Origin of the sequence: Sphingomonas sp. NIC1, assembly GCF_001638925.1 — a bacterium.
Lineage (GTDB): Bacteria > Pseudomonadota > Alphaproteobacteria > Sphingomonadales > Sphingomonadaceae > Sphingomonas > Sphingomonas aquatilis.
This window is the reverse complement of the sequence record NZ_CP015521.1, coordinates 1,523,711-1,578,009: the sequence shown is the minus strand read 5'-3', so window position 1 is coordinate 1,578,009 and position 54,299 is coordinate 1,523,711. Positions and strand designations below refer to the sequence as shown.

General features: G+C 67.8%; 59 protein-coding genes and 1 tRNA gene (2 of these 60 running past the window's edge). 29 read left to right on the top strand and 31 right to left on the bottom strand.

Annotated features, from left to right (window positions below; translation table 11 throughout):
- Together A7E77_RS07625 and A7E77_RS07620 are read right to left on the bottom strand one after the other, a co-directional pair.
- Window positions 1-378 carry the 5' portion of a Maf family protein gene (locus tag A7E77_RS07625; protein ID WP_078462247.1) on the bottom strand. Its footprint begins 216 nt before the window's first position, so 378 of the gene's 594 nt are visible here — the first part of the coding sequence; its start codon is at window positions 376-378; its stop codon lies beyond the left edge, outside the window.
- Window positions 379-510: 132 nt separating this feature from the next.
- Window positions 511-1,320, bottom strand: coding sequence for a pyruvate, water dikinase regulatory protein (locus A7E77_RS07620; RefSeq protein WP_017980517.1), 810 nt, complete (start codon window positions 1,318-1,320; stop codon window positions 511-513).
- Window positions 1,321-1,686: 366 nt separating this feature from the next.
- Here A7E77_RS07620 and hemE point away from each other — a divergent pair, with 366 nt between their 5' ends.
- The 4 genes from hemE to A7E77_RS07600 all read left to right on the top strand — a co-directional run bounded on the left by hemE (window position 1,687) and on the right by A7E77_RS07600 (window position 5,589).
- Window positions 1,687-2,652, top strand: coding sequence for a uroporphyrinogen decarboxylase (gene hemE / locus A7E77_RS07615; protein WP_264177021.1), 966 nt, complete (start codon window positions 1,687-1,689; stop codon window positions 2,650-2,652).
- The gene (locus A7E77_RS07610; RefSeq protein WP_063687042.1) at window positions 2,652-3,098 is read left to right on the top strand and encodes a CopD family protein; all 447 of its coding nucleotides are present in this window, start codon (window positions 2,652-2,654) and stop codon (window positions 3,096-3,098) included. The genes hemE and A7E77_RS07610 overlap by 1 nt, the downstream gene beginning before the upstream one ends.
- Before the next feature lie 166 nt (window positions 3,099-3,264).
- Window positions 3,265-4,521, top strand: coding sequence for a transcription termination factor Rho (gene rho / locus A7E77_RS07605; RefSeq protein ID WP_024310316.1), 1,257 nt, complete (start codon window positions 3,265-3,267; stop codon window positions 4,519-4,521).
- A gap of 363 nt (window positions 4,522-4,884) precedes the next feature.
- Window positions 4,885-5,589, top strand: a complete 705-nt coding sequence (locus A7E77_RS07600; RefSeq protein ID WP_029720500.1) for a TerC family protein — start codon at window positions 4,885-4,887, stop codon at window positions 5,587-5,589.
- Window positions 5,590-5,622: 33 nt separating this feature from the next.
- On the opposite strand, the gene A7E77_RS07595 is transcribed toward A7E77_RS07600, so the two are convergent.
- Complete coding sequence (locus tag A7E77_RS07595; protein WP_063687040.1) at window positions 5,623-6,333, bottom strand: dienelactone hydrolase family protein; 711 nt, start codon at window positions 6,331-6,333, stop codon at window positions 5,623-5,625.
- 72 nt (window positions 6,334-6,405) lie between these two features.
- Between A7E77_RS07595 and A7E77_RS07590 the strand changes: the two genes are divergently transcribed.
- The 7 genes from A7E77_RS07590 to A7E77_RS07560 are packed head-to-tail and all read left to right on the top strand — an operon-like array spanning window position 6,406 to window position 12,850.
- On the top strand, window positions 6,406-6,651 hold the full coding sequence (locus tag A7E77_RS07590; RefSeq protein ID WP_024310317.1) for a DUF6489 family protein: 246 nt from the start codon (window positions 6,406-6,408) through the stop codon (window positions 6,649-6,651).
- A complete protein-coding gene (gene mnmE, locus A7E77_RS07585; RefSeq protein WP_063687038.1) occupies window positions 6,651-7,925 on the top strand; it encodes a tRNA uridine-5-carboxymethylaminomethyl(34) synthesis GTPase MnmE in 1,275 nt (424 codons plus the stop codon). Before A7E77_RS07590 ends, mnmE begins: the two co-directional genes overlap by 1 nt.
- Before the next feature lie 54 nt (window positions 7,926-7,979).
- Complete coding sequence (mnmG, locus tag A7E77_RS07580) at window positions 7,980-9,815, top strand: tRNA uridine-5-carboxymethylaminomethyl(34) synthesis enzyme MnmG (protein WP_063687036.1); 1,836 nt, start codon at window positions 7,980-7,982, stop codon at window positions 9,813-9,815.
- On the top strand, window positions 9,812-10,429 hold the full coding sequence (gene rsmG, locus A7E77_RS07575) for a 16S rRNA (guanine(527)-N(7))-methyltransferase RsmG (protein WP_063687034.1): 618 nt from the start codon (window positions 9,812-9,814) through the stop codon (window positions 10,427-10,429). The genes mnmG and rsmG overlap by 4 nt, the downstream gene beginning before the upstream one ends.
- Window positions 10,426-11,208 carry a ParA family protein gene (locus A7E77_RS07570; RefSeq protein ID WP_017980507.1) on the top strand — a complete coding sequence of 261 codons (783 nt, stop codon included), beginning with the start codon at window positions 10,426-10,428 and terminating at the stop codon, window positions 11,206-11,208. Before rsmG ends, A7E77_RS07570 begins: the two co-directional genes overlap by 4 nt.
- The gene (locus A7E77_RS07565) at window positions 11,205-12,110 is read left to right on the top strand and encodes a ParB/RepB/Spo0J family partition protein (RefSeq protein WP_017980506.1); all 906 of its coding nucleotides are present in this window, start codon (window positions 11,205-11,207) and stop codon (window positions 12,108-12,110) included. The genes A7E77_RS07570 and A7E77_RS07565 overlap by 4 nt, the downstream gene beginning before the upstream one ends.
- Complete coding sequence (locus A7E77_RS07560) at window positions 12,107-12,850, top strand: dienelactone hydrolase family protein (RefSeq protein ID WP_063687032.1); 744 nt, start codon at window positions 12,107-12,109, stop codon at window positions 12,848-12,850. Before A7E77_RS07565 ends, A7E77_RS07560 begins: the two co-directional genes overlap by 4 nt.
- A 111-nt stretch (window positions 12,851-12,961) precedes the next feature.
- On the opposite strand, the gene holA is transcribed toward A7E77_RS07560, so the two are convergent.
- The 4 genes from holA to A7E77_RS07540 form a co-directional block, all read right to left on the bottom strand.
- Window positions 12,962-13,981: a DNA polymerase III subunit delta gene (holA, locus tag A7E77_RS07555; protein WP_063687030.1), complete on the bottom strand. Its 1,020-nt coding sequence runs from the start codon at window positions 13,979-13,981 to the stop codon at window positions 12,962-12,964.
- Window positions 13,978-14,493 carry an LPS assembly lipoprotein LptE gene (lptE, locus tag A7E77_RS07550; RefSeq protein ID WP_063687028.1) on the bottom strand — a complete coding sequence of 172 codons (516 nt, stop codon included), beginning with the start codon at window positions 14,491-14,493 and terminating at the stop codon, window positions 13,978-13,980. Before lptE ends, holA begins: the two co-directional genes overlap by 4 nt.
- Window positions 14,490-16,988, bottom strand: coding sequence for a leucine--tRNA ligase (gene leuS / locus A7E77_RS07545; protein ID WP_063687026.1), 2,499 nt, complete (start codon window positions 16,986-16,988; stop codon window positions 14,490-14,492). Before leuS ends, lptE begins: the two co-directional genes overlap by 4 nt.
- A 62-nt stretch (window positions 16,989-17,050) precedes the next feature.
- On the bottom strand, window positions 17,051-17,494 hold the full coding sequence (locus A7E77_RS07540) for a DUF3576 domain-containing protein (RefSeq protein WP_017980501.1): 444 nt from the start codon (window positions 17,492-17,494) through the stop codon (window positions 17,051-17,053).
- A gap of 253 nt (window positions 17,495-17,747) precedes the next feature.
- Between A7E77_RS07540 and A7E77_RS07535 the strand changes: the two genes are divergently transcribed.
- The gene (locus tag A7E77_RS07535; RefSeq protein ID WP_318842608.1) at window positions 17,748-18,443 is read left to right on the top strand and encodes a hypothetical protein; all 696 of its coding nucleotides are present in this window, start codon (window positions 17,748-17,750) and stop codon (window positions 18,441-18,443) included.
- Between the two features lie 203 nt (window positions 18,444-18,646).
- On the opposite strand, the gene A7E77_RS07530 is transcribed toward A7E77_RS07535, so the two are convergent.
- A complete protein-coding gene (locus A7E77_RS07530; protein ID WP_226341875.1) occupies window positions 18,647-19,171 on the bottom strand; it encodes a thiamine phosphate synthase in 525 nt (174 codons plus the stop codon).
- Between the two features lie 21 nt (window positions 19,172-19,192).
- Between A7E77_RS07530 and A7E77_RS07525 the strand changes: the two genes are divergently transcribed.
- Both A7E77_RS07525 and A7E77_RS07520 read left to right on the top strand, forming a co-directional pair.
- Window positions 19,193-19,885, top strand: a complete 693-nt coding sequence (locus tag A7E77_RS07525; RefSeq protein ID WP_063687020.1) for a YggS family pyridoxal phosphate-dependent enzyme — start codon at window positions 19,193-19,195, stop codon at window positions 19,883-19,885.
- On the top strand, window positions 19,882-20,547 hold the full coding sequence (locus A7E77_RS07520) for an HAD family hydrolase (protein WP_063687018.1): 666 nt from the start codon (window positions 19,882-19,884) through the stop codon (window positions 20,545-20,547). Before A7E77_RS07525 ends, A7E77_RS07520 begins: the two co-directional genes overlap by 4 nt.
- A 209-nt stretch (window positions 20,548-20,756) precedes the next feature.
- Here A7E77_RS07520 and A7E77_RS07515 read toward each other — a convergent pair whose 3' ends face one another.
- Window positions 20,757-21,356, bottom strand: coding sequence for an ankyrin repeat domain-containing protein (locus A7E77_RS07515; RefSeq protein ID WP_017980496.1), 600 nt, complete (start codon window positions 21,354-21,356; stop codon window positions 20,757-20,759).
- Between the two features lie 60 nt (window positions 21,357-21,416).
- Between A7E77_RS07515 and A7E77_RS07510 the strand changes: the two genes are divergently transcribed.
- From A7E77_RS07510 to A7E77_RS07500, 3 genes are read left to right on the top strand one after another with little or no spacing between them, the layout of a single operon-like run.
- The gene (locus A7E77_RS07510) at window positions 21,417-22,010 is read left to right on the top strand and encodes an SCO family protein (protein ID WP_063687016.1); all 594 of its coding nucleotides are present in this window, start codon (window positions 21,417-21,419) and stop codon (window positions 22,008-22,010) included.
- On the top strand, window positions 22,007-22,435 hold the full coding sequence (locus A7E77_RS07505; RefSeq protein ID WP_063687014.1) for a YcgN family cysteine cluster protein: 429 nt from the start codon (window positions 22,007-22,009) through the stop codon (window positions 22,433-22,435). Before A7E77_RS07510 ends, A7E77_RS07505 begins: the two co-directional genes overlap by 4 nt.
- Complete coding sequence (locus tag A7E77_RS07500) at window positions 22,432-23,106, top strand: M48 family metallopeptidase (RefSeq protein WP_063687012.1); 675 nt, start codon at window positions 22,432-22,434, stop codon at window positions 23,104-23,106. The genes A7E77_RS07505 and A7E77_RS07500 overlap by 4 nt, the downstream gene beginning before the upstream one ends.
- Here A7E77_RS07500 and A7E77_RS07495 read toward each other — a convergent pair.
- The 4 genes from A7E77_RS07495 to A7E77_RS07480 all read right to left on the bottom strand — a co-directional run bounded on the left by A7E77_RS07495 (window position 23,082) and on the right by A7E77_RS07480 (window position 28,153).
- Window positions 23,082-25,280 carry a transglycosylase domain-containing protein gene (locus tag A7E77_RS07495; protein ID WP_063687010.1) on the bottom strand — a complete coding sequence of 733 codons (2,199 nt, stop codon included), beginning with the start codon at window positions 25,278-25,280 and terminating at the stop codon, window positions 23,082-23,084. The genes A7E77_RS07500 and A7E77_RS07495 overlap by 25 nt on opposite strands.
- A gap of 94 nt (window positions 25,281-25,374) precedes the next feature.
- Window positions 25,375-26,457 carry an NAD(P)/FAD-dependent oxidoreductase gene (locus A7E77_RS07490; RefSeq protein WP_063687008.1) on the bottom strand — a complete coding sequence of 361 codons (1,083 nt, stop codon included), beginning with the start codon at window positions 26,455-26,457 and terminating at the stop codon, window positions 25,375-25,377.
- On the bottom strand, window positions 26,436-27,125 hold the full coding sequence (locus A7E77_RS07485; protein WP_063687006.1) for a methyltransferase domain-containing protein: 690 nt from the start codon (window positions 27,123-27,125) through the stop codon (window positions 26,436-26,438). Before A7E77_RS07485 ends, A7E77_RS07490 begins: the two co-directional genes overlap by 22 nt.
- Window positions 27,122-28,153 (bottom strand): type III polyketide synthase, encoded by a 1,032-nt coding sequence (locus A7E77_RS07480; RefSeq protein WP_413243591.1) that lies wholly within the window; start codon window positions 28,151-28,153, stop codon window positions 27,122-27,124. The genes A7E77_RS07485 and A7E77_RS07480 overlap by 4 nt, the downstream gene beginning before the upstream one ends.
- Window positions 28,154-28,402: 249 nt before the next feature.
- Between A7E77_RS07480 and A7E77_RS07475 the strand changes: the two genes are divergently transcribed.
- On the top strand, window positions 28,403-28,891 hold the full coding sequence (locus A7E77_RS07475) for a winged helix-turn-helix transcriptional regulator (RefSeq protein ID WP_017980488.1): 489 nt from the start codon (window positions 28,403-28,405) through the stop codon (window positions 28,889-28,891).
- 31 nt (window positions 28,892-28,922) lie between these two features.
- Here A7E77_RS07475 and A7E77_RS07470 read toward each other — a convergent pair.
- Window positions 28,923-29,009 (bottom strand) — tRNA-Leu (locus A7E77_RS07470).
- A gap of 123 nt (window positions 29,010-29,132) precedes the next feature.
- On the opposite strand from A7E77_RS07470, the gene A7E77_RS07465 reads away from it, so the two are divergent.
- The gene (locus A7E77_RS07465; protein ID WP_063687002.1) at window positions 29,133-30,497 is read left to right on the top strand and encodes an MATE family efflux transporter; all 1,365 of its coding nucleotides are present in this window, start codon (window positions 29,133-29,135) and stop codon (window positions 30,495-30,497) included.
- On the opposite strand, the gene A7E77_RS07460 is transcribed toward A7E77_RS07465, so the two are convergent.
- Complete coding sequence (locus tag A7E77_RS07460) at window positions 30,466-31,251, bottom strand: MJ0042-type zinc finger domain-containing protein (protein WP_063687000.1); 786 nt, start codon at window positions 31,249-31,251, stop codon at window positions 30,466-30,468. The genes A7E77_RS07465 and A7E77_RS07460 overlap by 32 nt on opposite strands.
- Before the next feature lie 181 nt (window positions 31,252-31,432).
- Here A7E77_RS07460 and ftsE point away from each other — a divergent pair, with 181 nt between their 5' ends.
- From ftsE to A7E77_RS07440, 4 genes are read left to right on the top strand one after another with little or no spacing between them, the layout of a single operon-like run.
- Window positions 31,433-32,143 carry a cell division ATP-binding protein FtsE gene (ftsE, locus tag A7E77_RS07455; protein WP_017980485.1) on the top strand — a complete coding sequence of 237 codons (711 nt, stop codon included), beginning with the start codon at window positions 31,433-31,435 and terminating at the stop codon, window positions 32,141-32,143.
- Entirely contained in the window at window positions 32,140-33,024 is an 885-nt protein-coding gene (locus A7E77_RS07450) for a cell division protein FtsX (RefSeq protein ID WP_063686998.1), read from the top strand. Before ftsE ends, A7E77_RS07450 begins: the two co-directional genes overlap by 4 nt.
- A gap of 13 nt (window positions 33,025-33,037) precedes the next feature.
- Window positions 33,038-33,574 (top strand): YdcF family protein, encoded by a 537-nt coding sequence (locus A7E77_RS07445; RefSeq protein WP_017980483.1) that lies wholly within the window; start codon window positions 33,038-33,040, stop codon window positions 33,572-33,574.
- Window positions 33,571-34,254: a lysophospholipid acyltransferase family protein gene (locus A7E77_RS07440; protein WP_063686996.1), complete on the top strand. Its 684-nt coding sequence runs from the start codon at window positions 33,571-33,573 to the stop codon at window positions 34,252-34,254. The genes A7E77_RS07445 and A7E77_RS07440 overlap by 4 nt, the downstream gene beginning before the upstream one ends.
- Window positions 34,255-34,412: 158 nt before the next feature.
- Here the strand turns inward: A7E77_RS07440 and A7E77_RS07435 are convergent, their stop codons facing one another.
- Together A7E77_RS07435 and hisC are read right to left on the bottom strand one after the other, a co-directional pair.
- Window positions 34,413-35,318, bottom strand: a complete 906-nt coding sequence (locus A7E77_RS07435) for a prephenate/arogenate dehydrogenase family protein (RefSeq protein WP_063686994.1) — start codon at window positions 35,316-35,318, stop codon at window positions 34,413-34,415.
- Window positions 35,318-36,424: a histidinol-phosphate transaminase gene (hisC, locus tag A7E77_RS07430; RefSeq protein WP_063686992.1), complete on the bottom strand. Its 1,107-nt coding sequence runs from the start codon at window positions 36,422-36,424 to the stop codon at window positions 35,318-35,320. The genes A7E77_RS07435 and hisC overlap by 1 nt, the downstream gene beginning before the upstream one ends.
- A gap of 75 nt (window positions 36,425-36,499) precedes the next feature.
- On the opposite strand from hisC, the gene metX reads away from it, so the two are divergent.
- From metX to A7E77_RS07410, 4 genes are all read left to right on the top strand, one after another.
- Window positions 36,500-37,630 (top strand): homoserine O-acetyltransferase MetX, encoded by a 1,131-nt coding sequence (metX, locus tag A7E77_RS07425; RefSeq protein WP_063686990.1) that lies wholly within the window; start codon window positions 36,500-36,502, stop codon window positions 37,628-37,630.
- Window positions 37,630-38,070: a GNAT family N-acetyltransferase gene (locus A7E77_RS07420; RefSeq protein WP_063686988.1), complete on the top strand. Its 441-nt coding sequence runs from the start codon at window positions 37,630-37,632 to the stop codon at window positions 38,068-38,070. Before metX ends, A7E77_RS07420 begins: the two co-directional genes overlap by 1 nt.
- On the top strand, window positions 38,067-38,654 hold the full coding sequence (gene metW, locus A7E77_RS07415) for a methionine biosynthesis protein MetW (RefSeq protein WP_063686986.1): 588 nt from the start codon (window positions 38,067-38,069) through the stop codon (window positions 38,652-38,654). Before A7E77_RS07420 ends, metW begins: the two co-directional genes overlap by 4 nt.
- Before the next feature lie 85 nt (window positions 38,655-38,739).
- Window positions 38,740-39,147 carry a response regulator gene (locus tag A7E77_RS07410; protein WP_017980476.1) on the top strand — a complete coding sequence of 136 codons (408 nt, stop codon included), beginning with the start codon at window positions 38,740-38,742 and terminating at the stop codon, window positions 39,145-39,147.
- Here the strand turns inward: A7E77_RS07410 and A7E77_RS07405 are convergent.
- From A7E77_RS07405 to A7E77_RS07380, 6 genes are all read right to left on the bottom strand, one after another.
- The gene (locus tag A7E77_RS07405) at window positions 39,144-40,667 is read right to left on the bottom strand and encodes a sensor histidine kinase (protein WP_063686984.1); all 1,524 of its coding nucleotides are present in this window, start codon (window positions 40,665-40,667) and stop codon (window positions 39,144-39,146) included. The genes A7E77_RS07410 and A7E77_RS07405 overlap by 4 nt on opposite strands.
- A gap of 14 nt (window positions 40,668-40,681) precedes the next feature.
- A complete protein-coding gene (ssb, locus tag A7E77_RS07400; RefSeq protein WP_063686982.1) occupies window positions 40,682-41,260 on the bottom strand; it encodes a single-stranded DNA-binding protein in 579 nt (192 codons plus the stop codon).
- Between the two features lie 18 nt (window positions 41,261-41,278).
- Window positions 41,279-43,141: a ferrous iron transporter B gene (feoB, locus tag A7E77_RS07395; RefSeq protein WP_192930028.1), complete on the bottom strand. Its 1,863-nt coding sequence runs from the start codon at window positions 43,139-43,141 to the stop codon at window positions 41,279-41,281.
- Between the two features lie 13 nt (window positions 43,142-43,154).
- Complete coding sequence (locus tag A7E77_RS07390; protein WP_063686980.1) at window positions 43,155-43,427, bottom strand: FeoA family protein; 273 nt, start codon at window positions 43,425-43,427, stop codon at window positions 43,155-43,157.
- Between the two features lie 122 nt (window positions 43,428-43,549).
- Window positions 43,550-44,221, bottom strand: coding sequence for a COQ9 family protein (locus A7E77_RS07385; RefSeq protein WP_063686978.1), 672 nt, complete (start codon window positions 44,219-44,221; stop codon window positions 43,550-43,552).
- Window positions 44,218-45,171: a DMT family transporter gene (locus tag A7E77_RS07380; RefSeq protein WP_078462246.1), complete on the bottom strand. Its 954-nt coding sequence runs from the start codon at window positions 45,169-45,171 to the stop codon at window positions 44,218-44,220. Before A7E77_RS07380 ends, A7E77_RS07385 begins: the two co-directional genes overlap by 4 nt.
- A gap of 52 nt (window positions 45,172-45,223) precedes the next feature.
- Between A7E77_RS07380 and A7E77_RS07375 the strand changes: the two genes are divergently transcribed.
- On the top strand, window positions 45,224-46,297 hold the full coding sequence (locus tag A7E77_RS07375; protein ID WP_063686976.1) for an alkene reductase: 1,074 nt from the start codon (window positions 45,224-45,226) through the stop codon (window positions 46,295-46,297).
- 45 nt (window positions 46,298-46,342) lie between these two features.
- Here the strand turns inward: A7E77_RS07375 and A7E77_RS07370 are convergent, their stop codons facing one another.
- The 6 genes from A7E77_RS07370 to A7E77_RS07345 form a co-directional block, all read right to left on the bottom strand.
- Window positions 46,343-46,762, bottom strand: a complete 420-nt coding sequence (locus tag A7E77_RS07370) for a hypothetical protein (RefSeq protein ID WP_063686974.1) — start codon at window positions 46,760-46,762, stop codon at window positions 46,343-46,345.
- 7 nt (window positions 46,763-46,769) lie between these two features.
- Window positions 46,770-47,204, bottom strand: a complete 435-nt coding sequence (locus A7E77_RS07365; RefSeq protein WP_063686972.1) for a TIGR01244 family sulfur transferase — start codon at window positions 47,202-47,204, stop codon at window positions 46,770-46,772.
- 197 nt (window positions 47,205-47,401) lie between these two features.
- Window positions 47,402-49,171 (bottom strand): DNA helicase RecQ, encoded by a 1,770-nt coding sequence (recQ, locus tag A7E77_RS07360; RefSeq protein ID WP_063686970.1) that lies wholly within the window; start codon window positions 49,169-49,171, stop codon window positions 47,402-47,404.
- Window positions 49,172-49,263: 92 nt separating this feature from the next.
- Window positions 49,264-49,830 (bottom strand): hypothetical protein, encoded by a 567-nt coding sequence (locus tag A7E77_RS07355; RefSeq protein WP_063686968.1) that lies wholly within the window; start codon window positions 49,828-49,830, stop codon window positions 49,264-49,266.
- Between the two features lie 2 nt (window positions 49,831-49,832).
- A complete protein-coding gene (locus A7E77_RS07350) occupies window positions 49,833-50,399 on the bottom strand; it encodes a ComF family protein (protein WP_063686966.1) in 567 nt (188 codons plus the stop codon).
- Window positions 50,400-50,488: 89 nt separating this feature from the next.
- Window positions 50,489-52,336: an ABCB family ABC transporter ATP-binding protein/permease gene (locus A7E77_RS07345; RefSeq protein ID WP_063686964.1), complete on the bottom strand. Its 1,848-nt coding sequence runs from the start codon at window positions 52,334-52,336 to the stop codon at window positions 50,489-50,491.
- Window positions 52,337-52,432: 96 nt separating this feature from the next.
- Here A7E77_RS07345 and A7E77_RS07340 point away from each other — a divergent pair, with 96 nt between their 5' ends.
- Window positions 52,433-52,663: a hypothetical protein gene (locus tag A7E77_RS07340; RefSeq protein WP_063686962.1), complete on the top strand. Its 231-nt coding sequence runs from the start codon at window positions 52,433-52,435 to the stop codon at window positions 52,661-52,663.
- A 138-nt stretch (window positions 52,664-52,801) separates the two neighbouring features.
- Here the strand turns inward: A7E77_RS07340 and A7E77_RS07335 are convergent, their stop codons facing one another.
- Both A7E77_RS07335 and A7E77_RS07330 read right to left on the bottom strand, forming a co-directional pair.
- The gene (locus A7E77_RS07335; RefSeq protein WP_063686961.1) at window positions 52,802-53,476 is read right to left on the bottom strand and encodes an energy transducer TonB; all 675 of its coding nucleotides are present in this window, start codon (window positions 53,474-53,476) and stop codon (window positions 52,802-52,804) included.
- 222 nt (window positions 53,477-53,698) lie between these two features.
- On the bottom strand, window positions 53,699-54,299 hold the end of the coding sequence (locus A7E77_RS07330) for a glutamate--tRNA ligase (protein WP_063686959.1). Its footprint extends 746 nt past the window's final position; 601 of the gene's 1,347 nt are visible here — the last part of the coding sequence; its start codon lies beyond the right edge, outside the window; the stop codon is at window positions 53,699-53,701.

Genomic DNA, 54,299 nt, shown 5'->3' with positions numbered 1-54,299 from the left:
CGCCTCGACATGGCGCCAGACCGGGCGTCCGGCTTCGGCGATCACCGCGGCGCTCCACAATTCATGGCGCGTGCCCGACATGGCGGCGAGATGCTCGGCGGCCTGGTCGCGCGTCTCGGGTTTGTCGAGCATGCGACCATCAGCGAGCGCGACGACGCTGTCGCTGCCCAGCACCAGCCGGTCGGGGTGGCGCAGGCTGACCTTCACCGCCTTCAATTCGGCAAGCGCATCGGCCAGGTCGCGCGGGGATCGACCGGCGAGCGACGCCTTGGCGGCATCCTCGTCGACGCCCGCCGCAGTCGCGTCGAACGGAACGCCAGCCGCGGTGAGCATCGCTCGGCGCGAGGCGCTTTGCGAGGCGAGGAGGAGGGGGGTCATCTCAAATCTCCGTCATTCCCGCGAAGGCGGGAATCCAGAACCACTGACGCTGGTGATCGAGCCGCAACGGTAGCGCGTCTGGATCCCCGCCTACGCGGGGATGACGACTTTGAGGGAGAGGCAACAGACACATCATCCCTTCCGCTCATTCGCCAGCGCGATGATCGCCGCCGCCGTCTCCTCGATCGAGCGGCGCGTCACGTCGATCACCGGCCAGCCATTGTCGGCGAACATCCGCCGCGCAAAGGCGATCTCGCGCGTCACCGCTTCCTCTTCGACATAGGCCGTATCGGGCATCTGGTTGAGCGACAGCAGGCGGTTGCGCCGGATCTGGATCAGCCGGTCGGCGCTGGTCGTCAGTCCGACGACGAGCGGGCGCTTCAGATCGAACAGCATCCGCGGCGGCGGGCTTTCGACGACGATCGGGATGTTCGCGGTCTTCCATCCGCGGTTGGCGAGATAGATGGAGGTCGGAGTCTTCGACGACCGCGACACGCCCGCCAGGACGATATCCGCTTCCTCCCAATCCTCGTGTGCGATGCCGTCGTCATGCGCGATCGTCCATTGGATCGCATCGACGCGGGCGAAATAGGCGGCGTCGAGCGCGTGCTGGCGCCCCGGCCGTGCCTTTGCCTGCTGGCCGAGCAAGCCCGACAGCGCATCGTTGACCGGATCGAGCGGCGCCACCGCCGGCAATCCCAGCGCCAGACAGCGCTGCTCCAGGATGCGGCGGGTCGCGGCGTTCACCAGCGTGAAGATCACCAGACCCGGGTTCTGCGCGATCTCCTGCAGGATGCGCTCCAGATGCGCCTCGGTGCGCACCATCGGCCAAAAATGGCGCACGGTCTCGACGTCGTCATATTGCGCGAGCGCGGCCTTCGCGATGTTCTCCAGCGTCTCACCGGTCGAGTCCGATAGAAGGTGGAGGTGGAGGCGCATCATCGCGACCTCCGGGGCAGACCTGTGGACAACATGGGGATGATCGATAGGACAAGTCGGCAGGTCCGCCAAGCGACCCTCACGCCGTGGACAACCCGCATTTCATCCACATGTTCGCCAACATGGCACGTTTTTATCCACAGATCGTGGAAAACGGGGACACGGCGAACCGAATCGACACGATTCCGCGCGTCCTTGCCCGTCAACCTGTGGGTGATTAGGGCATGAAACCGCTTATCCCGTATTCCACGTGCCAATCACTTCATCATCCTTTCTAAGAATCTTATTATAGGAAGAAGGACGCTGACCGATCCTGTGAACAAGCCGCTGCTCGCCACGCTGAAGGGTGCGAAGCCGGCCGTGCCGCCGATGTGGCTCATGCGTCAGGCTGGGCGCTATTTGCCCGAGTATCGCGCACTGCGGGCGGAGAAGGGCGGCTTCCTGGCGCTGGCCACCGATCCGGTCACGGCGGCGGAGGTGACGCTGCAACCGATCCGACGCTTCGGTTTCGACGGCGCGATCCTGTTCTCCGATATCCTGATGGTGCCCTGGGCGCTGGGGCAGGAGCTGACGTTCGGACCGGGCGAGGGGCCGCGGCTGACCCCGCCGTTGGTCGATCATGCGCTGGGGGCGCTGGAACGGGTGCCTCAGCGCCTCGAACCGGTCTATGCCACCTGCGCACGGGTGGCCGCTGCCTTGCCGCCGGAGACCAGTTTTCTGGGCTTTGCCGGCAGTCCCTGGACGGTCGCGACCTATATGGTGGCGGGGCAGGGGTCGAAGGATCAGGGCGAAACGCGCGGTTTCGCTTATGCCGACCCGGCTGCGTTCGGCGCGATCATCGATGCGATCGTCGCCATGACCATCGACTATCTTGCTCGCCAGATCGAAAGCGGCGTCGAAGCGGTGCAGCTGTTCGACAGCTGGGCGGGTTCGCTGTCACCCGACCAATTCGAACGCTGGGTGATCGCGCCCAATGCGGCGATCGTCGCCGGGCTGCGAGCGCGATGTCCGAACGCGGTCATCATCGGCTTCCCCAAGGGGGCAGGGGGTAAGCTGCCCGCCTATGCCCGTGAGACCGGCGTCGACGCGATCGGGCTCGACGAGACGGTGGACCCGGCCTGGGCGGACGCGGTGCTGCCGCAGGGGGTGCCCGTGCAGGGCAATCTCGACCCGTTGGCGTTGCTCGCCGGCGGTGCGGCCTTGGACGCGGGCATCGATCGGGTGCTCTCCGCCTTCCGTGACCGGCCGCACGTCTTCAACCTCGGCCATGGCATCGGCCAGTTCACCCCGATCGCGCATGTCGAGCATCTGATCCATCGGGTAAGGAGCGCGTAATGGAAGCCTTGGCAGGCGCCTATCTGTGGATCGTCGCGGCGCACGTGATCTTCGTCATCTTCTGGATGGCGGGCCTGTTCATGCTGCCGCGCTACCTCGTCTATCATCAGGAGGCGTTGGCGGCGGGGCGCAGCGACGAGGCGGCGCTGTGGGTGGAACGCGAGGGCAAGATCCGCAGCATCATCCTGACGCCGGCGATGATCGTGGTGTGGATACTCGGCCTGACGCTCGCGACCGTGGGCCAGCATTGGGGCGAGGGGTGGCTGCACGCCAAATTCGCCCTCGTGCTGCTGCTGTCGGGCTATCACGGCTGGGCGGTCGGCTATGCCAAAAGGCTGGCGCGCGGCGAGATGCGGCTCGCTGGTCGCACGTTGCGCATGATCAACGAGGTGCCGGCGCTGCTGGCGACGGTGATCGTCGTGCTGGTGTTCGTAAAGCCGTTCTGAGCCTGACGTTGTTCTGCGCTTGACGGGGGCCTTGGGCCCTCTTACCTCCTGCCGACGCGTAGAGCCGCCGCCCGGTGGCTCCGCGTTCCTCCTCTGGCTGTTCGTCGCTGCGGTTCCTTCGCCGATCTGAAGCCTCTCCCCACTGCCTACGCATTCGGATTATTCCATGCATCTTAAAGACTTGAAGAAGAAGACCCCCGCCGACCTGGTCAGCATGGCCGAGGAATTGGGGGTCGAGGGCGCCTCGACGCTGCGCAAGCAGGATCTGCTGTTCGCGATCCTGAAGGTGCAGGCGGAGAATGGCGACCAGATCATGGGCCTCGGCACGATCGAGGTCCTGCAGGACGGCTTTGGCTTCCTGCGCTCGCCGGAAGCCAATTATCTCGCCGGCCCGGACGATATCTATGTGTCGCCCAATCAGGTGCGCAAGCACGGCCTGCGTACGGGCGATACCGTCGAAGGCGAGATCCGCGCGCCCAAGGATGGCGAACGCTATTTCGCGCTGACCAAGCTCACCTCGGTGAACTTCGACGATCCCGAAGCCGTCCGCCACCGCGTCAATTTCGACAACCTCACGCCGCTGTATCCGGAATCGAAGCTGACGCTCGATCCCGCCGATCCGACGCAGAAGGACAAGTCGGCGCGCGTCATCGACATCGTCTCGCCGCAGGGCAAGGGCCAGCGCACGCTGATCGTCGCTCCGCCGCGCGTCGGCAAGACGGTGATGTTGCAGAACATCGCCAAGGCGATCACCGACAACCATCCCGAGGTGTTCCTGCTCGTTCTGCTGATCGACGAGCGGCCCGAGGAAGTCACCGACATGCAGCGCAGCGTGAAGGGCGAGGTGGTGTCCTCGACCTTCGACGAACCCGCGCAGCGTCACGTCCAGGTTGCCGAAATGGTGATCGAAAAGGCCAAGCGCCTGGTCGAGCACAAGAAGGACGTCGTAATTCTGCTCGACTCGATCACGCGCCTCGGCCGCGCCTACAACACCGTGGTGCCGTCGTCGGGCAAGGTGCTGACCGGCGGGGTCGACGCCAATGCGTTGCAGCGCCCCAAGCGCTTCTTCGGCGCGGCGCGTAACATCGAAGAGGGCGGTTCGCTCTCGATCATCGCCACCGCGCTGATCGACACGGGCAGCCGCATGGACGAGGTGATCTTCGAAGAGTTCAAGGGCACGGGTAACTCCGAAATCGTCCTCGACCGCAAGGTCGCCGACAAGCGCGTCTTCCCGGCGCTGGACGTCGGCAAGTCGGGCACGCGCAAGGAAGAGCTGCTGGTCGACAAGGACAAGCTCAGCAAGCAGTGGGTGCTGCGCCGTATCCTGATGCAGATGGGCACGATCGATGCGATGGAATTCCTGCTCGACAAGATGAAGAATTCGAAGACTAACGAAGACTTCTTCGACAGTATGAACCAATAGCAGAGCATGGCCGGCCGCATATTGCGGCCGGACTCATGCCGGCTCGGCCGGCGGGCGTGCCACAGCACGTCCCGTCCGACGACGCGGGCTTCGCCCGCGTCCGGCACGAGGCCCCCAAATCCTCCCCCGCCAGGGGGAGGTGGCATGCCGAAGGCATGACGGAGGGGGAGGACGCGACAACCTCGCTGTCTTTTACCTCCCCCTCCGTCACGGCTTCGCCGCGCCACCTCCCCCTGGCGGGGGAGGATTTGTTGTTTGGTGGCTTTTCTGTTCGAGCCCACCACCAACTCCCTCATCGCTTTCGCGCGCTGCCGCGTTATGCACAGGCATCAACCGGGAGTTTGAATAGTGTCCATCATCGCCATGCTGAGCGCGGCTGCCGCCAGCGGGCCGGGGTCTCCGGCCGAGATCTGGCAGCATATTATCAACGATTTTTCGAACATCACGACTCCTGCGGCGCTGTCGGCGTTCGTGCAGGTGCTGATGATCGACGTCGTGCTGGCGGGCGACAATGCGATCGTCGTCGGGGCGTTGGCCGCGGGCCTGCCGGTCGATCAGCGCAAGAAGGTCATCCTGATCGGCATTCTCGCCGCGCTCGTCCTGCGCATCATCTTCGCACTGGCGGTCAGCTGGCTACTCGGTGTGATCGGGCTGATCTTCGCGGGCGGCATCCTGCTGCTGTGGGTCGCATGGAAGATGTGGCGCGAGCTGCGGGGCGAGCACAACGCCGGCTCACCCGAGGTCGACGGCGACGAGACCGCTGGGCTGAAACCTGCCAAGAGCTTCGCCGCCGCCGCCTGGGCGGTCGCGGTCGCCGACGTGTCGATGAGCCTCGACAACGTGCTCGCCGTTGCCGGCGCGGCGCGCGACCATCCCGGCATCCTGATCATCGGGCTGCTGCTGTCCGTCGCGCTGATGGGCATCGCGGCGAACCTGATCGCCAAATATATCGAGCGCTATCGCTGGATCGCCTACGTCGGGCTGGCGGTGATCGTCTATGTCGCGGGCAAGATGATCTACGAAGGGGTGGTCGACCCCAATGTCGGGCTGATGAAGCTGTTCGGATAAGGGAAGGGGGGCCGCGAAGCCCCCCTTTTCATGTCAGCCGAGGTGCGCCGCGAAGAAGCTGGCGGTGCGCTGATCGGCAAGGTTCGCAGACTCGTCCGAACGGCGCTGACCGAATTCGGTGGCGAAGCCGTGGTCCTCGCCGGGATAGTCGAACAGCGTCACCTTCGCATGATCGTCGAGTCCGGCGTGCATGCGGGCCTGGGCGTCCTTGTCGACGAAATGGTCCTCCTGCGGAATGTGGAGCAGCACCGGGTGCGCGATCGCATGCGCTTCGCCCAACAGTCCGTCGATGCCGACACCATAATAGCCGACGCTAGCGTCTACATCGGTACGGGCCGCCGTCATGAAGGCCAGCCGCCCGCCGAGGCAATAGCCGACGACGCCGACCTTGCCGCCTTCGGCCAGCATCCCCCGCGCGGTGCGGATCGTCGCTTCGATATCGCGGATGCCGGCATCCTGATCGAACTGTCCCATGAGGTCGAGCGCGCGTTGCATCTGGTCGGGAACGTCGGGATCGAGCTCGACGCCCGGTGCGATCTGCCAGAACAGGTCGGGTGCGAGCGCCAGATAGCCATCGGCGGCAAGCCGATCGCATTTGCTGCGGATGCCGGCGTTCACGCCGAAGATTTCCTGAATGACGACGATCGCCGCACGCGGCGTGCTTGCAGGTTCGGCGACATAGGTGTCGAAACGGCCTTTGCCGTCTAGCGTGTCGATGGTGATCGTCCGGGACGTGGCAGTCATGGGTGCTCCTCTCGCGCAGCCGATCCGGCTGGGCTATGGCAAACGCCACAGGGCCGCAACGGGATGCATGCGATGAAGGTAACGGTGGACGTCGATCTGACCCCGGAAGAGGCGCGTCGCGCGATGGGCCTGCCCGACCTGACGCCGCTGCACGAACGCTATGTCGCCGCGATGCTGGAAACGATGAACGGGCAGGTCCGCCCCGAACTGCTCGAAAATATGATGAAGAGCTGGGCGCCGATGGGCGAAGCGGGCTTTGCGATGTGGCGCCAGATGTTCGAGACGGCGACCAAGACGGGCGGCGGCTCGGGCAGCTGATGACGACGATCTTCGCGCTGTCGAGCGGCGCGGCGCCGGCCGGTATCGGGGTCATCCGGGTGAGTGGTCCAGACGCAATGACGGCGGTGGTCAAGCTGGCGGGGTCCTTGCCGCCACCCCGCGAGGCACGGGTGCGCGCGTTGCGCGATGCCGGGGGCGCACTGCTCGACCGCGCGCTCGTGCTGGTCTTTCCTGGACCGGCGACAGCGACGGGCGAAGATCTGGTCGAATTGCACTGCCATGGCGGCCGTGCGGTGATCGCAGCGGTCCTGCGGAGTTTGGGCGAGCAGCCTGGCCTCCGCCCGGCGATCGGGGGCGAATTCACACGCCGTGCGCTGGCGAATGGGCGCATCGATCTGGCCGAAGCTGCGGGTCTCGCCGACCTGTTGTCCGCCGACACCGAGCGGCAGCGTGTTGCCGCGCTCGCAGCGGCGGAAGGCGTGGTGAGCCAGCGCGTGCGCAATTGGCTCGATCGGCTAGCGATGCTGTCGGCGATGGTTGAGGCGCAACTCGACTTTGCCGATGAGGATGATGTCGACGACGACGCGGCGGCGATGGTGGCGGTGGTCGACGGCCAGCGCGCGCTGGCAGCGGAGCTGGCGGCGGTGCTCGCCAACCCGCCCGTCGAACGGCTGCGCGACGGGATCAGCGTGGTGCTCGCAGGCCCACCCAATGCGGGGAAGTCGACGCTCATCAATCTGCTCAGCCAGCGCGAGCTCGCGATTGTCTCGCCGATCGCCGGCACGACCCGGGATCGGATCGAGGCGACCGTCGTGCGGGACGGTCTGGTCTATGTGCTCACCGATACCGCGGGGCTGACCGAAAGCGATGATCCCGTGGAGCAGATCGGCGTCACGCGCGCAGAGAATGCGATGGTTGCTGCGGACGTGCTGCTGTGGCTGGGCGATACCCCGCCACCGCGCGACGATGCGCTATGGCTGCATGCGCGGGCTGACGTGCCCGGACGGGTTGCAGCGGAGGGAACGCAGGCGGCGGTGTCGCAGGATGATGCCGCCAGCGTCGAGGCGGTATGGCGTCTGATTGCTGCTCGGGGGGAGGCCATGGTGCCCCGAGGTGACGCGCTGGCGTTTCGCGAAAGCGAACGCGCGGCCTGTCGAGAAGCTCTGGACGCGATACGACAGCCGGACGGTGACCCGCTCGTCATCGCCGAGCAACTACGATTAGCGCGACGGGCACTGGCCACGATCCTCGGTATCGACGCCACGGAGACGATGCTCGACGCCCTGTTCGGACGCTTCTGCATCGGCAAGTGATGTTCCACGTGGAACAGTTTTGACGTTCCGCACGCGCTGGCATAGGCGCATCGCATGTATGACGTGATCGTCGTCGGTGGTGGCCATGCCGGCACCGAAGCCGCCGCTGCCGCCGCGCGCCGCGGCGCACACACCTTGCTGCTCAGCCACGACCGACGCTTGATCGGGGCGATGTCGTGCAACCCGGCGATCGGCGGCCTGGGCAAGGGGCATATCGTTCGTGAGGTGGATGCGTTCGATGGCCTGATCGGTCGCGCCGCAGACGCAGCCGCGATCCACTACCGGATGCTCAACCGTAGCAAAGGCGCGGCGGTACAGGGACCACGCATCCAGGCGGACCGACGGCGCTATGCGGCGGCGATCCAGGCGATGCTCGCCACCCTCCCGACGCTGACGATCGACGAAGGCGACGTCGACGCATTGGTCATCGACGGGGGTCGCGCGACCGGTGTCGTATTGGGCGATGGCGCACGGATTGCGGGGCGGACCGTGGTGCTAGCGACCGGCACCTTCCTTGGCGGCCGGATGTTCAGAGGTGACGAACGCCATGAGGGCGGCCGTATCGGCGAACGCGCGGCGCGCAAGCTGGCGGAGCAATTGCGGGCGCTGGCCCTGCCGCTGTCGCGCTTGAAGACCGGCACCCCGCCACGGATCGATGGCCGCACGATCGACTGGGCGCGGCTCGACGAGCAGTCGTCCGATACCGATCCCTGGACCATGTCACCGATGACCACGGCGCGCCTGCTGCCGCAGGTCGCCTGTGCGATCACCCGTACGAACGGCGCGACGCACGATGCGATCCGCGGTGGGCTCGATCGCTCGCCGCTATTCGGAGGGGCGATCGCGGGGCAGGGCCCACGTTACTGCCCGTCGATCGAGGACAAGGTGCATCGCTTTGGTGACCGGGACGGGCATCAGGTCTTCCTCGAACCCGAGGGACTGGACGATGCCACGGTCTATCCGAACGGCCTGTCGACCTCCTTGCCGGTCGATGTGCAGACCGCGATGATCCGTAGCATCGCGGGGCTCGAGCGCGCGACGATCACGCTACCCGGCTATGCCGTGGAATATGATTATCTCGACCCGCGCAGTCTGGACGCGACGCTCGCGCTGGCAGCCATTCCCGGCGTCTATTGCGCAGGGCAGATCAACGGCACGACGGGCTATGAGGAAGCGGCGGGGCAGGGCCTTGTCGCCGGTCTCAACGCGGCGGCGACCGCGTGCGATCTGGAGCCCTGCGTTCTCGATCGCGCTTCTAGCTACACGGGTGTGATGATCGACGACCTGGTGTTGCAGGGGGTCACCGAACCCTATCGCATGCTGACTGCGCGCGCAGAATATCGCCTGTCGCTGCGCGCCGACAATGCGGAGACGCGGCTCGGCCCTATCGCCGAACGGCTTGGATGTCTGAGCGACGCCCGGCGAGCGCACCAGCGCGATTTGCACGAGAAGCGGGCGGCGATCCGTTCGGGATTGTCGGGGATGGTCACCGCATCGCAACTTGCTCAGCGTGGCGCAAAGGTGGCGCAGGATGGCAGTCGGCGGACGGCCTATGAATGGCTGCGCATGTCGGGCGTCACGCTCGACATGGTCGCGCCCGACGTGGTTGGCATCGCCCCGGCTGAGGTCGTCGACGAAATCATCGAGGATGCCCGCTACGCCCCCTATCTCGAGCGTCAGGCGGAAGAGGTCGAGCGGATGCGTCGTGACGAGCATGCGGTGCTGCCGTCCGACCTGGATTATGGCGCGGTGCCTGGACTCTCGAATGAGATGATCGACCGCCTCTGCAAAGCGCGTCCGGGATCGCTGGGCGCGGCCTCGCGGGTGCAGGGCGTTACTCCGGCGGCGCTGTCCGCCATCTATCTCTACGCGCAAAGGCGGGCAGCATGACCGAAGATGACGCTCGCGGATTGATGACGGAGAGGTTCGGACCGGATCGCGTCGAGCGGATTGCCGCGTTTCTCGATATGGTGGTCGCCGAGAACGACCAGCAAAATCTGATTGCTCCATCAACGATCGATACGATCTGGGTGCGCCATGCGCTCGACTCAGCGCAATTGATGTTTCACGTGGAACAATCGGCGGGGTCGTGGCTGGATATCGGCACAGGCGGAGGCTTTCCCGGCATGGTCGTCGCGCTGCTCTTCGACGGCAAGATGACGATGGTCGAGCCGCGAAAGAAGCGGGCTGCCTTCCTACAGATGTGCGTCGACCACCTCGGCATCGCCGGCGCCGATGTGGTGGCAAGCAAGGTTGAGGCTGTCTCGGGACGGTACGACATTATCTCCGCCCGCGCGGTGGCATCGGTCGAAAAGCTTTTGCAAGCGGCGGCGCCATGCGCCAAACCAGACACACGTTGGATCCTGCCTCGCGGTCGGATAGAGCCGGAGCAACTTACAGCGCTCCGTCGACAGCGCGATCGAGTGTTTCACGTGGAACATAGTCTTACCGATCCGGACTCGGCGATCCTCATCGTCGATCGTCACAAGGGGCGCGCTTCATGACCTGTATCGCCGTCGCCAATCAAAAGGGTGGGGTGGGCAAGACCACCAGCGCGATCAACCTTGCCACGGCACTGTCGGCGACCGGCAAGAGCGTCCTGCTGATCGATCTCGACCCGCAGGGTAACGCGTCGACCGGTCTCGGCATCGGTCAGGCCAAGCGTGGTCGGTCGAGCTATCACGTCCTCGTTGGCGAGGCGGAGATTGCTGATGCCGTCATCAGCACGCCGGTGCCGCGCCTCGATCTGGTGCCGGCGACGCAGGATCTGTCGGGCGCCGAGATCGAATTGGTCGAGTTCGACCACCGGACCCACCGTCTCGATCGCGCGCTGGCGCAGGTAAAGGGGCGCTGGGACATCGTGTTGATCGATTGCCCGCCGTCGTTGGGTCTGCTGACCATCAACGCCATGGTCGCGGCGGATAAGCTGCTCGTGCCGCTGCAATGCGAGTTCTTCGCGCTGGAAGGCCTGTCGCAACTGCTCACGACGGTCGAACGGATCCGCGAACGGTTCAATCCCGGCCTCGCCATCCTCGGCGTCGCGCTCACCATGTACGATCGTCGCAACCGTCTGACCGATCAGGTCGCGGCCGACGTCCGCGCGGTATTGGGGCAGGTGGTGTTCGATACGGTGATCCCGCGCAACGTCCGCCTGTCCGAAGCGCCGAGCCATGGTCTGCCCGCGCTGATCTACGATCATCGCTGTTCGGGTTCCCAGGCCTATATCGACCTTGCGCGCGAGCTGATCGCACGCCTGCCGCAGACAGCCGCGGTGGCGGCATGAGCGATGGTGGCAAGCGCAGCCGTCCCGCCGGGCTGGGGCGGGGCCTCAGCGCGTTGCTGGGTGAGATGGCGACCGAGGCACCCGTCACACCCGGTGCCAAGAGCAATACGCCGAGCGGCGTACGCATGCTGCCGGTCAGCGCCTTGGCGCCGCACCCCGATCAGCCGCGTCGCCATTTCGACGACGCGTTGCTCGACGAACTCGCCGCCTCGATCGCCGCGCGTGGGCTGATCCAGCCGATCGTCGTCCGGCCGCACGGTCACGATTATCAGATCGTCGCGGGTGAACGCCGCTGGCGTGCGGCACAGCGGGCCCGGCTGCATGAGGTGCCCGTCGTCGTCCGCGACTTCGACGATGCGCAGACGCTCGAGATCGCGCTGATCGAGAATATTCAGCGCCAGGACCTCAACGCGATCGAAGAGGCGCAGGCGTATCAGCGGCTTGCCGGCGAATATGGCCACACGCAGGAAGCGCTGGCGAAGATCGTTCACAAATCACGCAGCCACGTTGCTAACCTATTGCGATTGCTGGAACTTCCGGCCGATGTGCAGGCGCGCGTCACCGATGGCTCGCTGTCGATGGGGCACGCGCGCGCGCTGCTCGGTGCGCGCGATGTCGAGATACTGGCGGAGCAGGTCGTTGCCCGCGGCCTGTCGGTACGCGAGACCGAAAAGCTCGCCCGCGGTGCCAAGCCGGAGCGGGCAGGGGGCAGCCGCGGCGGTGGCGCGGCCCCACAGGCGCCCGACGCCGATATCGCGGCGCTGGAGCGTCAGCTGTCCGACCTTCTCGGCCTGAACGTCCGCATCGCGCATAGCGACAAGGGCGGCACGCTCACGCTGACCTATGGCACGCTCGACCAGCTCGACATGGTGTGCCAGCGCCTGACCGGCGACACGATATGATCCTCCGATCGGACGAGCATGACGATCTGCCGACGCCCGATGGCGGCGTGATGCGGACGCACTGGTTCCGCCCGGTGGCGGAGGGGCGTTATCCGGGGCTGTTGCTGTTTTCGGAAATCTATCAGGTCACCGACCCGATCCGCCGGCTCGCGGCGTTCTTCGCGGGGCACGGCTATGTCGTGGCGGTGCCCGAAGTCTATCACGAGTATGAGGCGCCGGGCACGGTGCTCCGCTACGATCCGCTGGGCACCGATCGCGGCAATGCGCTGAAGATCGCGAAGCCCGTCGCGGCCTATGACAGCGACGCCCGGATCGCGCTGGACGCGCTCGTCGCACATCCGGCCTGCACCGGCGCGCTGGGAACGATCGGCGTGTGCCTGGGCGGCCACCTGGCCTATCGCGCCGCGCTCGATCCGCGGGTCCGCGCCGCCGCGTGTTTTTATCCCACCGATATCCACAGCGGCACGCTGGGCGCGGGGCGCTGCGACGACAGCCTGGCGCGCATGGCCGATCTTAAGGCGGAGACGCTGTTCGTCTGGGGCCGGCAGGACCCGCATGTCCCTTATGCGGGGCGTGAGGCGATCCGGACACGCCTCGAAGAGGTGGGCGCGACCTATGAATGGCATGAGGTGAACGCGCAGCATGCCTTCCTGCGCGACGAAGGGCCGCGCTATGATCCGGCGTTGTTCGTCGCGGCAACCGGCTGGGCGCTGGCGCTGTTCGGGCGCGTGCTTCGATAAAACCGACCTGATCGTCATCCCAGCGCAGGCTGGGATCTCCTGTTGGCACGCACACGGAGAGCAACGACAGACCCCAGCCTACGCTGGGAAGCCGTGATAGGCGAACGTCGCCTACCCCCGCCGCTCGACCCCACGGGTCAGCTCGGTGAGCGCATGGTCCGCGAGAACGCCGCCCGCATTCCCGCTCGCCATCACCGCCCGCTCGGCATGGCGCACCCGGTCGAGCGCGGCCGCCAGCATCGCGGCATTCCAGCGCCGCAGCGCCTGTGCGGTTGCGGCTTCCTCTCGAAAGAAGACGCGATGGCGCTTGAAAACGTTGTCCTGCCCCGCGCCGGCGTCGATCTCCGCCTTCATTTCGGCCAGCGTCATCAGCTTGCGCGCGAGTTGGCGCAGCCACGGAATGGGCGAGGTGCCGGCCTCGCTCAGCCGGGCCAGCTCCGCGCCCAGCACCGCGGTCTGCCCGCCGACGACGGCGTCCACCACCCGGCTCGTCTCCGCTTCGCCCAAATCCGCGCCGATCGCGTCGAGCGCCGTATCGTCCAGGTCGTGCGGGCGGTCAGGCGCAGCATCGAGGAACAGCGCCAGTTTCTCGATCTCACGCGCCAGCACCGCACGATCGCCGCCGCAGGCTGCCGCCAGCCGCGCCGACACGGTGCCGCCGGGGCGCAGGCCCGCATCGCGCGCCATGCCCGCCGCCAAGCGCTCCAGATCGGCCGCGGTGGGCTCATAGGCGCCGAACGCCATCGCGCGCCGTGAGTCGATCGCGAGCTTGACGATCTTGGCGGTCGACTTCACCGTTGGGGCCAGCGCCACCACCGGGTTGCCGGCATGATCCGCCTCCAGCAGCGCGGTGAACGCCTCCAGGCACTCCTCGCCCGCCGGCGACACGCGAATATGCCGCGCGCCGCCGAACAAGGACATGGAAGCGGCCTCGTCAGACAAGCGCGCCGGATCGGAGCGCAGCGTTGCGCCGTCCAGATCGATACGCTCCGCCTCCGGCCCCATCGCCTTGGCGAGCAAACCGGCAAGCTCCGCCGCCGCCGAGGCATCGGGACCGTGGAGCAGATACAGGCGAATATCCGGCGACGGGCGTTCCAGCGCCGATCGGATATCGCGCGCGTTAGCCTTCATCGCCCCGCAGGACGGCCGTTGGCGTAGACGGCAAGGCGCGAGACGATCTGGTCCGCGACGATCCCCGACAGGCGCTCCAGCGCCGTATTTTCCGCCGCGATCGTCGCATATTCGGATTGGACGACGTCGATGCCCGCGTCCGATCCTGCCGTCGCGTCGACCAGCACGCTGCCGTCGTTGAGGTCGACCAGCTGATAGCGCGCGCGCAGCGTCCGCCGCTCGCGCGTCACGCTGTCGTCGCGACGCACGCCGAATCCGGCGATCTTGTCGTCGAGCTTCACGTCGAGGCGATAGCGCGGCGCATTGCTGCCATCCGCCGCCAGCCGGTCGCGCAGCGCATTGCTCATCAGCCAGCCCGCCTTGCCCTCGATCGGCGCGACCTCGACATGCGACAGCGTGCCCGCGACCGCGCCACCCGCGCCGCCACCATACAACGGCTTGAGACCGCAGGCGCTGGCCATCAGCGCGAGCGGCACGAGGAGCGTCAGGCGAAGCGCGGGAAAACGGATCATGCGACGATATTCACCAATCGGCCGGGAACGACGATCACTTTTTTGGGGGCCTTGCCGTCGAGGCTGCGGACGATCTTGTCGCTGGCCAGCGCCACGGCCTGCAACGCGTCGCGGTCCATGTCCTTCGGGACCGTCAGCGTATCGCGCAGCTTGCCGTTGACCTGCACCGCGATCGTCACCTCATCCTCGACCAGCAGGCGCGCATCGACCTCGGGCCAGGGCGCATCGGCGATCAGGCCGTCCATACCCTTGGCCGCCCAGGCTTCCTCGGCAATGTGCGGCACCATCGGCGCGACGAGCAGCATCAGCGTGTAGACCGCGTTGCGGCGCGAGGCGCCGGGCGCGGCGCGCTCGATCGCGGTGACCAACTCGTACAGCCGCGCAACCGCCTTGTTGAACGCCAGCGCCTCGATGTCCTGTTCGATGCCCAGGATCGTCTGATGCAGCTTGCGATCAAGCGCCGCATCGTCGCCGTCGCCGGGTTCGGGCGTCTCGCCATCGAACAGGCGCCACAGCCGCTGGACGAAGCGCCATGCGCCCTCGATCCCCGATTCGCTCCACGGCAGGTCGCGTTCGGGGGGCGAGTCGGACAGCATGAACCAGCGCGTCGCGTCGGCGCCGTAGCGATCGACGATCGGCTCGGGATCGACCGTGTTCTTCTTCGACTTCGACATCTTTTCGACACGGCCGACCGTGATGGGCTGGCCGGTCGCGGTTTCGATCCCGTCGCGAATGTCGCCGGGCGACAGCCAGCGGCCGTCCGAGGATTTGTACGTCTCGTGCGTCACCATGCCCTGCGTGAACAGGCCGGTGAACGGCTCGGCGATGTTGAGCAGCCCCATGTGCTTGAGCGCCCGCGTCCAGAAGCGCGCGTAGAGCAGGTGGAGGATCGCATGCTCCACACCGCCGATATATTGCCCGACCGGCAGCCAGCTTTCGGCGACCGCGCGGTCGAACGGCTTGTCCTTGGGCTGGCTGGCGAAGCGGATGAAGTACCAGGACGAATCGGCAAACGTATCGAGCGTGTCGGTCTCGCGAAGTGCCGGCTTGCCACACGACGGACAATTGACATGCTTCCACGTCGGATGGCGGTCGAGCGGGTTGCCCGGCACGTCGAACGACACGTCGTCGGGCAGCACGACGGGCAACTGGTCCTTCGGCACCGGCACGACGCCACAGCTGTCGCAATGGATCACCGGGATGGGCGTGCCCCAATAGCGCTGGCGGCTGACACCCCAGTCGCGCAGGCGATAGACGGTCGACCCCTTGCCCCAACCGCCCTCTTCGGCCTTCGCGATGACCGCGCGCTTGGCGGCCTCCACGTCCATTCCGTCGAGGAACGCCGAGTTCACCAGCGCGCCCGGACCCGTATAGGCCTCGTCGCCCTCGAAGACCGGATCGGTCGTGTCGCCATCCGCGACGACGCGCTGCACCGGCAGGTCGTATTTCCGCGCGAAATCGAGGTCGCGCTGGTCGTGCGCCGGCACGCCCATCACCGCGCCGGTGCCGTACTCCATCAGTACGAAGTTGGCGATATAGACGGGCAATTGCCGTGTGGAATCAAACGGATGCGCGGCGGTGAGGCCGGTGTCGTAGCCCAGCTTTTCCTGCGTCTCCAGCTCGGCCGCGGTCGTGCCGCCCTGCTTGCAGCGCGCGATGAAAGCGGCAACCTCCGGGTTGCCAGCCAGCGCCTGTGCGATCGGATGATCCGCCGCCACCGCGACAAAGCTCGCGCCGAAGATCGTGTCGGGCCGCGTCGAAAACACCTCGATCGTCTCGCCATTCGACACCTGGAACCCGAAGGTCAGGCCCTGGCTCTTGCCGATCCAGTTCTCCTGCATCAGCTTGACCTTGTCGGGCCAGTGCTTGAGCTCGCCCAGTCCCTCAATCAGCTCGTCGGCGAATTGCGTGATCTTCAGGAACCACTGGTTCAGCTTGCGCTTCTCGACCAACGCGCCCGACCGCCAGCCGCGCCCGTCGATCACCTGCTCGTTGGCGAGCACGGTCATGTCGACCGGATCCCAGTTGACCGCCGATTCCTTGCGATAGACCAGGCCATTCTCGAGCATGTCGAGGAACAGCGCCTGTTCGTGGCCGTAATAATCCGGCTTGCAGGTGGCGAGCTCGCGGCTCCAGTCGAGTGCGAAGCCCAGGCGCTTCAGCTGCGCCTTCATCGTCTCGATATTGGCGAGCGTCCACGTGCCCGGATGCACGCCCTTTTCCATGGCGGCATTCTCGGCGGGCATGCCGAATGCGTCCCAGCCCATCGGGTGGAGCACTTCATAGCCGCGCATCCGGCGGAACCGCGCCAGCACGTCGCCCATCGTATAGTTGCGGACGTGGCCCATGTGGATGCGCCCCGATGGATAGGGGAACATCTCGAGGACGTAGCTTTGCGGCTTGCCGCTGCTATCCTTGGCGGCAAAGGTCTGGCGATCGTCCCAGACCTTTTGCCAGGCCGAGTCCGCGGTCAGCGCGTTGAAACGCGTGGTCATTCAGCAATTTCCGTTATCAGCGCGGTGCCGGCCGCAAGGGGGCCCGGCACCGCAGGCAGGCATCAGCCCGCGATAGACGCCCGGCGCAGGTCGCGGGCGCGGGTGAGGATGATGTCTTCGAGCTTCTGCGTCGTCGCGGCCTGCACCGGCGCCGACACCCACTGGCCGCCGCGGTTCACTTCGCGCAGCGCCGCGACGCGGAGCGCATCAGCACGCAGGTCCTGATCCAGGATCGACACGGTCACCTTCATCCGCTCGGTCGGCACCTGCGGGTTGACGTACCAGTCGGTGACGATGACGCCGCCGTTGGAATCGGTCTGGAGCAGCGGCATGAACGACAGCGTGTCGAGGCTCGCGCGCCACAGGTAGGAGTTGACGCCGATCGTCGTGATCTTCGACGCGGCGAGATCGGCGCTCGCGACGGTCTTGTTGCCGCGACCGCCGCAAGCGGCGAGCGGCAGAGCGATGGCGGCGACCATGAGGGCGGTGCGCAACGAGCGGATCATGGGCGTGACTGTCCTGCAGAAAAAGAAGCGCTCTCGCTCTATAGATGCGCACGATCACCCGCAAGCGAGCCGTGATTCGACCGGATTGGGACGATCGGCCGCCGAAACCTGTGTGCCGATTGCAACAGTCGGACAAAATGATGCCTGAGCCAGCAATACTTCCATATTGGCCCGCGCCGGAATCGTGTTAGGCGCGTTGCAGCGGGAGTCGAGGGGACTGCTTGTGTTTGTGAAGCGTGCCGGTGGGCGTGCGATGACTGTGTTGATGGCGGGAGCGCTGGTCGCTGCCGGCGTCGCCGTCGCGCCTGCATTCGGCGCCGCCGAACGCGTCCAGCCCGCCCGTCGCATCACGTCTGCCACGCCGCGCTTCACCGGATCCTTCACCCCGGCCGCGGCCGACCCGCGACTCGCCGCGGCGATCGCGCGCGGGGGTCTCGACGGCATGGACTTCCGCTTCACCCCGGCAGAGGCCCGGCAGGACAAGCGCGCGGTGACCGTCGCGGTCCGCGTCCGGTCCAACCGCGTCGCGCTCGCCGATGCCGCCCGCACCACCGCCCCGGCACCGACCGTCGGCATCCAGCCGATCGCCTACAACCTCGGCGCTTCGGTGGGCTGGAAGCGCTTTGCGGTTTCGGGTGGCATCAACCACATCGATCTCGGCCCCGTGCCGGGCAGCCGCGAATCGACCGATGTCGCGCTCACCTATCGCGCCGGCCGCGCCAGCAGCCGCGTGATGGCCGTCTCCGACCGTCCGCTCGACACCACGCCGAAGCTGACGCAGGAACCGTCGAGCTATTCGGTCGACGTCAGCAGCTCCTATTCGCTGACCCGCAATCTCGATCTGACCGCGGGCATGCGCTACCGCTCGGATCGCGACCGCCTGACCCGCCTCGACGATACGCGGCGCGACAGCCAGTCGGTCTACGTGGGCACCGCCTTCCGCTTCTGATCGCGAGGGTCGAGGCGGGCGTGATCTGACCACAGGTCACGCAGCGAAGGCTGGGATCTCCTGACGAGAGCGCGAAGCAGCAGCACAGTGCGGCTAATCGACACTTTGTCCTCCGTCATTGCGAGCGCAGCGACGCAATCCAGGGCCGGACCAAGACGCCCTGGATTGCGTCGCTATGCTCGCAATGACGGCTGCCGATGAACCTAGCGCCTGCCGGGCATCAGCCCATCGATCGCCGCCCAGCCGTCGAAGCCATAGCGGCGGATCGCCAACCAGCGGGTGCCCGTCATCCCGCCAAGCGCAACACGGCCGGCGCCAAGCCCTCGTCCGACACCCACCGCCCGCCGCACGCCCAGCGCCCGCGCACCCGGATGCGACCGGGTGGCAAAGACCGGCGACACGAACAGCCACGCGGCCCCCGCGCGGATACCGCGAATCGCCTCGCGTCGATCATGCGCTGCATGGGTGAAGGCCCGTCGGCCGCCATGCGACCCGACGCCCGGCAGCCCACCGGCCGCGCTGATCCGCAACTTGCGTGCCGTCGCCAGCCGCCGCACCGTCAGGAACAGCCGGTGCCGCTCGCCTCGCGACAGACCGTAATGGCGGAACACCACGCCCGCACCCGGCGGCAGCGCGCGGATCGCCGGCAGCAGCGCCGCGCCGATGCGTTCGTCGGTCATCAGCCACGCATGACGGCGGGGAGAGAGATTGCGGTTCAGATCGGCCACCACCCCGCTATAGCGAGCGTCATGACCGCCGACACCCTGTCCCCGCCTGCGCCCTCCGCTCTCCACAATGTCACCACCGCCATCGCCCAGGCCGCGCACATCGCCGGCCGGAAGGCGGAGGCGGTGACGCTGATCGCCGTGTCCAAGACGCACGACGCCGATGCGATCCGCCCGCTGCTCGACGAAGGCCATCGCGTCTTCGGCGAAAATCGCGTTGCCGAGGCGGCGGAGAAATGGCCCGCGCTGCGCGCGGCCTATCCGGGCGTGTCGCTCCACCTGATCGGCCAGCTTCAGTCGAACAAGGCCGACGACGCGGTCGCGCTGTTCGACGCGATCCATTCGGTCGATCGCCCGTCGCTGGTCGAGGCGTTGGGCAAGGCGATGGCGAAGACCGGCCGCCGCCCCGACTGTTTCGTGCAGGTCAATATCGGCGCGGAAGACCAGAAGGGCGGCTGCGCCATCGCCGATCTGCCCGCCCTGCTCGATCAGGCGCGCGCTGCCGGTCTGCCGATCGTCGGGCTGATGTGCATTCCACCCGCCGACGTCGAGCCCGCGCCCTATTTCGCGCTGCTCGCCAAGCTGGCGCGCGAGGTCGGCCTGACCGGGCTCAGCATGGGCATGTCGTCCGATTATCCGACCGCGGTGACGATCGGCGCGACGCACGTCCGCGTCGGCAGCGCCTTGTTCGGCGCGCGTGGCGGAGCCGCGGCATGACGCCGCGTGGCCTGTTGTTCGATTTCGACGGCGTGCTGATCGAGAGCGAATTCGCCGGCAACCGCCAGCTTGCCGAATGGCTCACCGACGCGGGCTATCCGACGACCCCCGCAGATTCGATGGCGAACTTCATGGGTCTAGCGGGCCCCGATTTCCGTAAGGCGATCGAGGCGTGGATCGGCGGCCCGATCCCCGCAAGCTTCGACGCGGCGCGGGACGCGGAGGATGCGCGCGCGATGGCGGAGGGGATCGATGCGGTGGCCGGTGCAGTCGCCTTCGTGCGCTCGCTGCCCGCCGATCTGCCGCGCGCGGTCGTCTCGTCCAGCCCGACGCGCTGGATCCGCCGTCACCTCGACCATATCGGGCTGGCCGACGCGTTCGGTGACCATATCTACAGCGGCCGCGAGCACGTGACCCGCGGCAAGCCCGCGCCCGACCTGTATTGGCACGGCGCTGCGGCGATCGGCGTTCCGATCGAGGCGTGCGCGATACTCGAGGATTCCCCGGTCGGCGCCACCGGCGCGGTCGCGTCCGGCGGCCACGTCATCGGCCTGTGCGCCGGCACGCATTGCGCCATCGGCCACGACGCACGGCTGAAGGCGCTGGGCGTCCAGGCGATCGCGCACGACTTCACCGAGGTCGCACGACTGTTGGGCCTCTAACCCACCCCGTCATCCCGGCCCTGCGCCGTGGCACTGGTCATTCCTCCCCCGCCAGGGGGAGGTGGCGCCGCCAAAGGCGGTGACGGAGGGGGATGTCAGGGCGCGCGTCGTGGGCAGGGACGTTCCTTTCCGCCCCCTCCGTCATGCCTGCGGTATGCCACCTCCCCCTGGCGGGGGAGGATCATCCAACCCCGCAGAAGTCGTCCGTCCTACAACCGCGGGCCGGACACCTGGGCGCGCACCTTCTTCGGCGCATCCTTGAACAGCGCCACCATCGCCGGATTGCGCGAATCGCGCACCGCATAGTCGCGCGCCGACAGGCCGGCGAGATTGTCCGTCTGGTCCGGGTCGGCGCCCTTGTTGATGAGCGTGCGCGCGATGCCTTCGTTGCGGGTGTTCACCGCCAGTATCAGCGGCGTCTGGCCCGACGAATTGGCGAGATTCGGGTTTGCCTTGAACATCAGCAGCAGGTCGACCAGATCGTCGCGTCCGGCCATCACCGCCAGCGCCAGCGGCGTATTGCCCTTGGCATCGCGGATGTTGGGATCGGCCTTATGCTGCAGCAGATATTGCATGTAGAGATTGCCCGAATGGCTCGTCAGGTCGTGCAGCGCGCCGCGGCCGGTGGTGGGCGATTTGGTGTTGATGATCGTGCTGCCCGGCGTTTCGATCATCGTGGTTACGGTCTTGCCGTCCTCCTTCTCGATCGCCTGCAGGAATTTGTAGCTTTCGGACTGTTGCTGCGCGGCGGCGGGGGTGATTACGGCGGCGGCGAGGCTGAGGGCGAGCAGGAAAGGGCGGCGGATCATCGTAGGTCCCTTGGACAAGACTTGCGGGCGCACCGGTAACAGATCACAGCTGCCACGGTCATGAACATTCTGCGCTTCGCCCGCCTCGCCGTGCCCGCCGCCGCTTTGGCGGTGGCCGCCTGCCAGCCCGCAGCCACCACGGCGCCACCGCTCGCCGGCGCGAAGATCGGCGGGCCGTTCAGTCTAGTAAATCAGGACGGCCGCACCGTTACCGACCGCGATTTCGCGGGCAAATACCGGATCATGTATTTCGGCTACACCTATTGCCCCGATGTCTGCCCCACCGATGCGGCGGCGATCGGCAAGGGCGTGGCGCTGCTCGCCAAGAGCGATCCCGATCTCGCCAAGCGGATCGTACCGATCTTCGTCAGCGTCGATCCCGAACGCGACACGCCCAAGGTGCTGAAAAGCTTCGTCTCCGCCTTTTCGCCGCAGATGGTCGGGCTGACGGGTACGCCCGCGCAGATCGCTGCGGTGTCGCAGGCCTATGGCGTGTTCGCCGGCAAGGGCGAGGCGCAGCCTGGCGGCGGCTATCTGGTGAATCACAGCCGCGCCACCTATCTGATGAGCCCGGACGGCAAGCCGCTCGCGCTGCTGCCGTCGGACAAGGGGCCGCAAGCCGTGGCCGACGAGATCAAGCGCTGGGCGACATGAGCAAATTCTGGGAGCTGCCGATCGAGCAGCTCGATCGCGGCCAATGGGAGGCTCTGTGCGACGGCTGCGGCAAATGCTGCATCCACAAGCTGGAGGACGAGGATACGGGCGAGGTCGTGCCGACCAACGTCGCCTGCCGCCTGCTGAACCGCCGCACCGGCTTTTGCTCTGACTATAAGCACCGCCGCGCCTATGTGCCCGAATGCGTGCGGCTGACCGCGGGCAATGTTCGCGACATCGACTGGCTGCCCAGTACCTGCGCCTACCGCCTGCGCGCGGCGGGCGAGCCGTTGCGCGACTGGCATTATCTGATCAGCGGCGATCGCGAGACGGTCCACACCGCCGGCATCTCGGTGCGCGGTTGGACGGTCAGCGAGGACGATGTCGGCGACCTCGAAAACCATATCGTCGATCGTGAGCTGTGAGCGACCCGTTCGAGGTCGTCCGCCATCCCACCGCGCGGCGCGTGCGCCTGTCGATCGATCCGGCGAGCGGCCGCGCGCGGCTGGTGTTGCCGCGCCGCGCCGCGTTGAAGCCCGCACTCGCCTGGGCGCGCGGCAAGGCGGACTGGATCGCGGAGCAGCAGGCGCGCCTGCCGGTGGCGCGGCCCTATGCGCCGGGCATGGTGCTCACCGTCGCCGACCGGGTGCTGACGATCGACTGGCAGCCGGGTAGCCGCCGCCGGGTCGAGGTGGTGGGCGACACGCTGTCGCTGTCCGGCCCGCTCGACACGCTGCCGCGCCGCGTCGAGACGTGGCTGAAGCGCACCGCGCTCACCCAATTGGCCGACGACACGGCCTATTTTGCCTCCAAAGCCGGCGTGATCGTGACGAAGGTCGCGATCGGCGACGCGCGCGGGCGCTGGGGCAGCTGCGCCGTCGACGGCGTCATCCGCTACAGCTGGCGGTTGATCCTGGCGCCGGGCTGGGTGCGCCGCGCGACGGTGGCGCATGAGGTCGCGCACCGCGTCCACATGAACCACGGCCCCGCCTTTCATGCACTCGTTGCGCAACTGTACGACGGCGATCCGACGCCGGCGCGCGCCTGGCTGCGCACGCACGGCGCGGGGCTTCACTGGGTCGGGCGATCGTCCTGAACCGGGCGCTGTAGCGGCGCGCGCGGCGGCAGATAGCCATCGCGCGGCGGCGGGCCCTGCCGCGACGGAGCGGTGGCGGAGGGCACGCGCTGCCCGTCCCGCGCGCCGTCACGCGGCGCCGGATCCCGCGACGGCGCATCGCGGCCGGTGACGCGGTCGATCAGGTCGTTGAGCTGCTGCTGCGGCGGCGTGTCGGGGGCGCCGCCGTCTGCCGGTTCGCCCTGCGCCTGCGGATCGGTCTCGCGCGGCGTTTGGGGTAGCGGATTGCCATCCGGATCGACCATCGGCGCGCCTGCAGTGCCATCGTCGGGTTGGCCGTAATAGGCCTCCTCATCCGGCTCCAGTTGCCAGTCGGGCAGGGTGACCTGCGTATCGAACTGCTCGATCGGCCGGTTGGCGGTGGCGGGCTTCATGAATGCCGCCCATGCCTTGGCCGGCGCGGTGCCGCCGTGCAGCCCGGCCACGGGCTTGGCATCGTCGCGGCCCATCCACACGCCGGTGGTAAGACCGCTTGAGAAGCCGAGGAACCAGCCGTCCTTCAGCGAGGTGGTGGTGCCGGTCTTGCCCGCGACCGGCCGGCCGATCTGCGCGGCGCGGCCGGTGCCGGTGTTCACCGCGGTCTGCAACAGGTCGATCATCTCGGCCGCGACATAGGGCGCGACGAGCACGCGGCTGCGGTCCACCTCGTGGCTGTAGATCGTCTGGCCGTTCGCGGTGACGCGCGTGATTCCGTACGGCGTGACCGCGACGCCCTTGTTGGCGACGCTGGCAAAGGCGCTCGTCATGTCGATCAGCCGCACGTCGCTGGTGCCCAGCACCATCGCGGGATGCGTGTTGATCGGCGTCGTGATGCCGAAGCGCCGCGCCATCGCGGCGATGGTGGAAAAGCCCAATTCCTGCCCCAGCTTCGCCGCCACCGTATTGAGCGAATAGGCGAAGGCGGTGCGGAGACTGACCGGCCCTGAATTGCGCCGCGAATCGTTGCGCGGGCTCCAGCCGTCGATCGTCACGGGTTCGTCGACGATCGTATCCTCGGGCTTATGCCCGGCCTCCAGCGCGGCGAGATAGACGAACAGCTTGAACGCCGATCCCGGCTGGCGCACCGCCTGCGTCGCGCGGTTGTAGATCGAGGTGACGTAATCCTTGCCGCCGACCATCGCGCGCACGCCGCCGTCGCGATCCAGGCTGACCAGCGCGCCCTGCACGCCGTTCGGCGCATTGGCGCGAATCGCCGCATCCGCCTCGCGCTGCATCGCGGGGTCCAGCGTCGTCCACACCTCCAGCGGCGCGCTGGTCTCGTCGATCAGCGTGTCGAGCTGCGGCAGCGCCCAGTCGGTGAAGTAGCGCGCGCTATTCTGCTGGCGTTCGGGCGTCAGCTTCAGGTCGGCGACGTCCGCCGCCTGCGCTTGCGCCTCGGTGATGTCGCCTGCGCGCACCATCTGTTGCAGCACCACGCCGGCGCGGCCGCGCGCCGCCTCGGTATCGGCGGTCGGCGAGTAATTGGACGGCGCCTTCACCAGTCCGGCGATCACCGCGGCCTCGCCGATGCTCAGATGATTCGCGCCATGGCCGAAGAACTTCCGGCTCGCGGCGTCGATGCCATAGGTGCCGCCGCCGTAATACATCTTGTTGAGATACAGCTCGAGGATCTCGTCCTTGCTGAACTTGCGTTCCAGCGCGAGCGCCAGAATCCATTCGCGGAATTTGCGCCCGAACTTCTTCTGGTTGTTCAGGAAGACGTTGCGCGCCAGCTGCTGCGTGATCGTCGATCCGCCCTGCACCCAGCGCCCGCGTTCGAAGCGGACCTGCACCGACCGCGCGATGCCGATCGGGTCGACGCCCGGATGGCCGCGGAACCGGCGATCCTCGACCGCGACGGTCGCCTGCCGCATGATCCTGGGGATCTGCGCATAGGGCAGCCATTCGCCATAGCTCGGCCCCAGCGAGGCGATGATGCTGCCGTCGGCGGCATGGACGCGGATCATCTGGCCGTTGGGCGAGCTTTTCAGCTCGTCGAAGCTCGGCAGCTGCGAGCGCGCGACATAGACCGCCATCACCAGCGCGCCGAAGGCGAGGATGCCGAGACCGATCAGAATCTGGAGGGTAACGACGATCCGCCGGCGCCAACGAGAGCGGGGGGCGGGAGCGGAGCGGGAGGTGCGCGCACGAGCCATGGAGGGGCCCGCGATTACGCGCTTCCGGGGCGGGTCACAAGCACGCGCACATCGCGGCGCGCCGATTTGCGCGGACGCTGCGACCGGTGGCGGCTCAGCCCGCCACCCGCGTCGCGCTGGCGATGAGTCCGATGAGCCCGGGCGGCGCCAACGCCACGCCCAGCGCGGCCCAGCGCCGTTCCGCCAGCGTCCGGATCGCGCCTGCGACCGCCATCGGCCGGATCAGCTGCCGCGCGAACCGTGTCTGCCACGCCGCCGATCCGGCAGGACCGTCGCGCAGGCAGGCGTCCGCGGCGCTGATGCCGCTCGCCAGCGCGATGCCCATGCCTTCGCCGGCCAAACTGGGGATGACCCCCGCCTGGTCGCCCAGCCGGAACAGCCCCGCCGCGCCGCCGCGCTCGCGCCAGCCATAGGGCACGTTGGCGATCGCATCGATCGGCGCATCCGACGCGCGATAGGCGAGTCGCTCGCCCAGCCGCGGATGCGCCGCGCCCAGTGCGTCCAGCAGCGCGGGCAGGCTGCCCGCCTCGTGCAGGCGCGACCGGTGCACTGCCATGCACAGATTGGCGCTGCCATCCTCCTGCAAGGCGATGCCGGCATAGCCGCGGTCGAACAGGTGCAGCTCGATCCGCCCGCGCAGCGCCTGCTCCAGCGCGGGTGCCGGGCCCAGCCGCACGCGCACGCCCAACGTCGGGTCCGTGCCGCGCGCCTCCGCCGGCCGGGCGAGGCCGCGCAGGTCGTGCTTGCCCGTGGCGAGGAACAGCGCGTCGCCGCGCAGCGGGCAGCCGTCGTCCAGCCACACCGCATCGCCCTCTACCCGGCGCACCGTGACGCCGGTTTCCAGCCCCGCGCCGCTCGCCTGCGCCTGTTCGCGGAGCAAAGTATCGAGCCGCCGCCGCGACACGCCGACGGCGGGGCGGGGCAGGCGTGCGGTCCGTACGCGCTGGCCCGCAAACAGCACCACCTCGGTCAGCCGATCGCGGTTGAGCGCATCGGCGTCGATACCCAGTTCCTTCAGCCGATCGAGCGTCCGCCAGCTGACGAAGCCGCCGCACAGCGCATCCGCCGCCGCATGCCGCTCGAGCAGCAGCGGCGTCACGCCGCCGCGCGCCAAGCGGATCGCTGCGGCCGATCCGGCCGGCCCGCCGCCGACGATCAGCGCAGCCGTTCGACGCATAGCCGGAAGGGGAAGGCGCGGAACACCCGCGCATAAGAGATACCTGCCTCGGCGAGCAGCGGCGGCCATTCGGCCGGGCGATAGGAGCGCGCGATCGACAGCGTGCCGTCATGCCGCACGATCGGATGCCAGCGCGCGATCCGTGCCAGCAGCGGAAAGCCCGCATGCGCGAAACCGTGTCGATGCAGGTCGTTGACCAGCCAGCCACGCTTGGCTTCGGTCTCCATGAAGCGCAGGAAGGCGATCAGCTGATCGTGCGTCATGTGATGCGCGACCAGGCTCGACAGGATCACGTCCCATCCGCCGCCCGCCAGATCGGCATAATCGCCGGTGATCCAGCGGATCGGCAGTTCGGGCGGGGTATGCGCGCGCGCCGCCGCCTCGCTGCGCGGGTTGAGGTCGACGCCGACCAGCTCGACCGGCAGGCGCCGCTTCGCCGCCCAGCGCGCGATCCGCCGCAGCATGTCGCCGTCGCCGAACCCGACGTCGAGGATGCGCAGCCGATCGGCGCCGCGCGCGGCACGCGCCAGGAAGCGCAACGTCGGCCGCGCCGCCATCGTGACGACGTTGACGCGGGCAAGGTCGGCGACCACCGCGGCATAGACGTCCGCAGGCAGATCGTCCGCGTCCATCAGTTCGTCCGCCTGAGCGCGGGTGGCGAGCGTCATGCCACGAACCGCAGCCGCAATCCTTCGGCGGCAAGCCCGGGACCGAAGGCGAGCGCGACACCTTGGTCCACCGCGGGCGGGGCGGCGAGCAGGCGGGCCAGCACGAACATCAGCGTCGCCGACGACATGTTGCCATTGTCGCTCAGCACCGCGCGCGACGCCGCCAGCGCGGTGCCGTCGAGCGCCAGCGCGCCCTGCACGGCATCCAGGATCGATCGTCCGCCGGCATGCACCGCCCAGAACAGGTCCTGCGCCAGCGCCCCGTCGGTCAGCGTCGCGACCAGCGCGGGATCGTGCAGCGCGGTGGCGATGCGTCCCGGCACCGCCCCGTCCAGGTGCATCGCAAAGCCCGTGTCCGTGATATTCCAGCGGATCAGCGCCTCGCTGTCGGGCAGCGTCGCGGCAAAGGGCGCCTCCAGCATCAGCCCCTGCGTGTCCGCATCGGCGCCTGTCACCAGCGCCGCGGCGGCACCGTCGCCGAATTGCAGCATGGCGAGAAGCGGCTCGATCTCGTGCGTTGCCTGTAGATGCAGCGTCGACAGCTCCACCGTCACCACCAGCACTCGGGCGGTGGAGTCGGACCGGACGATATGCCGCGCGGTGCGCAACGCGACCACTGCAGCATAGCAGCCCATGAAGCCGATCAGCAGCCGCTCCGCGGTCGGCAGGCCCAGCCGCGCGGCGATGATCTGGTCGATTCCCGGCGCGACGAAGCCGGTGCAGCTCGCCACGACCAGATGGGTGATGCCATCCAACTCCGCGCGTGTCGCCAGATCGTCGATCGCGGCGAGGGCCAGCGCCGGTGCAGCCTCGGCATACACCGCCATCCGTGCCGCCGTACCGGGCAGCGCGTCCGCATAGAAGCCGCCCGCATCGACCGGGCTGTGCCCAGCGCTCCCTGGCAAGACCGACCAGCGATGCGTGATACCGGCGCGCGCGGCCATGCGATCGAACAGCGCGGCATAGCGCGGCTCAACCTGGGCCTTGGCCCAGCCGATGAAGGCGTCGTGGATATCGTTAGCGGGCACGGCCGTACCGATGGCGCGCAGGCAGGCGTAAGGGGGGAGCGGCACCGGGGTCCTTCACACGTCCGCCGAAACGGCGCACGACAGGCACAAACGCGTCGCCGCCGAGATGGATGCATGCCTCGCAATAAAATGGCGATTGGTGCGTTTCGGTCGCATCGGGGGTAATGAAACTATCCGAGAATTTCTTGTGTTTCCCGATGGATGTCGCATAGATTTCCGCTCGACAACCAACGCTTGTGGGGGAGCCGGATGGCGGGGGAATCCATTGCCGGGCTGGTCAAGGACCTGACGGCGCAACTGTCGGCCATCGCCAGTGAATTTGGCGCGCGCGCGGATCGGCTCGCGTATGGCGATACCGGCGACGAAACGCACGACCGGCCGAACCGCGACGAGGCGGCGGCGGCACCCGATGCGCGCGAGCTCGCCAAGCAATTGCTGGCGCAGCGCATGGCGCGTTTCGATCACTTTCCGGCCGAACTGTTCCACGAGCCGGCGTGGGACATGCTGCTCGCGCTGTTCGTCGCGCATGAGGAACGGCGGACGCTGAACGTCAAGGCGCTGGTCGGCACCGCGCATACGCCGGTCACCACGTCGCAGCGCTGGATCGATCATCTGCACAAGCTGAAGCTGGTCGATCGCGTTATCGATCCGCACGACCGGCGGCGCATGGAGGTCTCGCTGAGCGACACCGGCCAGACTGCGGTCCGCGCCTATCTGCGCCGGCTGGGCGCCGCCTGACCGACGGGCGTTCTGCGATTTTTTCGAAAAGTGGTGCGGCCGAGAAGACTCGAACTTCCACGGGCTTTCGCCCACAACGACCTCAACGTTGCGCGTCTACCAATTCCGCCACGGCCGCACGTGATGAGAATACCGGGCGGAGCCGGCATCTGGCAGGCGCAGGCCCCTAGCAAAGCGTTTCATGCTCCGCAAGCGCCCCTTTTTCGTTTTCGCGGCCCGCCCGCTCCGGTAGCGCGGGGCCATGACGGTCCGCCAAGCTCTTTCGACCCATGGCGAAACCCGGCGCCTGCTGGCGCTCGCCTGGCCGGTGGTGCTGACCAGCCTCAACTGGACGCTGCTGCAGGTGACCGACGTGATGGTCGTCGGCCTTGTCGCGACCGAAGAGGTAGCGGCGCTGGGCGCCAGCCGCGCGCTGGGCTTCGTCGGCATCGTCGCCGGCCTTTCGTGGCTGTCGGGCGTGCTGGTGATGGCCTCGCGCGCCGACGGCGCGGGCGATCTGCCGCGCACCGGCGGCGTGCTGCGGGAAGGGCTGGTGCTGGGACTGCTGCTCGGCGTCGCGATCGGCGGGCTGTTCCTGGTCGCTGCCGAACCTCTGCTTGCATTGGTCGGCGTCGCGGCGGACCGGATCGACGAAAGCGCGCGCGTCGTCCGGGCCTTTGCCATCGCCTTTCCGTTCCAGCTAGTGAACGTCGCCGCCGCCTTCTTCCTCGAAGGGGTCAGCCGCCCCGGCCGCGTCGCCGCAGTCAATCTGTCGGTGCTGCCGGTCAATGCCGTGCTCGCCTGGGCGCTGTCGGCGGGGCATCTCGGCTTGCCCGCTTTGGGGGCAGTGGGGGCGGCGCTCGCGACCAGCATCGCCTCGCTGCTGGGTGCCGCCGGCATGGTGGCGAGCGCGCTCACCCTGCCGCGCGCCCGGGAGCGTGAGGTGCGGCGCACCGACCGCGCCGCCTGGGCCGGCGTGCCGCGCGGCGTCGTGGCGCTCGCCGCCTTCGGCCTCGTCCCCGCGATCGCCTCGGGGCTGGAGCTTGCCGGCTTTTCGATCCTCATCGCGCTGTCGACGCAATTGGGCGACGTCGCCGCTCATGCCTTTCAGATCGTCTTTTCGATCCACAACGTCACCTTCGCCATCGCGATCGGACTGGGATCAGCGGCGGGCGTGCGCGCGGGCAATGCGGTGGGTGAGGGGCAGCCGGCCGCCGCCATCCCTCGCACGCTGATCGCGGTCGGGCTGGCGATCGGTGCGCTCGGCCTGCTGGTGCTGATCTTACGTACGACCGCGCCGGGAATCGTCGCGCTGTTCCCGGCGACGGCGCCGGTCCATGTCCTCGGCACCGCGATGCTGGCGGTGTGGGCCCCGTTCATCGTCTTCGACGGCATCCAGGTCGTGCTGATGTACGCCTTGCGCAGCCTCGGCGATCAGGTGGTGGCGGGGGTCAACAGCATCCTCGCCTATTTCATCGTGTCGGGCGGCCTGGGCTGGTGGCTGGTGCATCAGGGGATGGGGCCGATGGCGCTGGTCTGGGCTTCGGGCCTTGGCATGGTGGCCGCCGCGGTGCTGCACGGCGGCCGGTTCGCGCTTATGGGTTGGCGGCTTCGCCAGCAAAGCTGAGCTCCAGCCGCTTCGAATTGGACGGTACGTCCAGCTTGGCCGAATTGAAGTCGATCGACGCCCCCGGATTCAGCGTCCGCTGCTGCGGATTGATCGTCCAGCTGTAGACGATGCGGCCCTGCGCATCGCGCAGCTCGGCGCGGATATCCGGCACGCGCTGTTTTTCGGACGAAGGGTTGGTGATCTGCCCGCTGACCGCGAACAGTTCCGATCCGTTTTCCAGCTCGCGCCGCTCGATCGGATTGTCCTTCAGCCGCAGCGGCGATTCGTCGGTGCCGACCGGCAAGCCGACGCGCGCGAGCAGCCCCGGCGCACCGACGAACAGGATCGCGCCGATCCCGGCGATCAGCAACAAACCGACCAGCACCGCGATCACCGTCCAGCGGCGCAGCGCGTTGCGGCGCGGCCGGAACGGCGGGCGATGCGCGAAGGCGTCATAGTCCGGCGCGGCAACGACGGGCTCGGGCGCGGCGACGCGCGCCCCCGGCAGCACCGCGGGCTCCAGGAATGGCGGTGGCGCCTCCTCGTCGGGCGCATCGGGCAGGTCGAAGCGCGGCTGGTCCGCCATGACGGGCGGCGGCGGAGGAGGAGGGGGCGGGGGCGCGGGTGGGGCAAGCGCCTCCTCCTCGGGCACCGGCGGTTCCTGGAACCAACTGTGCCGGCAATTGGCGCAGCGTACGGTGCGGCCCTCCACCCCGATCGCGCTGTCGGGCACCAGATAGCGGGTGCTGCATTCGGGACATTCGAGGATCATGCGCGACGCTTTACGACAGATGGCCGTGCGGGGAAGAGACCTCCGCGGGATAGCCGCGATTGTAAGCACGTGCGCCGCCTGCGTGGCAAGCTTGAAGCCGCGGCGTCGCCATGCGAAGGCTTTATCGAACACGGCCGCTGACGGCCCTTGGCACCTTGATGGAGCGGTTGCGGCCAGGCGCATGGCAAATATCGTGCAGTTCGAAAATGTTGGGCTGCGGTACGGCACCGGGCAGGAAACGCTGTCCGATATCAGCTTCACGCTGACCAGCGGCGCCTTCTATTTCCTGACCGGGGCAAGCGGCGCCGGCAAGACCTCGCTGCTGAAGCTCCTGTATCTGGCGCAGCGCCCCAGCCGCGGCATCATCCGCCTGTTCGGCGAGGATGCGGTGACGATGCCGCGCGCGCGCCTGCCCGGATTTCGCCGCCGTATCGGCGTCGTCTTCCAGGATTTCCGGTTGGTCCCGCACCTGTCCGCCTGGGACAATATCGCGCTGCCCCTGCGCGTCGCAGGGGTGGAAGAATCCGACATCGAACAGCCGGTGCGCGAAATGCTCGCCTGGGTCGGGCTGGCCGACCGCGCCGGTGCGCGGCCCGCGACGCTGTCGGGCGGCGAGCAGCAGCGCGTCGCCATCGCCCGCGCGGTGATCGGCCGTCCCGAAGTGCTGGTGGCGGACGAACCGACCGGCAACGTCGATCCGGATATGGCCGATCGCCTGATCCATCTGTTCGAATCGCTCAACAAACTGGGCACCACCGTCGTCGTCGCCACGCACGACCTGCACCTGCTCAGCCGCGTCGCGGGCGCGCAGATGATGCGGCTCGACAAGGGGCAGCTGCTCGATCCCACCGGCTCGCTCCGCTACCCACCGACGCTGAAGGGGCTGGCATGAGCGCGGGCGGCACCAACCGCGCCGACCGCCGCGTGCTCGACGAAGCGGGCGGCTTTCGCGCGATGACGGGGGTGATGGCGATCATGCTGTTCCTCACCCTGCTCGCCGCCGCGCTCGGCCTCGGCACGCGCCAGTCGGCGACGGCGCTGGAGCGCCAGCTCGCTGGGCGACTGACGGTGCAGGTGGTCGATGGCAGCCCGGTCGCGCGCGACGCGGTCGCCGCACGGATCCTCGCCGTGCTACGCGCGCTGCCCGACGTGCGCCGCGCGGCGCCGGTGCCGCGCGCCGAGCTGATGCGCCTGCTCGAACCGTGGCTGGGGCGCAGCGACGCCGATCCCGACCTGCCCGTGCCCGCGATGATCGACGTCGACCTCGCCGACGGCGCCGACGCCGGCCGGATCGTCGCCGCGGTTCACGATATCAGCGCGACGGCGCGGATCGACCGGCACCAGCGCTGGATGTCGCCGGTCGGCAGCTTCCTCGACACGCTGACCTGGCTCGCGCTCGGCCTCGTGGCGCTGATGCTGGCGGCGACCGGCGCGGTCGTGGTGCTTGCCGCGCGTGCCGGGCTGGAGACGCATCGCGCGACGATCGAGGTGATGCACATGCTCGGCGCCACCGACGTGCAGGTCGCGCGCCTGTTCCAGCGCCGCCTCGCGCTCGATGCGGCGATCGGCGGGTTGGCGGGCAGCGTTGCCGCGCTCGCCATGCTGCTGTTCCTCGCCACGCGCGTCGCGGCGCTGGGATCGCAATTGCTCAGCGGCATCACCTTGTCCTTCAGCGACTGGGCATTGCTGGTCCTGCTGCCGATCGGATTCGTCCTGCTCGCGACCGTCATCGCGCGGGTGACGATCGTGGCCGCGCTGAGGCGCATCCTGTGACGGGGCGTCTGCTATGATCGTCCGGCTGATGGGGTTCGCCGCGCTCGGCTGGTGCCTGGGCTTTGCCGCCTTCATGCTGCTGCTGCCGCCACCGCTCACCGGCAACACCACCGATGCGATCGTCGTGCCGACCGGCGGCGCGGGGCGGATCGATCGCGGCATCGCGCTGCTGCAGGCCAGGCAGGCGCGGCGGATGCTCGTCACCGGCGTCGCGCCCGGCGTGCGGCCGATCGACCTTGCCCGCACCTATCACACCTCGCCAAAGCTCTTTGCCTGCTGCATCGATCTGGGTGCCGACGCCGTCGACACGCGTTCGAACGCCGAGGAAACCGCCGCCTGGGTGAAGACGCATGGCTATCGCACCGTCCGCCTCGTCACCTCCGACTGGCACGTGCCGCGCGCGCGGATGGAGTTGGCGGCAGTGCTGGGGCCGGGCGTCATCGTGATGGGCGATGGCGTGCCCAGCACGCCGCGGCTCGGCACGCTCGTCAACGAATATAACAAGCTGCTGCTGCGCCGCGTCGCGCTGTGGCTGGGGATCGGGGCATGAACCGCCTGCGCACGTTGCTGTTTTCGCTGTTCTTCTACGGCCTGTCGGTGCCGATCGTGCTGGCGGTTCCCGTGTCTGCGCTGTTCGGCCGGCGCGCAGTGATGCGGCACGCGCATCTCTGGGCGCGGATGCACCGGCTGCTCTATCGTACCATCATGGGCATCCGCGTCGTCGTGGAGGGGCAGCGCCCGGCAGGGCCCGTCTTCTACGCCGCCAAGCATCAGGCGATGTTCGAAACGCTGGAGCTGCAATTGCTGCTCGGCGGCCCGGCGATGGTCATCAAGCGCGAACTCAGCCGCATCCCGTTCTGGGGCTGGGCGGCGCTGCGATATGGCGGCATCGTCGCCGATCGCGAGGCGTCGGCGACCGCGCTGCGATCGATGATGCGCGATGCCAAGGCGCTGAAGGCGGAAGGCCGCTCGATCCTGATCTATCCCGAGGGCACGCGCGTCGCGCCGGGTGAGCGGCCGCCGCTGCAATCGGGTTTCGCCGGCCTCTACCGGGCGCTAGGCATGCCGTGCGTGCCGATCGCGCTGGACACGGGCCGCGTCTGGCCCCGGCACGGGCCCAAGCGCCCCGGCACGGTGACGATCCGCATCGGCGACGTCATCCCCGCCGGCCTGCCCCGCGACGAGATCGAGGCGCGTGTCCATACGGCGATCAACGTGCTGGACGCGTAGGATCGGGTTGCCGGCTACATCCCCCAACTCGTCATTGCTTCGCTACGCTCGCAATGACGGAGGATAGCTCCGTCTCATCCCGACAGAAACCGAAACGATAGGCCTCGAACGTTTCCGTTCAGGTGTTCATGGTGTCCACGTTGCCGTAAGCGGAACGCTCAGTGGCTCCGCCCGAAGTCCGGCTTGGCGTCGTCCTGCCCCTGTTCGATGATCGACCGTCGGATCGCGCGCGTCCGGGTGAACAGGTCGAACAACTGGTCGCCGTCGCCCCAGCGGATCGCGCGTTGCAGCATCGTCACGTCCTCGGTCAGCCGCTGCAGGATCTCCAGCACCGCCTCGCGATTGTTCAGGAACACGTCGCGCCACATCGTCGGGTCGGATGCGGCGATGCGGGTGAAGTCGCGGAAGCCGCCGGCCGAAAATTTGATGACCTCGCTCTGCGTCACCTCTTCCAGGTCGCTCGCGGTGCCGACGATCGAATAGGCGATCAGGTGCGGCACATGGCTGGTCACCGCCAGCACCAGGTCATGATGCTTGGGCGTCATCACCTCGACCTGCGCGCCGAGCGCCTCCCAGAACGCGCGCAGCCGCAGCGTCGGCGCCTCGGGCGTGCCCTCTTCCGGCGTCAGGATGCACCAGCGCCCGCGGAACAGCGTCGCAAAGCCCGCCTCGGGCCCGCTATGCTCGGTGCCGGCGACCGGATGCCCCGGCACGATCGTCGCATGCGGCAGCACGGCGCGCAGCGCGGCGAGCACGCTCTCCTTGGATCCGCCGACATCGCTGACGATCGCATCGGCGGGCAGGTCGTCGACGAACTCCGCCGCTACCGCACCCATCGCGCCGACCGGCACGCACAGCATCACGAGGTCGGCATCGATCACCGCCGCGCCCGCCGTGTCGGCGATATCGTCGGCGAGCTCGATCCGCTCCGCGATGCTGCGCACCTCGGGCGAGGCGTCGTAACCGGTGATCCGTACCGTCGGCATCGTGGCCCGCACCGCGCGCGCCACCGACGAGCCGATCAGCCCCAGCCCGATGATCGTGACGCGCGCGAAAGGCAGCATCAGCCCGCCTTTTCCACCTCGGCGCGCAGCACGTCCACCACGGCGCGCATTTCCTCTTCGGTGCCGATCGTGATGCGCAGGCCATGGGGCAGCCCCTGGCCGGGCAGCCAGCGCGTCGCATAGCCCGCCGCCATCAGCGCCTTGTACGCGTCTTCGGCGGTCAGCGTGCCCTCGAACAGCACGAGCACGAAATTGGCCTTGCTCGGCACCGCGCGCAGGCCCGGCAAGGCGTCGACCTGCTCGCTGAACCACCCGCGCCACTGGCGATTATGTTCGCGGCTGTGCGCGACGAAGGTCGCATCGTTCAGCGCCGCGGTCGCGGCGGCCTGCGCCCCGATGCTGAACGCGAAGGGCGCGCGGATGCGGTGCATCGCGTTGATGATCTCCGCCGACGCATAGCCCCAGCCCACCCGCTCGGACGCGAGGCCGAAGATCTTCGAGAAGGTGCGCGTCACCAGCACGTTGGACTGCGTGCGCGCCAGCTCCAGCCCGCCGTCGTCGTCCTCCGGCTCCAGATATTCGGTGTACGCCTGGTCGAGCACCAGCAGCACCGACTTGGGCAGCCCGGCGTGAAGCCGCGCGATCTCCTCGCGGGTGGAATAGGTGCCCGTCGGATTGTTGGGGTTGGCGACGAACACGACCTTGGTCTTGTCCGTCACCGCGGCCAGGATCGCATCGACATCGGTCGCATAGTCGCGATCGGCGACGATCACCGGCGTCGCGCCAACGCGCCGCGTCGCGATCTCATACACCGCAAAGCCGTAGCGGACGTGGATGATCTCGTCGCCCGGCCCGGCGAAGGTGCCGGCGGCCAGGTGCAACACCTCGTCCGATCCGGTGCCATAGATCAGTCGCTCCGCCTCGACGCCGTAATGGCTGGCGAGCGCGCCGCGCAGGTCGACCGCGGCGGCGTCGGGATAGCGCTCCAGATGCCCCGCCGCGTCGCGATACGCCGCCCGCGCGCCCTCGGGCGTACCGAACGGATTCTCGTTCGACGACAGCTTGACGACCTTGCGGCCGTCCTCACTGGTGGCGCGACCGGGGATGTAGGGGGCGATGCCCAGGATCCAGGGCTTCGGGGCGGGGGCGGTTGTGGTGTCCGACATGGCCGCGAGCCTTAGCGGGGCGGCGGCGACGTTGACAACTTGCTTCCACGCGCGCCCCGCCGTAGCGATGCGCCCATGAGCGAGGATATGCGGTTCGGCTGCGGGCGACAGGCGACGCTGCCGGGGCCGCTGCGCCTCGATGGCGGCACGTTGCTGTCGCCGGTCGAGATCGCCTACGAAACCTATGGCACGCTCGATCCCGATGGTGGCAATGCGATCCTGATCTGCCACGCGTTGACCGGCGATCAGCATGTCGCCTCGACGCATCCGCGCACCGGCAAGCCCGGCTGGTGGACGCGCCTCGTCGGTCCCGGCAAGCCGATCGACCCGGCGCGCGATTTCGTCATCTGTTCGAACGTCATCGGCAGCTGCATGGGCTCGTCCGGCCCGGCGAGCATCAATCCCGCGACGGGGCGCCCCTGGGGCATGGCCTTCCCGGTCATCACCATCCGCGACATGGTCCGTGCACAGGCCATGCTGCTCGACCATCTGGGCGTTGCACGGCTGAAGGCGGTGGTCGGCGGCTCGATGGGGGGCATGCAGGCGCTCAGCTGGGCGGCGACCTTCCCGGATCGCGTCGCCGCCGCGGTCGTCATCGCCTCGACCGCGCGCCACTCCGCGCAGAACATCGCTTTCCACGAGGTCGGCCGCCAGGCGATCATGGCCGATCCCAAATGGCGCGGCGGCGATTATTACGACGGCGATCCCCCCGCCGCCGGCCTCGCCGTCGCGCGCATGGCCGCGCACATCACCTATCTGTCCGAGGCGGGCCTCACCGAGAAATTCGGCCGCCGCCTGCAAGCCCGCCCGGGCAAGCAGGACGGCGCCAAGAGCTTCGGCTTCGACGCCGATTTCCAAGTCGAAAGCTATCTGCGCCATCAGGGCCTCGCCTTCGTCGACCGGTTCGACGCCAACAGCTACCTCTACATCACCCGCGCGCTCGACTATTTCGATTTGGCCGAGGAACATGGCGGCCTGCTCGCCAATGCCTTCCGAGGGCCGGCGACGCGCTTCTGCCTCGTCAGTTTCGATACCGACTGGCTGTATCCGACGCAGGAATCGCGCAACATCGTTGCTGCTTTGAACGCCGCCGGCGCACCGGTCAGCTTCGTCGAACTATCGAGCCCCTATGGCCACGACGCCTTCCTGCTTGACGCGCCGGAGATGAACCGCGTGATCGACGGTTTCCTGAAAGGCGGGCGATGATGGACCTTGGGATCGACCTCGATGACGACAAGGACCGGCTCGATATTGCGCGCATCCATGGCTGGCTCGCGTCGAGCTATTGGTCGCCGGGGATCGACCGGGCGTTGGTGGAACGCGCCATCGCCGGCTCGCACTGCCTGGGCGCTTACGCTGGCGGCGAGCAGGTGGGTTTCGCCCGTGCGATCACCGATCACGCGACCTTCGCCTGGATCGCCGACGTCTGGGTCGACGAAGCGGCGCGGGGGCAGGGGCTGGGGCGGCGCATGGTCGGCTGGTTCATCGATCATCCCGCCTTCGCCGGCATCCGCCGCATTGGCCTCGTCACCGCCGACGCGCATGGCGTGTACGAGGCGCTCGGCTTCCACGCGCTGCTCCGCCCCGATCGCTTTATGGAACGTCTGTCGCCCGCGGCCGCCGCGCTGTTGAAGACGGCGTCATGACGCTGCGCCCCGACCTCGCCGTCATCGCCGGCCATGTCGCGCAGGGATCGCGCGTGCTCGACATTGGCTGCGGCGACGGCGCGCTGATGGCGGCGCTGCGCGACCAGCGGGGCTGCGACGCGCGCGGGCTCGAGCTCGACGCGGGCAATGTCGCGGCGGCGGTGGGGCGCGGGCTGTCGGTGATCCAGGGCGACGCTGATATCGATCTCGCTGCCTATCCCGATCGCAGCTTCGACTATGCGATCCTCAGCCAGACGCTGCAGACCGCACGGGCACCTGACGTCGTGCTCGATCATCTGCTCCGCATTGGCCGGCGTGCGTTCGTCAGCTTCCCCAATTTCGCGCAATGGCGCATCCGCCTGTCGCTGCTGTGGGGTGGTCGGATGCCGGTGACGCGGCAATTGCCCGAACAATGGTATGACACCCCCAACATCCATCACGTCACGATCGACGACTTTCGTGCCTTCCTGAAAGCGCGCGGCGTGAGCGTGGAGGGGGCATGGTTTCTGTCGGGCGACCGGCAACGCAGTTCGGCAGCGGCCAACCTGTTGGCACAGCATGCGGTTTTTCTGTTGCGGCGTTGACGGCGTACGTCCGGATCGAACATAAACCCGGACGGTTCGGAACAAACCTATGTGAAAGCGGTTTCTCGGCTCCAAGCCAGGATGGATGATGACCAAAACCGCACTGATCGTCGAGGATGAGATTTTTGTCGCCCTCGACTTGGAGCGTATCCTGGTCGATGGCGGCTATCAGGTCGCCGGCATCGCCGCGGATGCGGAGAGCGCGTTGCAGGCGGCACCGGGTTGCGGCTTCGCCTTCGTCGACGTCAACCTGCGCGACGGGCCGACCGGCCCGCGTATCGCGGAACAGATCGCGCGCGATTATGGCGTGAAGGTCGTCTTCGTCACCGCCAATCCGGCACAGATCGATTGCGGACGTGACTGCGCGCTGGGCTATATCCGCAAACCATTCAGTGAATCGGCGATCCTCGCCGCGGCGGCTCTCGCGGCGGAGGGGCGGTCTCCCGCCGCCAACGACGATATCGTTTTGCTCGATTCGAGCCGTCAGGCCTAAGCGCGGTTCAGCGTCGCGATCGGCACGCGGACCGTTACGACCAGTCCTTCCGCCTTCCATTCGCGCGTCACCACCCCGCCCAGCTGCCGCACGGCGGACAGTTCGATCAGCTGGCTGCCGAAACCGTGCGGCCCATCCGGCGCGGCGACCGAGGGACCGCCGCGTTCGCTCCAGCACAGCACCACGTCCGCGTCGTCGCGCGCGACGGTGACATCGACGGCACCGTCCTCGCTCGACAGCGCGCCATATTTCATCGCGTTGGTGGCGAGTTCGTGGAACAGCAGCGCGAGCGGGGTGGCCGAGCGATCGTCGATCGTGACCGCATCGCCGCTGACCGTGATCGGCTGATAGCCCCCACGTCGATAGGGTTCGAACAACTCGCTGAGCAGGCCGTGCAGCGAATTCTGCTGCATCGCGGGTCGCGAATTGGGGCTGTGTGGCCGTACGAAATCATGGGCGCGCCCCAGCGCGATGATTCGGTCGCGCAGATCGGCGGCGGCCGGCGCGAACTCGGGCCGTGCGCGCGCCGCGAACGAGATCAGGCCGGAGATCACCGAGAAGATGTTCTTGATCCGGTGCGACAGCTCCTGGCTGATCAGTTCGCGCTCGTGCAGCGCCAGTTTCTGTTCGTGGATGTCGGTGCAGGTGCCGAACCAGCGCGTGATCTGCCCGTCCGTGTCGCGGATCGGCAGGGCCCGGCCCAAGACCCAGCGATAGGTGCCGTCGGCATGGCGCAGGCGATATTCGATCTGATACGGCGCGCCCGTTTCCAGCGAATGGCGCCATATCTCCCACGCGCGGGGCTGATCGTCGGGATGAAACATGTCGTTCCATCCCTCGCCATCGGTCGATCCGTCCGGCACGCCGGTGAATTCGTACCAGCGCGCATTGTAATAATCGTGGAAGCCGTCGGGCAGCGTCGACCACACCATCTGCGGCATGGTGTCGGCCAGCGTGCGGAAGCGATCCTCGCTGTCGGACAGGCGTTGGCGCGTGTCGCGATCGGTGCGGCGCCACGTGGCGGCATCGCGGCTGTCGCGCAGCCGGGCCATCACCGCCTCCGCCAGCGTTTCCAGCCCCTGTCGTTGCAGGGCGGTCAGTCCTTCAGGGCGTGGCCGGGTGTCGAGCACGCACAGCGAACCGAGCGGCACGCCATCGTCGGCGACCAAAGGTGCGCCGGCATAGAAGCGGATGTGCGCCTCGCCCGTCACCAGCGACATGGCCGAAAAGCGCGGATCGCGCGTCGCGTCCGGCACCACGGTGATGCCGCGTTCCATCATCGCGAGCGCACAGAAGGACGTGTCGCGCGGCGTTTCCGTCATGTCGACGCCGGTGTGCGACAGGAAGGTCTGGCGCGTCGCCTCGACCAGGCTGATCAGCGCGATCGGCGCGTCGCACAGGGCTGCGGCAAAGTCCGTGATCCGGGTGAGCGCGGCATCGTCGCGCAGCGACTGCGGGTCGTGCGCGGCGAGGGCTTCGGCCCGGCGCGTCTCGCTCGCCGGTTCACAGACGGGGGTCATCGCTGAACGACGGCTCAGAACGGTACGTCGTCGTCGAGATCGTCGGCGAAGCCGCCGCCCGGACCACCACTCTGCCCGCCGCCGAAGCCGCCGCGGCCGCCGCCGGATGCTCCACCAGACGAACCGCCACGGCTGCCGCCGCCGTAGCTGCCGCTCGACCCGCCGCCGAAGTCATCGCCGCCGCCCCAGTCGTTGCCGCCACCGCTACGGCCGCCGCCGCCGCCGCCGCCCTGGCCGCCGTTGGGACCGTCGAGCATGGTCAGCACGCTATTGAAGCCCTGCAGCACGATCTCGGTCGAATATTTGTCCTGACCGTTCTGGTCCTGCCATTTGCGGGTCTGGAGCTGGCCCTCGATATAGACCTTCGACCCCTTGCGCAGGAACCGCTCGGCGACGTTGGCGAGGCCTTCGTTGAAGATCGCGACCGAATGCCATTCGGTCTTTTCCTTGCGCTCGCCGGTGTTGCGGTCCTTCCACGATTCGGACGTGGCGATGCGCAGATTCACCACCTTGCCGCCGTTCTGGAAGCTGCGGCTTTCGGGGTCGCGCCCCAGGTTGCCGACCAGAATGACCTTGTTGACGCTGCCCGCCATGAAATGCCCCGAAAATGCCTAGAGGCCGGCGAATGTCGCCAGCCAGTATGTGAGTCCGGCCATGATGTAGGCGGCAGCGAACAAATAGCCAACCATGAACAGCGGCCACTTCCACCCGTTCGTCTCGCGCCGGGTCACGGCGATCGTGCTGATGCACTGCGGCGCGAAGACGAACCACATCAGGAAGGCGAGCGCGGTCGGCAGCGTCCAGCGGCCGCGGATCTGGTCGGTGATGCGGTCGGTGCCGCTGCCGTCCTTGTCGTCGATCGCATAGACCGTGCCGATCGCCGACACCGCGACCTCACGCGCCGCCATCGCCGGCAACAGCGCCAGCGCGATGTCGCGGTTGAAGCCGATCGGCTTGACGACATATTCGATGCCATGGCCGATGCGGCCGGCGACCGAATAGTCGACCGGACTGATCCCGCTGCCCTCGGGCGGCTTGGGGAAGCTGAGCAGCAGCCACAGCACCACGGTCGTCGCCGCGATGATCGTGCCCGCACGCTTCAGGAAGATCACCGCGCGCTGCCACAGCCCCAGCGCGACGTCGCGCATCCGCGGCATCTGATACTTCGGCATTTCCATCATGAAGCCCGATGAAGCGCCCTTGGTGACGGTACGCCGCAGGATCAGTGCCGCGACATAGGCGCCGGCGATGCCGGTGATGAGCAGCCCGAACATCACCACACCCTGCAACCGGACGAAGGGCAGCAGCGGCGTGTTGGGGATCATCGCGCCGATGATGAGGGTGTAGACCGGCCAGCGTGCGCTGCACGTCATCAGCGGCGCGATCAGGATGGTGGTCAACCGGTCCTTCTCGTCGTCAATCACGCGCGTCGCCATGATGCCGGGAACGGCGCAGGCGAAGCTCGACAGCAGCGGGATGAACGCGCGTCCCGACAGGCCGACGGTCGCCATCAACCGGTCCATCAGGAAGGCCGCGCGCACCATATAGCCCGACGATTCGAGTACGAGGATGAAGAGGAACAGGATCAGGATCTGCGGCAGGAAGACGATCACCGCGCCCACGCCGGCGATCAGCCCGTCGGTCAGCAGCGAGCGGACGAAGCCGTCGGGCATCGCGCTCTTGATCGTATCCTGCAGCGCGCCGAAGCCCGCATCGATCGCGTCGGCGGGCACGGTCGCCCAGGTGAACACCGCCTGGAACATCACGAATAGGATCGTCACCAGCAGCAGCGGCCCCGCAACGGGATGCAGCGCCACCGCGTCGAGCGCATGCGCCCAGCGTCGTCCCGCCGTCTCCGACACCGTCGCCGCCGCGGCGATCTGCCGCGCGCGGCGTTGCAGCGTCACGATATCGTCGTCGATGCTGCCATCCGATGGGCGCAGGCGCGTCGCCGCGCCGCCGACCAGAATCGATCCCAGCGCCGCCCGCAGGCCGTCCAGCCCGCGCTTGCGCACCGCGACGGTCGCGATCACCGGCACGCCCAGCTCGCGCTCCAGCACTGCCGCGTCGAGCGTCAGCCCGTCGCGTTCGGCAAGATCGACCATATTGAGCGCGACGACGACCGGCAGGCCCAGCGCGATCAGCTGCAAGGTGAAGCGCAGATGGTTGTCGAGATTGGCCGCGTCGACCACCACCACCAGCGCGTCGGGCAGGCGTTCCAGGCTGCTCGCGCCGGTGACGACGTCGCGCGTCACGCGTTCGTCGGGGCTGGAGGGTTCGAGGCTGTAAGCACCGGGCAGGTCGATCAGCTCGACCGGGCGACCATCGTCCAGCACCAGCCGGCCCGAATGGCGCTCGACGGTGACGCCGGGATAATTGCCGACCTTCTGCCGCGCGCCCGTCAGCGCGTTGAACAGCGCGCTCTTGCCGGCATTGGGATTGCCGACCAGCGCCACCAGCGGGGCTGCATGCACGGTCTGCGTCGGCTTATTCGGCGCCGGCCGGCAGCGCGACGTGGACGGCTCCCGCAACCGCGCGGCGCAGCGCGACGGTCATCCGCCCGATCCGGCAGGCGATCGGGCCGTTGCCCAGCGAGGCGCGGTGCAGCACCTCCACCGACACGCCCTCATCGAAACCCAGTTCGCGCAACCGCCGCGCCTCGGGCGCGGCGAGTCGCGCCCAGTCGATGCCCGCCACCGTCGCCGGCTGACGCCGGGGCAGCGAGACGAGATCGAGGGATGGCGTACGCGACATATCCATGCTGCGAGTGATTATCATTTACGCAGGGGCGAGTAAAGGGTGCGTCTCCGACCTATCGGGATGCGACGCGGCGCGCGGCCTACAGTCCGTCATCCCGGAACACGTCCGGGATGACGGAGTGCTCACACCACCGGATACCGTAGCCGCCCGACGAAGCGCGACAGGCTGGGCCGGTGCTCGTAGCGCTTGACGAACCCCGCCTTGGCCTTCTCGAACCGCATGATCCCGTCGATCCGCCGCGACAGAAACGCGCGCGTGTCGGCCTGCCCCTCGCTGTCGTCGTCCAGGAACACCGTGATCGTCGCGGTATAGACGCCGAGCAGGATCGTCCGCTTGGTGTAGTGATTGTAATCGGTCGCGGTATCGCCGGCCATGCGCCACATCGTATCGACGCTGCGCCAGCCGAGCTTCGCTGCCCGCGCGACATTCTGGGGCATGGCGAGGATGGTCAGCGCGCGGCGCAGCGCCTCACGATCGGGGGCCAAAGCGTCGAGCCGCGACTCGACCAGCCCCGCGATGCGTTCGCGAATCTTCATCGTCGCAAGGCGTTCGGGCGGCAGCGCGTCCGCCATCGCCGCATCGATATGCGCGAACCAGGCATCGATCATGTCGACCGCGCCGCCGGAAAAGGCGAGTCGTGCGACGTCGCGGTCGATCCCCGCCGCCTCGGCCGCCATATCGCGCGCGGCGTCGCCCCAGCCGTCGAATGCGGCGTTGGCGGCGATGCCGGGGGCGAGCGACACGCGAATCTCGTCGAGCGTCAGGTCGCTGGTGTCGATCGTATCCTGGGTCATGCCGCCATCTCCTGCGCCTGCGCGCGCGCCGGTGCAACCTCGGCGCGGCGTACCAATACCAGCGCCACCGCGACCAACGCCACGCCGATCCAATCGGCTCCCTGCAACCGCTCGCCATAGGCGATCCAGCCCACCGCGCCGGCGACGATCGGTTGGATCAGCAGCGCGATGCCGACGATCAGCGGCGACATGCGGCCCAGCGCATAGATCATGCAGCCCTGCCCGAAGACCTGGCTGACGAGGGCGAGGCCCAGCAGCGCGCTCCAATGCCCCGGCCACACGCGCTCGCCGAGCAATACCGCGAACACGAGCAGCGGCAGCGCCGTCGCGCAACTCGCCAGCGTCAGCGCCGGCAGCGGTCGCATCGTTTCGCGCACCTTGGCCATCATGATGAAATAGACGGTGTAGAGGATGCCAGCGACGATGCAGAGCAGATCGCCCGCCAGATTGCGCGGATCGACCTGGTACGACCGGCCCATCAACAGCCCGGCGCCGACCGCCGCGAGCAGCAACGCGATCCCCTGTCCGCGCGACGGCCAGGCGCGCGCCACCAGAAACCCGTATAGCGGATAGATCAGGATCGCCGAATTGCCGAACAGCGTCGCATTGGCCATCGTCGTGCGCACGATGCCGAGGTGCCAGCTTGCCAGATCGGCGGCGAAGGCGACCCCGCCGACCGCGATCAGCAGCCACAATCCGCCCGGCATCCGCACCGGCCGGGCGCCTGCCGCCAGCGACAGCGCGGCGAGGAACGGGATCGCCAGCGTGATCCGCCAAAACCCGGCTGCCACCGGCCCGACATCGGCCAACCGCACGAACCACGGCCCGAATGCGAGCGCGATATTGGCCAGGATCAGCGCGACGAAGCCCAGCGCGGGCGCGGTGTCCGTAGCGGCAACCGGAACCGTTGGCGCAGGCACAGTTTTTCTTGTGGGGTCGGGCCGATGCATGCCGCCCTGTAGCGCCCTATCTTCCCCGCGTCAGGCCACTAACGGAGCATCTATGCCGAGCCTTTTCGACCCCATCCAGCTGGGCGATATCCACGCCGCCAACCGCATCTTCATGTCGCCGCTGACCCGCGGCCGCTCGACCGACGGCCATGTGCCGACCGAGATCATGATCGACTATTACCGTCAGCGCGCCAGCGCCGGCCTCATCATCACCGAAGGCACCGGCGTCAGCCAGGAAGGGCTGGGCTGGCCCAACGCGCCGGGCCTGTGGACCGACGAGCAGGTCGAAGCATGGAAGCCGGTGACCGCGGCGGTGCATGAGGCGGGCGGCAAGATTGTCGCGCAGATCTGGCACATGGGCCGCCTGTCGCGCCCTGACGTGATCGGCATGACGCCGCTGTCGTCCTCGTCGACGCGCGCGCCCTATCACAAGGAGCCGAACCCCTATGGCGAGGCGCGCGCCGCGACGCTCGACGATATCGCCCGCGTGCAGGACGATTACGCGACGGCCGCACGCAATGCGATCCGTGCCGGCTTCGATGGCGTGCAGCTGCATGGCGCGAATGGCTATCTGATCGACCAGTTCCTGCGCGACGGCACCAACCATCGCGACGACGATTACGGCGGCAGCCCGGAAAACCGCATCCGCTTCATGCGCGAATCGGTGGCACGCGTCGCCGATGCGATCGGCGCAGGCCGCACCGGCATCCGCCTGTCGCCCAATGGCGAGACGCAGGGCGCTGACGACAGCGACCCCGCCAGCGTCTTCGTGCCCGCCGCGGCAGCGCTCGACGCGCTCGGCATCGCCTTCCTCGAACTGCGCGAACAGGGGCCCGACGGCACCTTCGGCAAGAGCGACGTGCCAAAGCTCAGCCCCGAAATCCGCAAGGTCTTCAAGGGGCCGCTGGTGCTGAACCAGGATTATGACGGCGCCAGCGCGCAGGCCGATCTGGATTCGGGCGTCGCGGATGCGATCGCCTTCGGTCGCAAATATATCGCCAACCCCGATCTGGTCGAACGCCTGCGCCAGGGCGCGTCGCTCAACCAGGACGACCCGAAGACCTGGTATAGCAAGGGCCGCGAGGGCTACACCGACTATCCCGCGCTGGAAACGCAGGACGCGTAATCCGCCTGCCCCTCCTCCGGTCGCACCGGGGGAGGGATACCGGCCTCAGCCGATCATCTTCTTGAGGTCCGCCGGCGCCAGCCGCCGCACGTCGAGCGCATCGACGCCCGCGATCAGCACCCGGCCCATGCGCCGGTCGCCGCTGTCGATCTCGATCCCCTCGACCGTCGAGCGCAGCGCGAGCCAGGCGATCTCGCACACCGTGATCCTCTTGCCATAGCGGCGCATCACCGCGACGCGGCCCGCGCGATCGACCGCCAGCGCGCCCACGCCATCCGCGCCGACCACCGCGCCCAACGTCTCGAAGCCCCCAAGCGCCTCGTCCGCCGCCGCGGCGGCCTCTTCGGGCGATTCGATCCGCCCGACGCGTCCACGGCGCACCGCCCAGACGATGCCGCCGACGACCAGCAGCACCACCAGGCCCGCGATCAGCGCGATCCCGATCGCCGTCTCATCGAAGCGCATGGCCGGATCACTGCCCGCCGGCGAGCGCGTCCAGCGTCGGGCGCATACCCGACAGATCGTAGCCGGCGGCCCGCGCCTGGGCGACCAGCAGCTCGGGGTTGCGCCCCGCCTTCGCCGCGGCAAGCGCCCACAGGTTGCAGCTGCGCGTCCCCGACCGGCAATAGGCGAGCACGGGCCCGTCCGCGCCGACCAGCGCCTGCGTCATCGCGTCGATCTGCGGGTGTGAGAAGCCGGCATGCGTGATCGGGATCGCGACATAGGTCAGGCCCGCCGCCTCCGCCGCGGCGCGGATCGCCTCGCCCACCGGCTGGCCTGCTTCCTCCTCGTCGGGGCGGTTGTTGACGATGCCCACAAAGCCCGCCGCCTTGATCGCCGCCATGTCCTCGGGCGTGATCTGAGGGGCGACGCTGATGGATTCGTTGATCGTGCGGATATCGGCCATCCGGTCCCGTTACGCGATCAACCGAGCCGCGTCAGCCGTTTTGGTCGCGGTCCGACAGGATTTTAGTGCAGCGATCGCCCGGTCCACAACCACCGTTCGTGCCGAGCCTGTCGAAGCACAGGCGTCCCCACGCGTGACGCCGCGTGGGCTAGCATGGCCTTCGACAGGCTCAGGGCGAACGGGGACTTGGCTCGCCGCTAATCCGCCGCGCGGATCACCTCCAGAAACGCATCCCCATACGCCTCCAGCTTCCGCGCGCCGATGCCCGACAGGTGCATCAGTGCCGAGCGGCTGGTCGGCCGCTGCGCCGCCATCTCGCGCAGCACCGAATCGTGGAAGATGACATAGGGCGGCACGCCGGCCTCCTTGGCCAGATCGCGGCGGCAGGTCCGCAGCGCCTCGAACAGCGGATTGTCGGCCGGGTTGATTGCCACGCCCGCGTCACGCTTCTTGCCGCGGACCCGCTTGGGCGGCAGCACCAGCATCACCCGCGCGCCCTCCTTCAGGATCGGTCGCGCCCCGGGGCCGAACTCGAGCCCGCCATGGGCATTCGTACGCAACGCATCGCGCAGCAGCAGCGCACGGGCCACCGGCTTGACCAGCGTCGCCTCCTCGCCCTCCACGATGCCCCACACAGACAGCGCCTCATGCCCGCGATCGACGCTGCGGTCGGTCGACTGGCCCAGCAGCACCTGCTCGATATAGCCCGCGCCGAACAGCTGGCCGGTGCGGAAGACGGCGGACAGGAATTTCTGCGCGACCGTCGTCGCATCGACCGCATCGGGGGACCCCAGGCAATTGTCGCAATTGCCGCAGTCTTCGACGAGGTCTTCGCCGAAATGCTTCAGCAGGATGCGACGCCGGCAGCCCGCCGTCTCGACCAGCGCCCCCAGCGCGGCCAGCCGCGTCCGTTCGCCGGCCTGCCGCTCAGGCTCGACCTCGCCGATCCGCTGGCGCGCACGCGCGAAATCCTCCGCGCCCCAGAACAGATGCGCGACCGCAGGATCGCCGTCGCGCCCTGCACGGCCGGTTTCCTGATAATAGGCCTCGATCGATTTCGGCAGGCCGGCGTGCGCGACGAAGCGGACGTCGGGCTTGTCGATGCCCATGCCGAACGCGACCGTGGCGCAGATCACCATGTCTTCGCTAGCGACGAAATCCGCCTGGTTTTTCGCGCGGATATGCTGCTCCAGCCCCGCATGATAGGCGCGGGTCGGCCGGCCGGTGCGGGCGAGCGCCTCCGCCAGTTTCTCCGTCGCCGCACGCGTCTGGGCATAGACGATGCCGGGGCCGGGCGTACTGGCGATCACGTCGGCGATCTGCTTGGTCGTGTTCGCCTTGGGGCTGATCGCATAGCGGATATTGGGCCGGTCGAAGCCCGACACGATCAGCCCGTCCTGCGGGATGCCGAGCTGCGCGAGGATATCGGCGCGGGTATGCGCGTCCGCCGTCGCGGTCAGCGCCAGCCGCGGCACGTCCGGGAACGCGTCCATCAGCGGTGCGAGCAGGCGATAATCGGGGCGGAAATCGTGCCCCCATTCGCTGACGCAATGCGCCTCGTCGATCGCGAACAGGCTGAGCTTCGCGCTGCCCAGCAGCTCGCGGAAATGCCCGGTCGAAGCGCGTTCGGGTGCGATATAGAGCAGGTCGAGTTCGCCAGCCTTAAACCGCGCGATCGTCTCGCCACGATTCTGGTCGGCGCTGGTCAGCGTGCCCGCGCGAATGCCCACCGCTTCGGCGGCACGCAGCTGGTCGTGCATCAGTGCAATGAGCGGCGAGACGACGACGCACGTCCCCTCCAGCATCACCGACGGCAGCTGGTAGCACAGCGACTTGCCCGCGCCGGTCGGCATCACCCCCAGCGTCCGCTCGCCGGCCAGAACCCGCGACACCACCTCTTCCTGCACGCCGCGGAACCCCGCAAAGCCGAAGACGCGGGACAGGGTGGGCAGGGGATCGGGACGCATTACCGGCTCATGTAGGCGGGACGGGCCGCAGCGTCGAGGCGTAGGCTAAGCCATCTGCCCGACGCCGTCGCCTGCCTCGTTGGACGGGCCCATCATAAAGACAGCGCACCCTGTCGATGGCGAAGAGCGTCGACCTTATCGGACAGGCGCATCTTCTGCTCTGCTTTGTCCCTTGCCGTTACCGACATCAAGTCGATCAGACGGTTTAGACCCTCCACATCGGCAACCTTCATGAACTCTTTCGCCTTGTTGACGAACACGACGGACTTTTTGTCTGCGGAGAGCAATTCGATGACATTCGAAAGCGTGCCCGTGCTGCGTGTATCCCAGATCATGAGTCCGTAATCGGCGGCTTCCGCCATCGCGATGTCCTTGGCAGTGAACCACCGGCGCGTGCCCGGCGGAGCATCGGGATAAATATGCTCGACGGGCCAATCTCCGACATTGTTACGCGGGCGGTCTCCGCTGCAGTAGACCGTAACGGAGCGCGCTTGTCGATCCAGCAACACGCGCTGGATTGCCGTATCGGCGCCATCGGCATCGCCCACCACGACCGCCATATCGCGGTCGACGGCATTCCCGATCCGATCGCAGACGACAGGGTGCAATCGGCTGATCGCGATGGATCCGGCGATGAAGACCGTCCCGCTGGTGGGCACTGTTATCTCCAAGTCAACACAGCCACATAGATGCGCCCGATCCTGTGCGAGGTCCGCAACGCGGCGCACGCGGCGTCGAGAGAAGCACCAGTATGGATCAGATCGTCGATCAGCAACACATCGACGGGGCCGTCAGCCAGGCCAGCGTCGTGGACTGAAAACGCATCGGCCAGCACGGCATCCTTATCCGATCGGTTGGTCAGGTCTTTGAGCTGTGACGTGGCGGTTTTTTGGAGCAGGGCGCCGTCCATCCGAATGCCGAGGATGCGGCTGACCTCCGTTGCAAGCTCCGTCACGGGCTGGCGCGGCCGTACGGCGGATGCAGGCATCGGAACGATGACATCGAACCGCGGAAGAGTGGCCTGTATCTGTTTCGCCAAGGCATCGGCCAGTGCCGGTACGTATTGCCAGCCGCCGCGATATTTCAGCTGAAACAAAGCCTCGCCAATGTCGGTACGCTTTGTGTCGAACTGCGGATGTCCATTGTCGTCGTCGCCGAGATACATGCTCGACACGGTGTGCTTGTCGAGTGCGAAGCCTTGGTCCCAAAGGCCATCGATTATCTTCATCCTATGACATCCCCGTCACGTTGCGTGGGGAGGTCGTATGAAGCTTATGCCTCAGCGCTGAAGGTCGTAGCTGATCCGTTTTGGCGGCGTCACTCCGCCGCCAGCGCGCCCTCGCCGGCGCCGGCGACATCCTCGTCGTCGCGCTCCTGTGCCTGGCGTGCCCACATTTCGGAGTAGAGCCCGCCGCGCTTCAGCAGTTCCGCGTGCGTACCGCGCTCCGCCACCCGGCCACCGTCGAGGACGACGATTTGGTCGGCATGCACCACCGTCGACAGCCGGTGCGCAATGACGATCGTGGTGCGACCGCGCTCGATCGCCTTCAGCGTGTCGAGAATCTCCGCCTCGGTCCGGCTGTCGAGCGCGCTGGTCGCTTCGTCGAGGATCAGGATCGGCGGGTTCTTAAGCAGGGTCCGCGCGATTGCGACGCGCTGCTTCTCGCCGCCCGACAGCTTGAGCCCGCGCTCGCCGACGCGCGTCGCGAAGCCATCGGGCTGGCGTTCGATGAAGCCGGCGATCGCCGCACCCGACGCGGCCTGCGCAACCTCCGCCTCCGACGCGCCCTCGCGGCCATAGCCGATGTTGTAGCCGATCGTGTCGTTGAACAGCACCGTGTCCTGCGGCACGATGCCGATCGCGGTGCGTAAGGAGGCCTGCGTCACGGCACGCACGTCCTGCCCGTCGATCGTGATCGCGCCCGCATCGACATCGTAGAACCGGTACATCAGCCGCGCGAGCGTCGACTTGCCCGCGCCCGATGGCCCCACCACCGCCAGCGTCGTGCCCGCCGGAATGTCGAGGTCGAGGCCCTTCAGGATTTCGCGATCCGCGTCATAGCCGAAATGCACGTCCTCGAACCGCACGCGCCCGCGATCCACCACCAGCGGCGCGGCGTTCGGTGCGTCGACGACCTCGGCGGGCGTATCGATCAGCGCGAACATGCTCGCCATGTCGATCACGCCCTGGCGGATCGTACGATAGACCATGCCCAGCAGGTCGAGCGGCCGGAACAGCTGCGACAGCAAGGTCGATACGAACACCACGTCGCCCGCGGAAAACCGCCCCTGGCTCCACCCCCATGCGACATAGGCCATGCCGCCGCCGAGCATCGCGTTGGTGATCAGCGCCTGGCCGACGTTCAGCCACGCAAGGCTGTTTTCCGACTTGGTCGCGGCGGCAGCATAGGCGCTGATCGCCGTGTCGTAGCGCTTCGCCTCGCGCTCCTCCGCGCCGAAATATTTGACCGTCTCGAAATTCAGCAGTGAATCGACCGCATGCGCGACCGCGCCGGTGTCGAGGTCGTTCATCTGCGCCCGCAACGCGTTGCGCCAATCGGTCACCTTCTGCGTGAAGACGATATAGATCGCGACCATCGCCACCGTCGCGGCGACCAGCGGCCAGCCGAAGCTGGTCCAGAAGATCGTCAACACCATGGCCAGCTCCAGCACCGTCGGCGCGATGTTGAACAGCAGGAAATACAGCATCGTATCGATGCTCTTGGTGCCGCGTTCGACCACCTTGGTGACGGCGCCGGTGCGCCGTTCCAGATGGAAGCGCAGCGACAGGCCGTGCAGGTGACGGAAGACGCTCGCCGCGAGGCGCCGCGTCGCATCCTGCCCGACGCGTTCGAACACCGCGTTGCGCAGATTGTCGAACAGCGTCGTCGAAAAGCGCGAGGCGGCATAGCCGACCACCAGCAGCACGACGATCGTGACGAGGCTTCGGTCGCCGACGCTCATCCGGTCGACCGCATATTTCAGCGTATAGGCCGCGCCGAAGACCTGAACGATCTTGCTCGCGACGACGAGAAGCATCGCGGTGACGATACGCGCCTTCAGCCCCGTTTCACCCGCAGGCCACAAATAGGGGAGAAAACGGCGCAGCGTTGGCAGCAACGGCTGATCGGCGCGGGTCTGGCTGGTCGGATCGGTGGGCGGCATTGCCGCTTATGTAGGCACGGCGTCCCGGCGAAGAAAGCGCGCCGCGGAACATACTAGCGCCCTCGCGAATTTTACCAGTTGACAAGCGAGGGCATCATGGAACCGTTGTTCTACGTGATGGCGATCATGGGCTGCGGCGACGGCAACGTCCAATGCACCGAGGCTCGGGTCGTCCCGATCCACTACCAATCGATGGCGCAATGCCGGGCGGCACTGCCCGATCAGCTCGCGCGCAACACGGACGTGCCCTATCCGATGATCGGCGCGCAATGCCGTACGTCGGGCGCGCAGATCGCAAAGGCGGACATCGAGCCGCGTCGGTCGTAACCCGGCTTCGACACCCCGGGTGGCCGTCATCCCGGCGCAGGCCGGGATTTCTAGCGTTATGAGACGGCAGGGGCCAGGAAAGGCTCTGGTCCGCCTTTGGGTGACGTGTCCCGGACGGACGCGTCACCCTCCACAGTTTTAGCCGGCATCCTCCATGCGGAACGTCAGCGTCATCGTCCGCCACGCCTCGACCGGCACGTTGCCGCGCGTCGCCGGCTTGAAGCGCCACGCCTTCAGCGCCCGCTCCTGCGTCGTGCGCCAGAAGGCATCACTGGTCGCGTTGACCTGTTCGATCTGCTTCACGCGCCCGTCGACGCCGACCAGCACGCGCACCGTCACGCGACCATCGCGATTGGCGCGGCGTTCGACTGCGGGATAATCCGGCTGGAAGGCGTCGGCGTAGCGCGAATCGATGCTGGGGCCGACAAACGGCAGTGGCGCAGGCGGTGCCGGCGCCTCGACCGCCGGCCCGGGATCAGTGCCGATGATCTTGGTCGGTGCCGGTGGCGTCGGGATCGTCGTTAGGGCGAGGTCGGTCGGATTGGTCGGCACCGTGATTTCCGGCACGGGTGCCAGGATCGTCTCGGTCGCATGATGCGGCGCCGTTTCGGCTGGCTTCACCTCGGGGGTCGGCGGCGGAGGTGGCGGGTCGAGCGGGATATTGCCGATGACCAGCACATGGTCGGGGCCCTCGGGCAGGATCTTCGGCCCTGCGAACATCAGCGCCGCGACCAGCGCGGCGTTGATCGCGATGGCGGCGGTCAGGCCACCGGGGTTGAAACGGGTCGGCTTGGCGTAGCGATCTGCGTACATCGTCCGTCTCCTCTCCGTCGGGTCGCCCTCGACCGGGGCGACGCCGCTCAGACGTGAAACGTTACACCATAACATAGTGCCGTCAAGGGGTTGGGCGATGCCGCTTCGCGATGGAGAGGCAGGCGGGCAGGGCACCAAGGTCTCACGCCTAGCGGGACGCCAGCCCGCGCGATTTACCCGTCCGAACGGCGATTTTGGCGCGCCCGAGACGTGTGACGGATCTTATTTAGCCGCTTGCGATGCGTCCCGCAGGCGCGCGACGGCACGAACCTGCCCGATAAGCGGCAACAGCGCCGCCATGTCAGGGCCGTGATCCAGCCCGGTCAATGCCTGACGCAGCGGCAGAAACAGCGCCTTGCCCTTGCGGCCCGTCGTCGCCTTGAGCGCCGTCGTCAGCGCCGCCCAGGCGTCGTCACCCCAGTCCAGGCCCTCTGCCACCACCGCAGCCTCGGCGAGATAGGCACGTGCCTCGTCGTCCTGCATCGGCGCGGCGATCGGCCCCTCGATCACCTGCCACCAGTCCGCCGCCTCGGCGACGCGCGACAAGTTCGGTCGTACCGCGTCCCATTCCGCCGCGCCCATGCCGTCGGGCAGCCGATCGGCGACCGCGTCATAGGTCAGCTGGTGGACGATCCGCGCATTCACCTGCGCCAGTTCCGCCTCGTCGAATCGCGCCGGCGCGCGACCGAAGCGCGCGAAGTCGAAGGCGGCGATCAGCGGCGCGGGATCGACCACCGGCTCGACCGGATCGCTCGTCCCGATCCGCGCGAGCAGCGCGACGACCGCCTGCGGCTCGATACCCGCGTCGCGAAAATGCGCGACG

Coding starts and splice junctions, on each gene's coding strand:
- A7E77_RS07620 (WP_017980517.1), bottom strand. CDS start 1,320: ATGATGCGCCTCCACCTCCACCTTCTATCGGACTCGACCGGTGAGACG.
- hemE (WP_264177021.1), top strand. CDS start 1,687: ATGTGGCTCATGCGTCAGGCTGGGCGCTATTTGCCCGAGTATCGCGCA.
- A7E77_RS07610 (WP_063687042.1), top strand. CDS start 2,652: ATGGAAGCCTTGGCAGGCGCCTATCTGTGGATCGTCGCGGCGCACGTG.
- rho (WP_024310316.1), top strand. CDS start 3,265: ATGCATCTTAAAGACTTGAAGAAGAAGACCCCCGCCGACCTGGTCAGC.
- A7E77_RS07600 (WP_029720500.1), top strand. CDS start 4,885: ATGCTGAGCGCGGCTGCCGCCAGCGGGCCGGGGTCTCCGGCCGAGATC.
- A7E77_RS07595 (WP_063687040.1), bottom strand. CDS start 6,333: ATGACTGCCACGTCCCGGACGATCACCATCGACACGCTAGACGGCAAA.
- A7E77_RS07590 (WP_024310317.1), top strand. CDS start 6,406: ATGAAGGTAACGGTGGACGTCGATCTGACCCCGGAAGAGGCGCGTCGC.
- mnmE (WP_063687038.1), top strand. CDS start 6,651: ATGACGACGATCTTCGCGCTGTCGAGCGGCGCGGCGCCGGCCGGTATC.
- mnmG (WP_063687036.1), top strand. CDS start 7,980: ATGTATGACGTGATCGTCGTCGGTGGTGGCCATGCCGGCACCGAAGCC.
- rsmG (WP_063687034.1), top strand. CDS start 9,812: ATGACCGAAGATGACGCTCGCGGATTGATGACGGAGAGGTTCGGACCG.
- A7E77_RS07570 (WP_017980507.1), top strand. CDS start 10,426: ATGACCTGTATCGCCGTCGCCAATCAAAAGGGTGGGGTGGGCAAGACC.
- A7E77_RS07565 (WP_017980506.1), top strand. CDS start 11,205: ATGAGCGATGGTGGCAAGCGCAGCCGTCCCGCCGGGCTGGGGCGGGGC.
- A7E77_RS07560 (WP_063687032.1), top strand. CDS start 12,107: ATGATCCTCCGATCGGACGAGCATGACGATCTGCCGACGCCCGATGGC.
- holA (WP_063687030.1), bottom strand. CDS start 13,981: ATGAAGGCTAACGCGCGCGATATCCGATCGGCGCTGGAACGCCCGTCG.
- lptE (WP_063687028.1), bottom strand. CDS start 14,493: ATGATCCGTTTTCCCGCGCTTCGCCTGACGCTCCTCGTGCCGCTCGCG.
- leuS (WP_063687026.1), bottom strand. CDS start 16,988: ATGACCACGCGTTTCAACGCGCTGACCGCGGACTCGGCCTGGCAAAAG.
- A7E77_RS07540 (WP_017980501.1), bottom strand. CDS start 17,494: ATGATCCGCTCGTTGCGCACCGCCCTCATGGTCGCCGCCATCGCTCTG.
- A7E77_RS07535 (WP_318842608.1), top strand. CDS start 17,748: ATGACTGTGTTGATGGCGGGAGCGCTGGTCGCTGCCGGCGTCGCCGTC.
- A7E77_RS07525 (WP_063687020.1), top strand. CDS start 19,193: ATGACCGCCGACACCCTGTCCCCGCCTGCGCCCTCCGCTCTCCACAAT.
- A7E77_RS07520 (WP_063687018.1), top strand. CDS start 19,882: ATGACGCCGCGTGGCCTGTTGTTCGATTTCGACGGCGTGCTGATCGAG.
- A7E77_RS07515 (WP_017980496.1), bottom strand. CDS start 21,356: ATGATCCGCCGCCCTTTCCTGCTCGCCCTCAGCCTCGCCGCCGCCGTA.
- A7E77_RS07510 (WP_063687016.1), top strand. CDS start 21,417: ATGAACATTCTGCGCTTCGCCCGCCTCGCCGTGCCCGCCGCCGCTTTG.
- A7E77_RS07505 (WP_063687014.1), top strand. CDS start 22,007: ATGAGCAAATTCTGGGAGCTGCCGATCGAGCAGCTCGATCGCGGCCAA.
- A7E77_RS07495 (WP_063687010.1), bottom strand. CDS start 25,280: ATGGCTCGTGCGCGCACCTCCCGCTCCGCTCCCGCCCCCCGCTCTCGT.
- A7E77_RS07490 (WP_063687008.1), bottom strand. CDS start 26,457: ATGCGTCGAACGGCTGCGCTGATCGTCGGCGGCGGGCCGGCCGGATCG.
- A7E77_RS07485 (WP_063687006.1), bottom strand. CDS start 27,125: ATGACGCTCGCCACCCGCGCTCAGGCGGACGAACTGATGGACGCGGAC.
- A7E77_RS07475 (WP_017980488.1), top strand. CDS start 28,403: ATGGCGGGGGAATCCATTGCCGGGCTGGTCAAGGACCTGACGGCGCAA.
- A7E77_RS07465 (WP_063687002.1), top strand. CDS start 29,133: ATGACGGTCCGCCAAGCTCTTTCGACCCATGGCGAAACCCGGCGCCTG.
- A7E77_RS07460 (WP_063687000.1), bottom strand. CDS start 31,251: ATGATCCTCGAATGTCCCGAATGCAGCACCCGCTATCTGGTGCCCGAC.
- ftsE (WP_017980485.1), top strand. CDS start 31,433: ATGGCAAATATCGTGCAGTTCGAAAATGTTGGGCTGCGGTACGGCACC.
- A7E77_RS07450 (WP_063686998.1), top strand. CDS start 32,140: ATGAGCGCGGGCGGCACCAACCGCGCCGACCGCCGCGTGCTCGACGAA.
- A7E77_RS07445 (WP_017980483.1), top strand. CDS start 33,038: ATGATCGTCCGGCTGATGGGGTTCGCCGCGCTCGGCTGGTGCCTGGGC.
- A7E77_RS07440 (WP_063686996.1), top strand. CDS start 33,571: ATGAACCGCCTGCGCACGTTGCTGTTTTCGCTGTTCTTCTACGGCCTG.
- A7E77_RS07435 (WP_063686994.1), bottom strand. CDS start 35,318: ATGCTGCCTTTCGCGCGCGTCACGATCATCGGGCTGGGGCTGATCGGC.
- hisC (WP_063686992.1), bottom strand. CDS start 36,424: ATGTCGGACACCACAACCGCCCCCGCCCCGAAGCCCTGGATCCTGGGC.
- metX (WP_063686990.1), top strand. CDS start 36,500: ATGAGCGAGGATATGCGGTTCGGCTGCGGGCGACAGGCGACGCTGCCG.
- A7E77_RS07420 (WP_063686988.1), top strand. CDS start 37,630: ATGGACCTTGGGATCGACCTCGATGACGACAAGGACCGGCTCGATATT.
- metW (WP_063686986.1), top strand. CDS start 38,067: ATGACGCTGCGCCCCGACCTCGCCGTCATCGCCGGCCATGTCGCGCAG.
- A7E77_RS07410 (WP_017980476.1), top strand. CDS start 38,740: ATGATGACCAAAACCGCACTGATCGTCGAGGATGAGATTTTTGTCGCC.
- A7E77_RS07405 (WP_063686984.1), bottom strand. CDS start 40,667: ATGACCCCCGTCTGTGAACCGGCGAGCGAGACGCGCCGGGCCGAAGCC.
- ssb (WP_063686982.1), bottom strand. CDS start 41,260: ATGGCGGGCAGCGTCAACAAGGTCATTCTGGTCGGCAACCTGGGGCGC.
- A7E77_RS07390 (WP_063686980.1), bottom strand. CDS start 43,427: ATGGATATGTCGCGTACGCCATCCCTCGATCTCGTCTCGCTGCCCCGG.
- A7E77_RS07385 (WP_063686978.1), bottom strand. CDS start 44,221: ATGACCCAGGATACGATCGACACCAGCGACCTGACGCTCGACGAGATT.
- A7E77_RS07380 (WP_078462246.1), bottom strand. CDS start 45,171: ATGCATCGGCCCGACCCCACAAGAAAAACTGTGCCTGCGCCAACGGTT.
- A7E77_RS07375 (WP_063686976.1), top strand. CDS start 45,224: ATGCCGAGCCTTTTCGACCCCATCCAGCTGGGCGATATCCACGCCGCC.
- A7E77_RS07370 (WP_063686974.1), bottom strand. CDS start 46,762: ATGCGCTTCGATGAGACGGCGATCGGGATCGCGCTGATCGCGGGCCTG.
- A7E77_RS07365 (WP_063686972.1), bottom strand. CDS start 47,204: ATGGCCGATATCCGCACGATCAACGAATCCATCAGCGTCGCCCCTCAG.
- recQ (WP_063686970.1), bottom strand. CDS start 49,171: ATGCGTCCCGATCCCCTGCCCACCCTGTCCCGCGTCTTCGGCTTTGCG.
- A7E77_RS07350 (WP_063686966.1), bottom strand. CDS start 50,399: ATGAAGATAATCGATGGCCTTTGGGACCAAGGCTTCGCACTCGACAAG.
- A7E77_RS07345 (WP_063686964.1), bottom strand. CDS start 52,336: ATGCCGCCCACCGATCCGACCAGCCAGACCCGCGCCGATCAGCCGTTG.
- A7E77_RS07340 (WP_063686962.1), top strand. CDS start 52,433: ATGGAACCGTTGTTCTACGTGATGGCGATCATGGGCTGCGGCGACGGC.
- A7E77_RS07335 (WP_063686961.1), bottom strand. CDS start 53,476: ATGTACGCAGATCGCTACGCCAAGCCGACCCGTTTCAACCCCGGTGGC.